The organism is Mesorhizobium sp. M0894, assembly GCF_040319725.1.
Taxonomy (GTDB): Bacteria; Pseudomonadota; Alphaproteobacteria; order Rhizobiales; family Rhizobiaceae; genus Mesorhizobium.
Genome location: NZ_JAMYOG010000009.1, coordinates 1 through 55,425, shown reverse-complemented (window position 1 = coordinate 55,425; position 55,425 = coordinate 1). Strand labels below are relative to the sequence as shown.

The window sequence follows — 55,425 nt, the reverse complement described above, 5'->3', positions numbered from 1 at the left end:
TAGAAATCGCTGGTGTCGATGTGATTGACGCCCTGCGCAACGGCTTCGCGCAGCACGGCCAATGCCGCATCGTGGTCCTTTGGTGGGCCGAAGACGCCGGACCCTGTGAGTTGCATGGCGCCGTAGCCGAGCCGTCTGACTTTGCGGTCGCCGAGGATGAATGTGCCGGACTGGTCGACGCTGGACATGGTCTTTCTCCTTCAGGGAATGGTGCACAGATAGACGGTGTCCGATCTCGTGATAATTGGGTACAATTCGCACGGGCTGTGCGGAATGACGAACAATGCAGATTGATCTCGGGGATCTGAACGCCTTCGTGGCCGTGGCGCGCGCCAAAGGTTTTCGGGATGCGGCACGCGCCAGCGGCGGCAGTGCGTCCGGCTTGAGCGAGGCGGTGCGCCGCCTGGAGACGCAGCTCGGTGTCAGGCTGCTCAACCGGACGACGCGCAGCGTCGTCCTGACGGAGGCCGGCCAAGGCTTGCTGGCGCGGCTCGGTCCAGCCTTGACCGAGGTGGAGTCGGCGCTGGACGTGGTGAACGGCTTTCGCGACAGGCCGGCCGGCTCGCTGCGCCTCAATGTGCCGGTCAGCGCGGCGCGACTGGTCCTGCCCAGCATCGTGCCGCGGTTCCTTGCCGCCTATCCCGGTATCCGGCTGGAGGTGATCGCCGAGGAGAGCTTTGTCGACGTGCTGGCGGCCGGCTGCGATGCCGGCATCCGTTACGACGAGCGGCTGGAACAGGACATGATCGCCGTGCCGATCGGGCCGCGCGTGCAGCGCTTCGCCACCGCCGCCAGCCCGGCCTACCTGGATCGTCATGGCCGGCCGCAACACCCGCGCGACCTGCTCGGCCACGCCTGCCTGCGCGGCCGCTTTCCCAGCGGTGCGATAACGCCATGGGAGTTCGAGCGCGACGACGAGGTGGTGCGGGTCGACCCAAGTGGGCCGCTTCTCGTGACACTGGGCGGGGCGACCGACCTCAAGGTCGATGCAGCCATCGCCGGCACAGGCATCGTCAGCCTGTTCGAGGATTGGCTGCGCCCTCACTTCGAGAGCGGGGCGCTCGAACCGGTGCTTGAACCGTGGTGGCAGAGCTTCTCCGGGCCGTTCCTTTATTATCCCGGCCGGCGCCTCGTGCCGGCGCCGCTACGGGCGTTCATTGACTTTATCAGGGACAGCCGGACCTGATGTCTGCGCCAGGCATGAACCCCGCCGCAGGCGCTGGTGGGAGAAGGCTCTGCACGAACAGAAAAGGCCGCCCGGAGGCGGCCTTTCGATAGCGTGCAATTGCGCAGCGCTTAGCGCTTGGAGAACTGGAAGCTCCGGCGAGCCTTCGCCTTGCCGTACTTCTTGCGCTCGACGACGCGGCTGTCACGGGTCAGGAAGCCACCCTTCTTGAGCACGGCGCGCAGCGCCGGCTCGTAGTAGGTCAGCGCCTTGGAGATGCCGTGGCGCACGGCACCGGCCTGGCCGGAGAGGCCGCCGCCGATGACGGTGGCAACGATGTCGTACTGGCCGGCGCGATTGGCGGCGATGATCGGCTGGTTGAGGATCATCTGCAGGACCGGACGCGCGAAATATTCGGCGAACACCTTGTCGTTGACGACGATCTTGCCGGAGCCGGGCTTCACCCAGACGCGCGCGATGGCGTTCTTGCGCTTGCCGGTGGCATAGGCGCGGCCCGATTTGTCGAGCTTCTGGACATGGACGGGTGCTGCCGGCTGGGTGTTGGTGTTGCCGGTGGCAGTTCCGAGTTCTGCGAGCGAGGAAAGCTCAGCCATCTTACGAAACCTTCTTGTTCTTGGCGTTCAGCTTGGCCACGTCGAGGACGACGGGCTGCTGGGCGACATGCGGATGTTCCGTGCCTGCATAGACGCGGAGATTCTTCATCTGGCGACGGCCGAGCGGGCCGCGCGGGATCATGCGTTCGACGGCCTTCTCAACGACACGCTCGGGAAAGCGGCCCTCGAGCAGCTGCCGCGCGGTGCGTTCCTTGACGCCGCCGGGGTGACCGGTGTGCCAGTAATAGACCTTGTCGGTGAACTTCTTGCCGGTGAACACCACCTTGTCGGCATTGATGACGATGACATTGTCGCCGTCGTCAACATGCGGGGTGAAAGTGGGCTTGTGCTTGCCGCGAAGATGATTGGCGATGACAGTGGCGAGACGGCCGACGACGAGACCCTCGGCGTCGATCAGCACCCACTTCTTCACCACATCCGCAGGCTTCTGCGAAAAGGTTGCCATGGATTGTTGCTTTCGGTTCGGACCTTCAAAAGAAGGCGTTTCTTGTTGCTTGGATTGGCGAAAGGCACTTGCCCCCCGCCAATAACAAAACGGCGGCCTTTGCGGGCCGCTGTTCCGTGAGGGCTTATAGGAGAGAGCGGCGACTACGTCAAGGCGCGTGAAAAGCCATCTCTGGGGTAAAATCAAGCAAAAACAATGATTTGAGCACAAGGTATTATTTTACCACATCTCCAATCCGCTTTGGCGGGATCGAATAGGTGCCCGTTGCGTGCGCTACCGTGTGTCCCTCCGGGCCGGCGACGATGTCGATATCGAACACCATCAGGCTCTTGCCGAGCTTGAGGATGCGGCAATGGCCGTCGATCGGCCCGGCCTCGGCCTTGCGGACAAAATTGATGTTGAGACTGGTGGTGACCGAAAGTGCATCCGGTCCGGCATGCGAGAGCACGCAGACATAACCGCCTATGTCGGCCAGCGTGAACAGCGCCGAACCCGACACGGTGCCGCCGGGACGCAAATGGCGCTCGTCGGCATTGAGCCGCACGACACAGCCGCCTGGAAACACCTCCAACGCCTCGTAGAAGGTGAACTGGTCGTTGAGCTGCGGGAAAACAGTCGCCACAAGCGCGTTGACGTCAGCAGCCGTCAGCACCGGCTTGAGATTGCTTTGAGCAGGCATGTCGGTCTCTCGTTTGCGCCTGCCTGTATGAGCGTAGCGTGCCGTTTCTGGCAACAGCCATTCATTATGGCAGAAGCGGGTGTTGGACGAAGCGAGACCCGCATACTAGATTAGACCATCACCGATCCGGAATCGCGGAGGAATGACCCATGGCCGAAATCGTCGCCATCAAGCCTGCCGTTGCCGAAGGGCCGGTCGCCGCCCGGCTGGATAAGGGCGTGCTGCGCCTGACGCTCGCCAATCCGCCGGCCAATGCTCTTTCGCTTTCAGTGATGGCGGCGCTGATGGCGGAACTCGACCGCGCCAAGGCCGACAAGTCCGTCCGCGTCATCGTCCTTGGGGCGGCCGGCAAAGTGTTCTGCGCCGGGCACGACCTCAAGGAGTTAAGCACGCACCGCGCCGATGCCGATCACGGCAGGGCCTTCTTCGAAAAGACGTTTTCCGCCTGCGCTTCACTGATGCAGGCGATCGTTCGCCATCCCAAGCCGGTGATCGCCGAAGTCGACGGCCTGGCGACGGCGGCCGGATTGCAGCTGGTCGCCAGCTGCGACCTCGCCATCGCTTCGCACGAGGCGACCTTCTGCACGCCTGGCGTCAATATCGGACTGTTCTGCTCGACGCCGATGGTGGCGCTGTCGCGCAATGTCTCGCGCAAGCACGCCATGGAGATGCTTTTGACCGGCGAAACGATCGAAGCGGCAACCGCCAAGGAATTCGGCTTGGTCAACCGCGTCGTGCCGCGCGAATATCTGAATCAGATTGTTACCAAATACGCGCAAACCATTGCTGCCAAATCCTCCCTGGTCGTCAAGATCGGCAAGGAAGCCTTTTATGAGCAGGCGGAAATGGGGCTGGCCGAGGCCTATGATTACACCGGGCGCGTCATGGTCGAGAACATGCTGGCGCGCGATGCGGAAGAGGGCATTGGCGCCTTCATCGGCAAGCGCAAGCCGGAATGGCCGGAGGAATAGGAGGCGGATATGGAACCGCGCATCTCCATCATCACCATCGCCACCGACGATCTCGAGCGCGCCACGCGCTTTTATGAGGCGATGGGCCTGACCCGCCATGCCGGGATAACCGAGGGCGTTGCTTTCTTCCAGATGGGCGGCGCCATTCTTGGCTTGTTTCCGCGCCCAAGCGCCGAGGAGGATTCGGGCGTCACCTTCTCCAACGCGCCGTCGGCCGTCTACCTCGCCTACAACACCCGCTCCGACGCCGAGGTCGATGCAGTGTTGGCGCTGGCCAAGAAGGCCGGCGGCCGTATCGTCAAGCCGGCGCAACGGGCCTTCTGGGGTGGCTGGTACGGCTATTTCGCCGATGCGGACGGGCATGTCTGGGAAGTGGCGCACAATCCGGCTTTTCCGATCGCGGAAGACGGATCGATTTCGCTGCCGGCCTGACGAGGTTCCCCTCTGGCTCATCGCAAGCAACTGACGCGGCTGAAGGCGCCCTATCTGAAGCGTATCCTGATCGAGCCCAGCCGGGTCGTCGATTGGGAAAAATATCCCTGGAACCTGCCGATCTTTCACCGCCATAAATTCGAGCTCGAATTCACCACGCCGATCACCATCATCGTCGGCGAGAACGGCACCGGTAAATCGACGCTGCTCGAAGCGATCGGCGCGCTGGCAGGCTACGATGAAGCCGGCGGCGGCAAGGGCTACATGCCGGTCGATCACTCCCGCGCCGTCGACAAGAGCGGCGCAGCGCTGGCGGCGACGTTGCGCGGCCACTGGCTGCCGAAGGTCACCGCCGGCTGGTTCTTTCGCGCCGAATCCTTCTATTCGGTTGCCCGCTATCTAGATCAGGCTGCCATCGACGCACATGAGGCGCCGCCCGACTTCCTGTCCTGGTCGCATGGCGAGGGTTTCATCAGATTCTTCGAGGAGCGCTGCCGCCGGCAAGGCATTTACATCCTCGACGAGCCCGAAAGCGCCTTGTCGCCGACGCGCCAGATCGAACTTCTCAAGATGCTGCGGCGGATGGACCAGTCCGGCACGGCGCAAGTGATCATGGCGACACATTCGCCGCTGCTGATGGCCTGTCCCGGCGCGGGGCTGTTCCGCATTAGCCGGTCCGGGCTCGACCCGACCGATTTTCACGACACCGATCATTTCCGCATGATGCGCAATTTTTGCAACGATCCAGATGGTTTTCTCGCCGAAGCGCTGTATGAGGACGAGGCATGAACCACGACGCTTACGACAACGCCTATATCGCCGGCATCCTCAATTCGGTGAAGACCATCGCCATGGTCGGCGCGTCGGCTAATGACGTGCGGCCGAGCTATTTCGTGCTGAAATATCTGCTCGGCAAGGGCTTTTCGGTGTTCCCGATCAATCCCGGCCAGGCCGGCAAGGAGATCCTAGGCCAGATGACCTTTGCCAGGCTCGCCGACGTTCCGGGACCTGTCGACATGGTCGACGTGTTTCGCGCGTCCGCTGCCGTGCCGGGCATTGTCGACGAGGTGCTGCGGCTCGATCCGCTGCCGAAGGTCATCTGGATGCAGCTTGGCGTACGCCATGACGAGGCGGCCACACGCGCCGAAGCCGCCGGCATCAAGGTGGTGATGAACCGTTGCCCCAAGATCGAATATGGCAAGCTGTCGGGCGAGATCGGCTGGACCGGCGTCAATTCCGGCGTGCTGTCGTCGAAGAAGCCGCTTATGCGGCCGGGATTCCAGAGTTTCGGCGTTCGCCAGAAGTAGGTCGTGAATAGTGAATGGTGAATAGAAGGATTTTTCTGGAAGGCGGCAAGGCGGCATATGAGCCGCTTGCAATCAGGGCGGCGCTGGCCGACTTTGCCATTCACCATTCACCATTCACCATTCACCATTGAGGGAGGTTTTCGATGGCCCGCACGCCCGGTTTCAACACGCTCGCCGTCCATGCCGGCGCCAAGCCGGATCCGGCGACTGGGGCGCGAGCGACGCCGATCTACCAGACGACCTCCTTCGTCTTCGACGATGCCGACCATGCCGCCTCGCTGTTCGGGCTGAAGGCGTTCGGCAACATCTACACCCGCATCATGAACCCGACCCAGGCGGTGCTGGAAGAGCGCATCGCGGCACTCGAAGGCGGCACGGCAGGCCTTGCGGTCGCCTCCGGCCATGCCGCGCAGGTGCTGGTCTTCCACAATCTGATGCAGCCCGGCGACAATTTCGTTTCGGCGACAAAGCTTTACGGCGGCTCGATCAACCAGTTCGGCCATGCCTTCAAGAATTTCGGTTGGCAGGTGCGCTGGGCCGACACCAACGACATCTCGACCTTCGAGAGCCAGATCGACGACAGGACCAAGGCGATCTTCATCGAAAGCCTGGCCAATCCGGGCGGCGTCTTCGTCGACATCGAGAAGATCGGCGACATTGCCCGCAAGCACGGCCTGCCGTTGATCGTCGACAACACACTGGCCTCGCCCTATCTGCTGCGGCCGATCGAACATGGCGCCGACATCGTCGTGCATTCGCTGACCAAGTTCATCGGCGGTCACGGCAATTCCATCGGCGGCGCCATCGTCGACGGCGGCACCTTCGATTGGTCGAAGTCGGGCAAGTATCCGATGCTGTCGGAGCCGCGCCCCGAATATGGCGGCCTCGTCCTGCATGAGACCTTCGGCAATTTCGCCTTCGCCATCGCCGCGCGCGTGCTCGGCCTGCGCGACATCGGCGCGGCGATTTCGCCGTTCAACGCTTTCCTGATCCTGACCGGCCTGGAAACCTTGCCGCTCAGGATGCAGCGCCACTGCGACAATGCGGTGGCGGTCGCCGGGTGGCTCTCCAACCACCCCAAGGTTGCCTGGGTGTCCTATCCCGGCCTGCCCGACGACAAGAACAATGCGTTGCAGAAGAAGTACTCGCCGCTGGGCGCCGGCGCGGTGTTCACCTTCGGGTTGAAGGGCGGCTACGCGGCGGGCATCAAATTCGTCGAAGCGCTCGAACTGTTCTCGCACCTGGCCAATGTCGGCGACACCAAGTCGCTGGTCATCCACCCGGCATCGACCACGCATCGCCAGCTTTCCGACGAGCAGAAGATCAACGCGGGAGCAGGGCCGGACACGGTCAGGCTTTCGGTCGGCATCGAGGACGTCAACGACATCGTCGCCGATCTGGAACAGGCTCTCGCCAAGGTCTGATCGCCATGACCACGCCGAGATTTCTTTCCGTCGGCGTCGAAACCGTCGCACCGGAACTTGGCGCACCGGCGCCGGATCGCCTGATTTCGGGCGATCCGAAATTCCGCACCTGGAATGTCGAGGAACAGGACAGCGGCCTCTATGCCGGCATCTGGGAAGCAACGCCCGGCAAATGGCGCATCGAGTATGACGAGTGGGAGTTCTGCCACATCCTGTCAGGGGTTTCGGTGATCGCCGAAGACGGCGGCAAGGCGCGCACCGTCAAAGCCGGCGATAGTTTCGTGCTGAGGCCGGGCTTCAAGGGGAGCTGGGAAGTGCTTGAAACGACTCGCAAGGAGTATGTGATCAAGCTTTGATCGCCTGTCGGCTGAGCCTATCGGATCGAATCCTCAAAAGCCCACGGCGAGCGTTTCCAGCCCATGGAAATGATAGCTGTCGCGAAAGCGTGGTTGTTCGGCAAGATGCAGCTGCGGCAGGCGTTCGAACAAGGTTTTCAGCGACACCTGCAATTCGAGCCGGGCGAGCGGCGCGCCGATGCAGAAATGGATGCCGGCGCCGAACGACTGGTTTTTCTGGTCGGCGCGGTCCGGCCTGAAGGCGAGGGGCTCGGTAAAGGCGACGGGATCGCGATTGGCCATGCCGAGCAGCAGACCGATCGTCTCGCCAGGGCCTACGATGATCCCGGGCCCAGCCTCGACCTCCTGATAGGCATAACGCGTGAACATGTGCAGCGGCGCGTCGAAGCGCAGGCACTCTTCGACCGTCGCGGCTGTTGCTTCCGGTGAGGCGAAGAAGCGGCGCGGGTCGCCGCCTTGCGCAAGGATCGAGCGCACCGCATTGCCGGTCTGGTGGACGGTTGCTTCATGGCCGGCATTGAGCAACAGGATCGCCGACGATACCAGCTCGTCCTCCGACAGTTTCTGGCCATCCTCCTGTGCCGCAATCAGCAGCGACAGAAGATCCTCGCCCGGCCTCTTTCGCCGCTCGGCGACGTAGCCGCGCAAAAAATTCGAAAAGTCGCGCGCGGCGCGATTGGCCGTGTCCTCCGTCTCGCGGGTGCGGCCATGCATGTACATGGCGACCATCCGATGCGACCAGTCGAGCAGCTGCGGACCCATGTCGACCCGTACGCCGAGCATCTCGGCAATGATGGTGATCGGCAAGGGAGCGGCGAACGCCGGCAGCAAGTCGACCCGGTCCGGCTCGAAACGGTCGATCAGGTCGTTTGCCAGCGCCTCGACACGTGGCCTGAGCCGCTCGACCTGGCGCGAGACGAAGGCGCGGTTGACCAGCGTTCTGAGCCGTGTGTGGACGGGCGGTTCCAGCTCCAGCATCGAATTGGCCTCGATGCCGTCGAAGGCGCTGAGATGCGTGCGATCCTGGCCGATGCCCCGGCTGTCTGGAATGCCGGCCGGGTTCTGCCGGCCGAAGCGGCGATCGCGCAGCAGACGGTTGACGTCGTCGAAGCCGCCAAAGCACCAGAAACCAAATTCTTCCCAGAAGATGGCGTTCGATGCACCGTGCAGGAAGGCGTAGGCTTCGTAAGGGTCCTGGAAAAAAGCCGGCTCGTGCGGATCGAGCCGCAGTCGGCGGGTGGCTGGATCAAAGGCAAGGTAGGGCGGCTTCAATTCGGTCATGCCAGACCATTAGCGCATGACCCCGAAAACCGGAATCGGTTTTCGGAAAGGATCATGCGCAGATTCAAAGTGTTGGAGCGTCCTTTGCGCGTCGAAGGACGCGCGGCGCTCCAAGGCTTGCCAGTCTGGTGCCAGACCGTATGTTGGCCCTCCCGTGAGGTGAGCCACCAAAGCGGTTGTGGAAGGACGGTTTTCATGAATGTGATCGTGGTCGGTGCAGGCATTGCCGGGCTTTCCACGGCGTGGTCGCTGGTCAAGGCCGGTCACCTCGTCTCGATCGTCGAGCAGGGACCGATCCCCAATCCGCTCGCCGCCTCCGGCGACCACCATCGCATCATTCGCCGCGCCTATCGGGCCAGGACGGGCTACGGCCGGCTGATCACCAAGGCTTATGAAGCCTGGGACGAAATGTGGGCCGATCTCGGCGAAAGCCATCTCGATCCGCGCGGCTTCATCTGTATTTCGCGCGAGCCGGGAGATGAGGCCGAGGAATACCGCGAAGGCATGGAAGCCGGGAACTACCCGTTCGAATTGTTCGAACCGGACGCCGCGGTCGAACGCTGGCCGTTCCTAGAACCAGGTTCATTCCGCTATGCATATTTTTCACCAGACGGTGGCGCCTTGCACTGCCGCAAGATCGCCTCGGGCCTCACCAGATGGCTGCGCGCGAACGGCGCCAATGTCTACGAAAACAGCAAGGTGGTCGAGATCGACGCCGACGCCGGACATGTCGTGCTTGCGAGGGGCGAAACGATGCAGGCCGACCGGATCGTCGTCGCTGCCGGCGCCTGGGTGCTAAAACTGTTCCCGGAGCTGGATGGCGAGCTGAAAACCTGGCGCACCGCGCTCGCCTATGTCGAACCGCCAGTGGACCTGAAGGCAGCCTGGCAGGCAGCACCGGTTGTGCTCGACGTCGGTGGCTCCGTCGACGGCTACGTGATCCCGCCCTCCGGCGGCGCCGGCATGAAGTTCGGCTCAGGCCTGCACCGAGTACCGACCAGCGATGCCGACTGGAACCGTCAACCGGTACCGGGCGAGGGTGAGGCGATCCGCAATCTGTTTTCGCCGCCGATTGCCCGTATCGAGGAGTACAAGGTCACCGAAGTGGTCACCTGCGCCTACACCTTCACCGCCGACGAGAAATTTCTGGCCCACCAAAAGGGCAGATGCCTGGTCGTCTCGGCCTGCTCCGGCCACGGCTACAAGTTCGGCGCGGCAGTTGGCAGAAGGGTTGCGGCCTGCGTCGGCAATGGCGATGTCGACGGCCTGAAGAAATGGCTCAGGGCCGAGGCGGCCTGAGCGCCTAGTATCGGCAATGCCTCGGAATATGCACGCGCCGCCAGCTGGATGAGCCCTCCCTGACCACCACGCGGCGCGCCACTGTCTGATAAGACGCTGGAATGTCGATGATGCGCCGTTGCTCCGGCCGCACGAGCACCTCTTCGGCGACGCTCTCGTATTCGGCGGGGAGGACAACGCGCCGCCGGCGTTCCGGCTCAACCACGACGATCTCGGCCACGCGTTCATAGCGCGCTTTGTGCCTGACCTTGCACAGCACCTTGCGGCCATTGATGATGCGCCATTCCCAGGAATAGCCGCCGTCATCGACCCTCACGGTGCGATAGATGGTTCGGGTAATGGCGGGCGCGATCTCGTAGCTGACGCGCGCCGGCGCGATCTGCACTACGCGCTCGCGCGTCCCGTAGATTGGCGCCTCGTATTCCACCTGCTGGCCGGCCGGACTGACGAGCACGTCCTCATAGACCGTGTCGTAGACGGCCGGCCGGTTGACCTGCTCGTAGCATTCAACCGCGCGTCCGCCGGCAGCCGTTTCGGATGCCATGCCGAGTACGGCGATGCCGGTAAGAGCCAAGGAAGCAGTTTTCCTGGTCATCGCACTCCCCCTGTTTGAACTGCGTGAAGCGGGTTCAACGTTGGATTGTAGGGCAAGCCGTGGCCGGAAAAAGCGGTTTCAGCACTTTTCGTTAAGCGATGCGGTTAAGAAACCGCTAAACAACAGCCAGGCAATGAGCGCCTTCCGGCGGCAGGAGAGGGCTGCCGGCACGGCGACGGGCGAAACTTGGTTTGGAAACCTTGATTCGACTTAACCGGATGGCTAGGAGAGGCGGCCTTGCGCTAGGGTGAGCCGGCATCCTATTTACACAATAACGATCCAGAACCGATTCTGCCCGATTGCAAATCTCCGGCGCCGGAATCCCATCCTCAAAAAGGGATAGTCCATGAAGAACCCCGTCGAAACCTACATGAACCTCGTCCCGATGGTGGTCGAACAGACCAATCGCGGCGAGCGGGCCTACGACATTTTCTCGCGGCTCCTCAAGGAGCGCATCATTTTCATCACCGGCCCGGTCGAGGACGGCATGGCGACGCTGGTCTGCGCGCAGCTGCTGTTCCTCGAGGCGGAGAATCCGAAGAAGGAAATCAACCTTTATATCAACTCGCCCGGCGGCGTCGTGACCTCCGGCATGGCGATCTACGACACCATGCAGTTCATCAAGCCTGCCGTGTCGACGCTGTGCATCGGCCAGGCCGCATCGATGGGATCGCTGCTCTTGACGGCGGGCCACAAGGACATGCGCTTTGCCACCCCGAACGCCCGCATCATGGTCCACCAGCCGTCCGGCGGCTTCCAGGGCCAGGCCTCCGACATCGAGCGCCATGCCCAGGACATCATCAAGCTGAAGCGCCGCCTCAACGAGGTTTACGTCAAGCACACCGGCAAGAGCTACGATGAGATTGAAAAAACGCTCGACCGTGACCATTTCATGACTGCCGACGAGGCCAGGGATTTCGGCCTCATCGACAAGGTCATTTCGTCACGTGAGCCGGTCGAAGGTATTGCCTTATAGGCACGCGGTGGCCCTGCGGTGGCAGTGAGTGGCGGGGATCACACGCTTTTGGCGCAGCTTGCGGCATTTCGGCCACAATTGGCTGTTCCCTCGACGGGTGCAATTGCCTACGTTAAGGCTATGTTGATTTTCGACGGCTTAGCTTTGCGTGGGGTTGTTCGAATCATTGCCCCGTTTTCCGATTTGTGTTTCGTACGGAATGCGTTGCGGGAGCCGGGGCACTGGCGGCGGCGGATTCCCGCGATAGATTGAATATGCGCCCTTTCAACCAGACCATCGGCGGGCGGCCATGAAAGGACATGAAAATGAGCAAGGTCGGCAACAACAGCGGTGATTCCAAGAACACGCTTTATTGCTCGTTTTGCGGCAAAAGCCAGCACGAAGTGCGCAAGCTGATCGCCGGGCCGACGGTGTTCATCTGCGACGAATGCGTCGAGCTGTGCATGGACATCATCCGCGAGGAGAACAAGACCTCGATGGTGAAGTCGCGCGAGGGCGTGCCGACCCCGCAGGAAATCCTCAAGGTTCTCGACGACTACGTCATCGGTCAGCCCTACGCCAAGCGCGTGCTGTCGGTGGCCGTCCACAACCACTACAAGCGCCTCGCCCATGCCGGCAAGAACAACGACGTCGAGCTGGCGAAGTCGAACATCCTGCTGATCGGCCCGACCGGTTGCGGCAAGACGTTGCTGGCGCAGACGCTGGCCCGCATCATCGACGTTCCCTTCACCATGGCCGACGCGACGACGCTGACCGAGGCCGGCTATGTCGGCGAGGACGTCGAGAACATCATCCTGAAGCTGTTGCAGTCGGCCGACTACAATGTCGAGCGCGCCCAGCGCGGCATTGTCTATATCGACGAGATCGACAAGATCTCGCGCAAGTCGGACAACCCCTCGATCACCCGCGACGTCTCGGGCGAGGGCGTGCAGCAGGCACTTTTGAAGATCATGGAAGGCACCGTTGCCTCCGTGCCGCCGCAGGGCGGCAGGAAGCATCCGCAGCAGGAATTCCTGCAGGTCGACACCGCCAACATCCTGTTCATCTGCGGCGGCGCTTTTGCCGGCCTGGACAAGATCATCTCGGATCGCGGCAGGAAGACCTCGATCGGTTTCGGCGCCATCGTCGCTTCGCCCGAGGATCGCCGCACCGGCGATGTTTTCCGCCTGGTCGAGCCTGAGGATCTGTTGAAGTTCGGCCTCATTCCCGAGTTCGTAGGCCGTCTGCCTGTCTTGGCGACGCTGGAGGATCTCGACGAGCCGGCACTGATCCAGATCCTGACCGAACCGAAGAACGCGCTGGTCAAGCAGTATCAGCGGCTGTTCGAGATGGAGAATGTTGACCTGACCTTCCACGAGAACGCGCTGTCGGCGATCGCCAAGCGCGCCATCGAGCGCAAGACCGGCGCGCGCGGCCTGCGTTCGATCATGGAAGCGATTCTGCTCGACACCATGTTCGAGCTGCCGGCGCTCGAAGGCGTGCGCGAAGTGGTTATTTCGGAAGAGGTGGTGTCAGGCAACGCCAGGCCGCTCTACATCTATTCCGAGCAGAAGGAAAAGAAGGGCAACGTCAGCGCCTGACGTGAGCCGGCAATGGATTTTTCTGAAACGGCGCCGCGGGGCGCCGTTTTGCTGTCGCACACCGCGTACGGCGCCGCGTAATGGCTGCGGATTGGAGGGACGGACCGTGTTGACCCTTGATCTTTACCCGCCGTGCCTCCAACTAAAGGCAGAAGGCCGTGGTGCCGAATTCTGTGCTGTAAAACTCCCGTCACAAACGGTGGTAGGCGGAACGATCCCCGGTCGTTAATATGAGATTCGCGGTTGGCCGATTGGCGGCCGCGACATGAAAGGTTGGACAATGGCCAAATTATCCAAGGCTCCCAGCGACGGCGTCTTCGCAGTCCTCCCACTGCGCGACATCGTGGTGTTCCCGCACATGATCGTTCCGCTCTTCGTCGGGCGTGAAAAGTCGATCAAGGCGCTGGAAGAAGTGATGGGTCAGGAAAAGCAGATCCTGCTTGCGACCCAGATGAATGCCGCCGACGACGATCCGGAGCCCGATGCCATCTTTGACATCGGCACGCTCGCCAATGTGCTGCAATTGCTGAAACTGCCGGACGGCACCGTGAAGGTGCTGGTCGAAGGCGCCTCGCGCGCGAAAATCGTTGCGTTCACCGACCGTCCCGACTTCCATGAAGCCCGTGCTGCGGCGCTGGTCGAACCGGAGGAGGAAGAGGTCGAGGTCGAGGCGCTGGCCCGTTCCGTCGTCACCGACTTCGAGAACTACGTCAAGCTGAACAAGAAGATCTCGCCCGAAGTGGTGGGTGCCGCCAGCCAGATCGACGACTATTCCAAGCTCGCCGACACGGTCGCTTCGCATCTTGCCATCAAGATCCCCGAGAAGCAGGAGATGCTCGCCACGCTTTCCGTCAAGGAACGGCTGGAGAAGGCGATGGGCTTCATGGAAGCCGAAATCTCGGTGCTCCAGGTCGAGAAGCGCATCCGCTCGCGCGTCAAGCGCCAGATGGAGAAGACGCAGCGCGAATACTACCTCAACGAGCAGATGAAGGCGATCCAGAAGGAGCTCGGCGAAGGCGAGGACGGCCGCGACGAGGCCGCCGAGATCGAGGCGCGCATCAAGAAGACCAAGCTCTCCAAGGAGGCCCGCGAAAAGGCGGAAGCCGAACTGAAGAAGCTGCGGACGATGTCGCCGATGTCGGCTGAATCGACCGTCGTGCGCAACTATCTCGACTGGCTGCTGTCGATCCCGTGGGGCAGGAACTCCAAGGTCAAGCAGGATCTGGCCTTTGCCCAGAACGTGCTCGATACGGATCATTTCGGCCTCGACAAGGTCAAGGACCGCATCGTCGAATACCTCGCCGTGCAGAGCCGCCAGAAGAAGCTGAAGGGGCCGATCCTGTGCCTCGTCGGACCTCCCGGCGTCGGCAAGACCTCGCTCGGCAAGTCGATCGCCAAGGCGACCGGTCGTGAGTTCATCCGCATGGCGCTGGGCGGCGTGCGCGACGAGGCCGAGATCCGTGGTCACCGCCGCACCTATATCGGCTCGATGCCCGGCAAGGTCATCCAGTCGATGAAGAAGGCGAAGAAATCCAACCCGCTCTTCCTGCTCGACGAGATCGACAAGATGGGCCAGGATTTCCGCGGCGATCCGTCATCGGCTTTGCTCGAGGTGCTCGATCCCGAGCAGAACTCGACGTTCATGGACCATTACCTCGAGGTCGAATACGACCTGTCGAGCGTGATGTTCGTGACGACGGCGAACACGCTGAACATCCCTGCGCCCCTGATGGACCGCATGGAGATCATCCGTATCGCCGGTTACACCGAGGACGAGAAGATCGAAATCGCCAAGCGTCACCTGATGCCCAAGGTGATCCGCGACCACGCGTTGCAGCCGAAGGAGTTCTCCGTCGGCGAGGACGCGATCCGCGGCATCATCCAGACCTACACCCGTGAAGCGGGCGTCAGGAGCCTGGAGCGCGAGCTGATGAAGCTCGGGCGCAAGGCGGTGACCGAGATCCTGAAGACGAAGAAGAAGACGATCAACATCACGGCGGACAATCTTGCCGATTACCTTGGTGTTCCGCGCTTCCGCTTCGGCCAGGTCGAGAGCGACGATCAGGTCGGCGTGGTCACCGGGCTCGCCTGGACGGAAGTCGGCGGCGAGCTGTTGACGGTGGAAGGCGTCATGATGCCCGGCAAGGGCCGCATGACGGTGACCGGCAATCTGCGCGACGTGATGAAGGAATCGATCTCGGCGGCGGCCTCTTACGTCCGCTCGCGGGCCATCGATTTCGGCGTCGAGCCGCCGCTGTTCGACAAGCGCGATATCCACGTGCACGTGCCAGAAGGCGCAACGCCTAAGGACGGACCGTCGGCTGGCGTGGCGATGGCGACGGCGATCGTCTCGGTGTTGACCGGTATCCCGGTCAAGGCCGATGTGGCGATGACCGGCGAGATCACGCTGCGCGGCAGGGTGCTGCCGATCGGCGGCCTTAAGGAAAAGCTGCTTGCCGCACTGCGCGGCGGCATCAAGAAGGTGCTGATCCCGGAAGAGAACGCCAAGGATCTGGCGGAGATTCCGGAGAACGTGAAGAGCGGCATGGAGATCATTCCGGTCTCACGCGTTGGCGAAGTGTTGCGCCATGCGCTGGTGCGCATGCCGGAACCGATCCAGTGGGTCGAACCCGTCAATGCGCCGGCCGTGGTCGATGTCGGAGACGAGGCTGGTAAATCGCTGGCGCATTAGTTCTTGCTAAAGTTGCAATGCACAAAGAGAGAGCCGGGCCTTGAGCCCGGCTTTTTCATGTGAAGAACCCCGGATTTCCGGGCTTTTTTCGACTTTCTTGGCGCTTTTCGACTTGGTTGGCGGAGCGCTTCTTTCTAAAGTCCGTTTCCTGCCGGATGAGTCGAGTGTTCCGGTTTTCTCATGGAAGGGAATTTTTATGAACAAGAACGAACTGGTGTCCGCTGTCGCCGATGCCGCGAGTATTTCGAAGGGTGACGCGCAGTCGGCGGTTGATGCGGTGTTTTCCGTCATCACCGGCGAACTGAAAAAGGGCGGCGATGTCCGGCTTGTCGGCTTCGGAAATTTCACCGTGTCAAAACGCGCCGCGTCGACCGGCCGCAATCCGCAGACCGGTGCGGAAGTGAAGATCCCGGCGCGCACCGTGCCGAAGTTCTCGGCCGGCAAGGGCCTCAAGGACGCGGTCAACTAAGCGCCTCCTTAAGTCTTTCAGAGAAAAGAAGAGCCGGCATATCCGGTTTTTCTTTTCTGTGCCCGCGGTGCCGTTGGAAAAGGCGGCGCTATGCCGTCGGCGCATCCGTGCGCATCAAGCCTTCTGTCTTGAGATCGGCCCACAGCGCTGATGGCAGCTTCGCGTCGAGCAGCGAGCGATTGCTTTCGACTTCGCCCGGCCGCTGGCCACCCGGGATTACCGACACGACCGAAGGATGCAACAGCGGGAACTGCAGCGCCGCCTCGATCAGGCGCACGCCGTGGCGCTTGCAGACGGCCTCGATGCGGGTGACGCGGTCCATGATATCCTGCGGCGCTTCCGAATAATTGTAGTAGGCGCCGGGCTTCGGCCCGGTTGCCAGAATGCCGGAATTGTACGGCCCGCCGAGAACGATGCCGATGCCGCGTTGCTGGCATAGAGGCAGGAAAGACTGCAGCGCCTCCTGCTCCAGCAGCGTATAGCGCCCGGCAAGCAGAAACAGGTCGAAATCGCCGCGCTCGGCCAGCGTCTGGGCAACCGGCCACTCATTGATGCCGCCGCCGAACGCCTTGATTACGCCCTGGTCGCGCAGTGCCAGCAATCCATAGTAGCCGGAGCTCATGAATTCCTGGATGCGCTGGTCCGAGGCTTCCTTGCTGCCATGGGTGAAGATGTCGACATCGTGCACGAAGAGGATGTCGATGCGGTCGACGCCGAGCCGTTCCAGCGAGGCTTCGAAGGAGCGCATGACGCCGTCATAGCTGTAATCGTAGACCTCGCGGCGCGATGGGGTGTCGAAGAATTTGCCGATGCCGGTGCGCTGTTCCGGCGGGCAGGCGCGCATGATGCGCCCGACTTTGCTGGACAGCACGTAGTCGTCGCGCTTCTTCGAACGCAGGAACAGATTGAGCCGCGTTTCGGCAAGGCCCAGCCCATAAAGCGGCGCGGTGTCGAAGTAGCGGCAGCCGACCCGCCATGCCGTCTCCAGAGTGGCATTGGCATCCTCGTCGGAGACGGCGCGGTAGAGATTGCCGAGCGGCGCGGTGCCGAAGCCGAGCTCGGTGAAGTTGATGCCGCCATTGCCGATGCGGTCGAAATGCCGTGTCTTCATATGCTGTCGTTTCCTCATTTACGATTTGCCGTGACACTATCACGGCTGTAGCGCATCAAAAGCACTGCGTGTCGTTGGACACCAATTTTCGCGGTGATAGCATGAATGAAAACAAGCTGTTCGGGGCAAATGTGACTGAGATGTTCATGTGGTTCTCCGGTACCTGCAAGCTGGTGCAAATTTCATGACGGACGACGGCGAAAACCTGTTTGGGATTGCGCTGAGCGAGCTTGGCACCGTGCTGGAGCGTATCAACGAAAGCCGCATTGACGCGGCTTGCGCCATCTTGGCCGGCGCGAAAAAGATCGTCACCTATGGCTGCGGCCGCGAGGCGCTGCAGGTCCAGGGTTTTGCCATGCGGCTCTACCATCTCGGTCTGCCGGTGTCGGTCGTCGGCGACATGACCACGCCGCCGCTGGGCGCGGGCGATGTCTTCCTCGCCAGCTCCGGCCCAGGCGAGACATCGACGGTGCTGATCTTGATGCGGGTCGCGCGCGAGGCCGGTGCCGCCGTCCTGCTGCTCACCGCGCAAGCCGACAGCACTGCCGCGAAGCTAGCCGACTTCACATTGCTTATCCCGGCTCAGACCATGGCCGACGACCAGGGTCCGGAAAAGACATCCGTCCTGCCGATGGGCTCGGTGTTCGAAGGCGCGCTGTTCGTCCTCTTCGAAGTGATGGTGCTGAAGCTCGGGGATCTGACCGGCGTCTCGCCGGAAGCGATGCGCGCCCGCCACACCAATATGGAGTAGGTGTCATGCGCTACGAACTGATGCTGCCGCACCAGATCCGCAAGGCGATCGCCGAGAACCGGCCGGTCGTGTTGCCGCTCGGTGTGCTCGAATATCACGGCGAGCACATGGCCGTCGGCATGGACACGCTGGCCGTGGTCAAGAGCCTGGAACTGTTCGAAACGGAGGCCGAAATCGTCATTCTGCCGCCCTTCTATTACGGCGCGGCAAGCTATGCCGTTGCGGCGCCGGAAGGCAGCGGCTCGGTGCAGGTCGGCGGCAATGTGCTGGCGCCATTTGCGGAAGAATTGTTCTACAGCTTGCTGCGCATTGGCTTCCGCAACATCCACGCCATCATTCACCACCAAACCGAGAATTTTGCTGCCGGCATGCCAACCGATCTCGCCTTCAAGGCCGCCGGCCGACAAGCGATCTTCCGCTTCCTGGAGAAAGAACGCGGCGAAGGCTGGTGGGGCTCTGCGGCGATGGCTGACTATTATGCCGAGCACGCCGAGGGCAGCAATTTCTTCAACTGGGTACAGGTGCATCCGCTGATGCCGGCTTCAATGCACAGCCAGTACCCGTTCGACCATGCCGGCACCGGCGAGACGTCACTGATGCTGGCGCTGTGCCCGGAAGCGGTGGATGCGGGCCGCTTCGCCGACAACACCTGCTGGTACACGGCAAGTGCGCCCGAAGCCTCGGCGGAACTGGGGCAAAAAGGGGTTGCCATGATCCTCGATCATTTGCGGGCAACACTTTTGGTTAGCGCGGTTTTCCCTTCTCCCCTTGTGGGAGAAGGTGGATCGGCGCGTAGCGCCGATGCCGGATGAGGGGTGTTGGAAGAAATGAGACGCTGGCGATCCGTCCAGCACCCCTCATCCGACCGAGCTTCGCTCGGCCACCTTCTCCCGGCGCAGTTATTTCACCGCGCCCGCCGTCATGCCCATGATCAGGTAACGCTCGAGCGCAATGCCGATGACGGCGAGCGGTGTGATGGCCGCGGTGGCAAGCGCTGCCATCGACCACCAGTTGATGCCTTGCGAGCCGGTCTGGCTCGCCACCATGACAGGAATGGTCTTGGCATCCGTCGAGGTCAGAAGCGCGGCGAAGAAATACTCGTTCCAGCACAGCACCATCGCCAGGATGAAGGCGGCGACCATGCCCGGCAGCGCGATCGGCATGACGATGCGCAAGAAGGCGCCCCAGATCGACAGGCCGTCGACGAGTGCTGCTTCCTCCAGCTCCACCGGAATGGAATTGAACTGGTCGCGCATGATCCAGATGACGATCGGCAGCACCATCAGCGTGTAGAGCAGGATCAGCCCGACGCGCGTGTCGAGCAGGCCGACTTCCCGGTAGAGCACGAGGAAGGGCAGGGCCAATACCACCGGCGGCAGGATCAGCTGCGACAGGAAGAAGAAGGAAATGTCCTCGTTCCTGAACCAGGCGAACTTGTAACGATAGCGGGTGAGCCCGTAGGCGGCGAGGCTGCCGATGACGATGGCGAGGGTCGACGCGCCGACCGAAGTGATGACCGAATTCATGAAGCGCTTGATGAATTCGTCGCGCACCGTCGACGTCCGAAAGATCGAGTCCGGCGACAAGCCAAGCGAACGCCAGCCCTTCGAGTCGGGTTTGAAATCGACGAACGGGATCAGATGGCCCTGGGTGACGTCGACCGCGGTCTTGAACGAGGTGGTTATCGTCCAATAAATCGGGAACAGGCAGATGAAAGCCCAGAAGATGAGGGCGCCGTAGATGAAGACGCGGTTGGCGACGAAGCTCGCCGGCGAGCGGATTTCTGAGGCGGCATAGTCGGTGGTTTGAACGCTCATCTTGCCGGCCCGATCAGTTGACGTTGCGCACGAAGCGGCTGGCGAATTTCAGCAGCCAGGTCACGAAGACAATGATGATGACCAAATAGGCCATCGCCAGCATCGTGCCGTAGCCGACATTCGAGCGGTCGCGATATTCGCGGTAGATGAAGCTCGACACCGAATCAGTCGCGCCGCCCGGGCCGCCGGAGGTGACAGTGATGATGATATCGGCGAGCTTCAGCTTGAAGATGATGCGCAGGATGACCGCCGTCACCGACACCGGCAGCATCAGCGGGAAGGTGACTTGCCAGAAAGTCTGCCAGGCGGTGGCGCCATCGACACGCGCCGCCTCGAGCACCTCGCGCGACATCGCCTGCAGGCCGGCGAGCAGCATGATCATCATGAACGGGATGAAGGTCCACGCGTCGAGCACCATGATCGAGATGCGGGCGGTGATCGGGTTGGAGAAGAAGGCCGGGTTTTCCCAGCCGAGTTGCCGCGCCAGCGTTGCGGCAGGCCCGAAGCGGTATTCCATCAACGACTTGCCGATCATCCACGACACCGCGACTGGCGACAGCATCAACGGCAGCAGGAAGACGACGCGGAAGAATTTTCGCGCCCGGATCTGCGCGTTGAGCAGCAGCGCCAGGCCGAAGGCGATGACATATTCGACCAACACCGCCAGCACGTAGAGCACCATGTTGAACAGCGCGTTGCGATAATAGGCGTCGTTCAGCATCTGCCAGAAATTGTCGAGCCCGTTGAACGTCCGGCCGCTGAAAGAACTGAGGTTCCAATCGGTCAGCGCGATGTAGAAGCCGAACAGCGTCGGGAAGATCACCATGGCAATGGTAAACAGCAGCGCCGGCAGCAGGAACAGCGAGCGCTGGCCGTCCTCGCCGCGCGTCAGCACCTGGCCGATGCCAAGCGCGACACCCCACAGCACATAGGCGTAAACGACAGGCCGCCAGGTCTCGAAGCCGATAGCGTCGACATCGCTCTTGTAAAGGATCTGCAGCGCAATCACCGCCAGAAGGCCTAGCGTTGCAGCAGCCATCAGCGCCCAGCCAAGCCGTTTGCGGCTCCGCGGTATCAGGTCGGATGGCACGGCGCCTGCCGGCCATTCACTTGTCGACAAAGTCTGGTCAGCCAGGGTCCGGTCAGCCACGCGTCTTGCCCGTTCACAGGAGGCTCGATGACCGGCCGAGCCGGTCGAGGCCAAGTCGGTCAAGGGGAGGTCCGGCGGCTATGCGCTGCCGGACCAAGTTTCACTATCAGCCTACATACCAAGCGAGGCCTTGTAGAGCTTGATCTGGTTGTCGCGGCCGATCTGGTCGGTCAGCTTCTCCCAGGCGGCTGCGATGGCGTCGGCACCTTCCTGCGCCTTCATCTTGCCGGCAAATGTGTTGGCCAGAATGTCCTCGGCGGCGCTGTAATACTGGAAGATGCCGGGGATACGTGGCTCGATCGCCGCATTCGGATGGTTGTAGCTGTCGGCTTCCGACTTCAGATACGAGGTGGTGAACGCCTCGTCGTAACCCGCCGCCACCCATTCCGGAATGTTGAAATGGGAGTTGCGATAGGGCTGGAAGCCGGACGGATACGCCGCGCACCAGAGCGACAGGTCCTTGCCGCCGAGATGAGCCGCGGCAGACCAGGCCGCCTTCTTCTTCTTCTCATCCGTATCGACGCGGGCCATGACGTAGACACCCCAGCCGAGATAGGCGCAGTTCGGCGCATAATTCGGGCCGCTGGCGAGCTTCTCCCACTGTCCGGTCTTGGAATTGTAGACGTCGTCCGAGCCTGGCAGGATCGAGAATCCGGTGACGTCCCCGACGACCGAGGAGTCGTTGGTCTTCGCATTCGAGCCAGCGTCTCCCCACCAAGCCAGCATCGAACCAGTGCCACCCAGGAATTGTGAGAAACAGGTCTGGTTCGGGTCGGCGTTGATTTGATCTTGCGGTTCGAAAGGCAGCGCGTCGATCACGTCCTGGATCGCCCGCACCCAGGCCGGGTTGTTGACGCGCGGTTTCATCGTATCCGGATCGAACAGCCACGCCTTGTCGTCGGGATGCTTGGCATAGGCGGAGGCGCGGCTGCCGAGGAAGTAGAAGCCGAAACCGCCCCAGGGCTTGGGCGCGTCGAGATAACCAAAGACGTCCTGGCCGTTCACCTGCTTGCCCTTGAGGAACTTGGTCACCACCTGCACCTGCTGCCAGGTCTTCGGCACGCCCCATTCCGTCAAGCCCGCCTTGTCGCCGCTGTCGGCTTTCCAGGCCTCTGCCAGTCCAGCATCGGAGAATACGTCGGTGCGGTAGTTGAAGTTGTGCGTATCACCGTCGACGGTGACGCGGTACTGCTTGCCGTTCCAGGTGCCGACCGGAGGCTTCAGATAGGCCACCAGGTCGTCCATGTCGATCTGCTTCTTGACCCAATCCGGCATTTCCGAAGTGAGGCCCTTGCCGCAGACGTCACCTTCGAATGGCGCGCCCATCTCGACGATATCAAAGTCAATTGTGTTCGTGGCGATCGCCTGCTGCAGGCGCGGATTGTAGTCGGCCTGCGCCAGATCGATCCAGTTGATCTTGGCGCCGGTATAGGTCTCCCACGGCTTCAGGAAGCCGCGAAACAGCACATTGTGCAGGTTCTGATTGTTGAGGCCCATGAAGGTGAGTTCGACACCGGCGAATTCGCCTTCCTTGACATTGGCCTTGGTGGCGCCCAGGCAAAGCTCGCCGACCTGCTGGAAATCGGCATCGGTCGGCTGACCCTTGCCGACGCCCGGGATCTGCAGGATCTGCGCGCGCAGGTCATCGGCGGCCGCAGCCGGGCGCGTCAGGGCACCAAGTCCGGCGCTTGAGGCCGCGGCGAGGGCGGCCATGCTGGCCGCTCCCTTCAGCACGTCGCGGCGGGTGGCCCCGGCGCGGACAAGTTGGTTATAAAGGCTGACTTTCATCTCGTTCCTCCCAGAAGATCAATCGTGAATTGGTTCAGATGGTGGAGCGCCGATTATGTTCCCCAACGACAGCGACTCCCGTAAATAGCGGCCCGAATTCTCCCTCCCGCGACGCTTGGCATTCAGTGCCGGACAAGCGTACCGGTGCGCCCGGAACAGGGTCATAAGCCGGGCGCTGTCACTATTCGCACAACGAAGTGCGGTGTCAACGTGAATGGGTTTTTTATCTATAAGAGACCGACTTGCCCTCGCCGTTTGCGTTGTTTAGCTTCACGGCAACTGAAGGGGGAATGATGGCTCAAGTCGCGATCCGCAATGTGGCCAAGGCGTTCGGAACCGTCAAGGTTCTGCACGATGTCAGCGTCGACATCGCCGACGGACAGTTCGTGGTGCTGGTCGGGCCTTCCGGCTGCGGCAAGTCCACGCTGCTGAGGATGGTGGCCGGGCTGGAAACGGTTTCCGGCGGCACCATCGCCATCGGCGAGCGCGTCGTCAACCATTTGCCGCCGGCCAAGCGCGACATCGCCATGGTGTTCCAGAACTACGCGCTCTATCCGCACAAGACGGTCGAGCAGAACATGGCCTTTGCTCTCAAGCTGCGCAAAACTGATCCGGCGGTGGTCACTGAGCGGGTCAAGCGCGCCGCCGACATCCTCGACCTCAACCCCTACCTCAAGCGCTATCCGCGCCAGCTCTCGGGCGGCCAGCGCCAGCGCGTCGCCATGGGTCGCGCCATCGTGCGCAACCCGCAGGTGTTCCTGTTCGACGAGCCGCTCTCCAATCTCGATGCCAAGCTGCGTGTCCAGATGCGCACCGAGATCAAGGAACTGCACCAACGACTGAAGACCACCACCATCTACGTCACCCACGACCAGATCGAGGCCATGACCATGGCCGACAAGATCGTGGTGATGCGCGACGGTCGCATCGAACAGGTCGGCGCGCCGCTGGAATTGTTCGACCGGCCGGCCAATCTGTTTGTCGCCGGCTTCATCGGCTCGCCCTCGATGAACCTGCTCAAGGGCGTCGTGCGCAAGGGCGACAAGCCCGTCGTCGAGATCGCCGGGACGCCGTTCCCGATCGCATCGAGCAATACCGTGGAAGATGGCCGCAATGTCGTCTACGGCGTGCGGCCCGAGCATCTCGAAATCCATCCAGATGGTGTCCCAGCTAAGATTTCGGTGGTCGAGCCGACCGGTTCCGAGACTCTCGTGTTCCTGCGCTTCGGCGAGGGCGAGATGGTGGCGCTGTTCCGTGAACGCCACGAGTTCAAGCCGGGCGACACACTGCACCTGAAACCGCGGCTCGACCAGGTGCATCTCTTCGACGCAGAGACCGGCAAGCGGCTCTGATTTCGCCCCAGCAAACCTCGCGAGGAATACCATGCTCAAAGGAATCAATCCGCTGCTCAATGCCGATGTGCTGCAGGCGCTGCGGGCGATGGGTCACGGTGACGATCTGATCATCGCCGACACCAATTTCCCGTCCGATTCGGTGGCGCGGCAGACTGTGCTTGGCAAGCTGCTGCGCATCGACGCATCGGCAGCGGAGGTCGTCAAGGCGGTGCTGTCGCTTTATCCGCTGGACACCTTCGTCGACGATGCCGCCGCGCGCATGGAGATCGTCGGCAAGCCGGACGAGATTCCCGCCGTGCAGCAGGAAGTGCAACAAGAGATCGATGCCGCCGAGGGCAAGGCCTGGCCGATGATCTCGGTCGAGCGCTATGCCTTCTACGAACGCGCCAAGAAGGCCTATTGCGTCATCCAGACCGGCGAGCGCCGCTTCTATGGCTGCTTCGCATTCCGCAAGGGCGTCGTGCCGCCGGATGCGGAGTAGCGACATGCCGGGCAGACCGATCGTTATGAAGCCTGTTGTCATATTGGGCGTCTTCGTCGCCGACACGGCCTACCGCGCCGCCCGCCAGCCGCGCATCGGCGAGACGATCCTGGGCACGTCCTTCACGCTCGGCCCCGGCGGCAAGGGCTCGAACCAGGCGGTGGCGGCCGGCCGGCTCGGCGCCGACGTCACCTTTCTGACCCGCCTCGGCGTCGATCCCTTTGCCGAGATGGCGAGACAGACCTGGAACGCGGCCGGCGTGAAGAGCGCTGTCATCGACACACCGGAAAGCTACACCGGTGCCGCCTATATCTTCATCGAGGAGACGAGCGGCAACAACGCCATTATCGTCAGTCCCGGCGCGGCCATGCTGATTTCGCCCGCCGATATCGAGGCAAATGCCGAACTGATCCGCGCGGCCGGGGTCTTCGTCACCCAGCTCGAACAGCCGATCGAGGCGGCGATGCGGGCGCTGGAGATCGCGCGTGGGGCAGGGGTGACCACCATCCTCAACCCGGCGCCGGCGGCAAAGCTTCCAGACCGCATCTATACGCTTTGCGACTATGTCACGCCGAACGAAACCGAGGCCGAGGAACTGACCGGCATCAAGGTGTCCTCGATCGACGATGCCCGCCGTGCCGCCGACAGCCTGCTCGAGAAGGGCGTTGGCACGGTCATCGTGACGCTCGGCGAAAAGGGTGCGCTGCTGCACACGGCCGATCGATCCGAACATGTCGCAGCGGCCGCTGCCGGCCCGGTCATCGAGACCACCGGCGCGGGCGACGCCTTCAATGGCGGCTTGGCGGCGGCGCTGTCGAGGGGGATCGAACCCCTGCAGGCGGTGCGCTTCGCCTGCGCCGTCGCCGGCATCTCGGTGACGCGTCCAGGCACCGCGCCGTCCATGCCCGCGTTGCAGGAGGTCGAGGCGCTGCTCGCCAAGGGGTGAGTCCGTAGCTGAGGGACCAGACTGTGGGCAGGAAGCTCTTGTCTTGTGGCTCGGCGCGCTAGCAAGCAGGGCTGGTGGGTCGATGTAGAGATCGATCTCAGATTCAAAACCAATGAATCGGGATTACCTGACGAAGAAGACGGTTTTTGACAAATCAACGTCGACATTTCTCCGACACCAAGGGCCGTGGCCCGAAGGAGAAATGGCGCGAGTGACGGGGCTCGAACCCGCGACCTCCGGCGTGACAGGCCGGCACTCTAACCAACTGAGCTACACCCGCGCATGGACGAGCACGTGTCAGCCGTGTTCGTCGTTGGGGCGGTGGATAAGGGGTAAGCCACCGGGTGTCAAGCGGACCCGGACAGCATAACAGCAAACAGCAGAAGGTTTTTTGACACGCAGAACCTTGTCGCCGAAAGCTGCTCTCGGCCAAGCCGCTGGCCGCTCATTTGGCCTTGCGAAGCCGGTCCTAACTGCTTAAAGGTCCGGCCCGGAGCGGGCGATTAGCTCAGTTGGTAGAGCGCTTCGTTTACACCGAAGATGTCGGCGGTTCGAGCCCGTCATCGCCCACCATTTTCCTCAATGTGCTCAATCAGGGGCTACACCGCCCAAGCTGACCCGCCCGGCGCAACCTCTGATCGCAACCAATGGCTTCGCTGTTGTGCCGTATTTTCCGCCTGCAAATGCTCCGCGGCCCAGGCGAGACACATGTGACCACTACGCCACTAGGACTTTGGTCCGATCAAAGCGCCTTTCCGTAGGGACTTAAGTCTGATCTGGCGCTTCCCCATAAGGCAAACGATTGCCGAAAGATAAAACATGCAGTAATTTAGGGAGAACAGAAGAAAGCTGAATCATACTTGCACATGAGCATGGGCGGGAGCGAAAATATTCCTGGATGGCTTACGAGTCATCTTCCGGATGATGCCGTGATCGCAGGAGATCTCGCGGATAAGATATCGAAGGAGGCTGAAAAAAACCGGCTTCCAGGCGAACAGGTTGTGAAGACAACCCGCAGCGAAGAAGATATCCTTAAGAAGGCAACAGTTGAACCTTATCGCAGCACCACGGTTGCAGGAATTTTCGCCAATGGCTCATTCCTCGCGCTATTGGTATTAGCTATCTATCTGCTCTATGTGTTCTCGATTGTGGCGGGAGAAACGGTTGCGCATGTTCCTCTGCCGCCCACACCGAACTAGTAGGCACTCCGCCAAGACTGGAACTAGCCCGCACTGTGTTGAAACCTCCCGGTTCGATGCAACTTGAGCGATTGCTTGCCGCAGCTCAGCCTGCAATCGCCGGAGCCCGAGCAAGCCGTTTCGCCACATAAACACAACGCTTCGGCACCTGCACCACCTCAAACCCGATCGCCTTGTAGAACCTTAGCGCATCATCATTCTGCGGCATGACCTCGAGGTGAATGCCGGTTGAGCCGCTCGCGGCAAGGAACTGCTCGAGGAAAGCCATGGCGCGCCTGCCGATGCCTCTTCCGCGCGCCTGCGGCAAAAGGTCGATGTGGCCGTGCGACGGATAGGCCGCCAGTGCAGGCAGAACAGCGAAATCGGGGTGGTGGATCCGGTGCCGCGCCCAGTCGCTGCCGCGCCAGCGTGAGCTGTCGGGTTCGGGGTCGGTCACACGCCGCTGAATCTCCGGGTACCATTTTGATGCCAGGCTGGCGTTGAAAGCAACGGTGTCGGCTGCGCCAAGCAGATAGCCGGCGGCACCTGAGGGGCCGTCGACTATGAAGGCCAGTTCGGGTTCGAGCACTTGGTAGGGAATGGTGAAGAGCAGGCCGAGCAGGTCCGGGTCGTCCTCGCGGCCGCTGGCGTCCTTGCCGGCGTCGCCGGTCTTGAGACAGATTGCGGCAAGCGCTGCACGATCGGCGGCGGTCGCCCGGCGCAGGAAGAAACCGCCGCCGAAATCGACGATCATGGCGGCAGCAGCCGGAAATCCTTGCCCTCGGGCAAAAGCTGCCCGCCGTCGACGATAATGGTCGTGCCGGTGATGTAGCTGGCGTCGTCGGAGGCCAGGAACAGGAAGGCATTGGCCACGTCGCGCGGGCTGCCGAGGCGGCCGAGCGGGATGGCGTCTTCCATGTTCTTGATGAAGGCCGCACCGCGATGCCGCTCTATGCCTTCGGTGAGGATGTTGCCGGGCTCGACGCCGTTGACGGTGATGCCGTAGCCGGAGAATTCGAGCGCAGCCGAACGGATCAGCCCGTTGATGCCGGCCTTGGTCGCCGAATAATGGCCGTGGCCGGGACTGGTGACATGCGGGCCGGTGATCGAGGAGGTGAACAGCATGCGGCCAAAACGCTGTGCCTTCATCGGCACCAGCGCCGCGCGTGCGGCGACAAAGCTGCCGCGCAAATTCACCGCCATGACCCGGTCCCAATCGTCGGGACTGGTGTTTTCCAGCAATTGCCAGGGATAGATGCCGGCATTCTGGACCATGATGTCGAGCCGGCCGTGATGCGCTAGCGCCAGCGCCACGGCGGCTTGCGCATCGGCCATCTGTGAAATGTCGGTGTGTATGAAGGCGGCGCCGAGCTCGTCCGCAGTCGCTTGCCCGGCCTCAACCTCGGTATCGGCCAGGACAAGCGTCGCGCCCTCTTCGGCAAAGCGTTGTGCGATGCCCTTGCCGATGCCGCGCGCACTTCCGACGATCAGCGCGACCTTACCTTCCAGACGGCCGGTCATGCGAGCCTCTGGCGGATGGTTTGCTTGAAGGCGTCGAGCAGCACGGCGGCGAGGACGAGCAGGCCGTGGATCACCTGGGTGAAGTTGGCCGGCAGGCCCATCAAATTAATCGCCGTATTGATGGCCGAGAGCAGCAGCACGCCGGCATAGACGCCGGGCAAGGTGCCGACGCCGCCTTTCAGGCTGACGCCGCCGATGACGACCGCGGCGAAGGCGTTGAACAACAGGCCGACGCCGAGATTGGCGGTGGCGCCGGAGGTGCGGATTGCCAGCAGCCAGCCGGCAAGGCCGGCGATGGCGCCGGCCAGAACGAAGGCTATGACCAGGTTGCGGTTGACGCGGATGCCGGCGCGGAACGTCGCCGTCTCGTTGCCGCCGATCATGACCAGGTGCCTGCCGAAGGGCGTCTTGGCCATGATCAGCGAGAACACCACGAAGCACGCAATGGCGATCCAGGCAGTCAGCGGCAGGCCGCCCAGGCGCTGGATGCCGAACCAGCGGATTGCCGGCGCAAGGTCTTGTGCCGAGCGGCCACCGGAGACGACCAGCACCAGGCCGCGAACCCAGATGTAGGAGGCCAGCGTGATGATGAAGGCGCTCATCTTCACCCTGACCACCAGATAGCCGTTGAAGGCGCCGATGAGGCCGCCGACGGCAAGCGCGATGAGCAGCGAAACCGGAACCATCAGCCATTGCGGCTGCAACTGGATGCCAAGGCCGATGCCCGACGAGCAGAACAGGATGCCGACCGCCATGGCGCTGAGCGCCGCCACCGATTCGACCGACAGGTCCATATGGCCGGCGATGATGACCAGCGCCAGGCCGATCGACATGACGCCGAGCACGCTCGACGCCTCGATGATGTTGGCGAAGATGCCGAGCTGAAAATAGTTCGGGATAAGGATGGAAAAGACCACCAGCACGAAGACCAGCATGAACCAGACGAGATTGTCGAGGATGAACTCGAGGGTTTGGCGCGTGCGGGGGTTCATCTGCGGATCCGGTTGGCGCCGACCCCGAAAAACCACTCGGTTTTCGGAAAGATCAGGCGCGGTTGAAAATTGCTGCAACGTTCCCGTGCGCGTCCGTTCGAACGCACCAGGGCTGCAGGGTTGGCCCCGGGCCCTGTGTGGCCCGGAGCTTCTGGCGAGTTCGCTATTCGACCGGCTTTATGGTTTCGGTCGGCGGCTTCATGTTGCCCCAGAAGGCCGGGTTATCGACATTTTCCTTGGTGATCGCAGCTCCGGGGATCTTGATGTTCGGCCCCCACGCTTCCTTGGTCAGGGTCGATTTCAGGCCAAGCACATCATATTCGCCGGGCTTGATCTCCTGCTTGTTGACCACCTTGTCCATGAACATGGCGACCGCCGCGGCCTGGGCGTAGAGCGGCTGCTCGACTTCGACATTGAGCCAGCCCTTACGGATCAGGTCGAGGCCGACCGGAGCACCGTTCGAACTCATCAGCATGACGTCACCCGGCTTCTTGCCGGCGGCCTCGAGCGAGGCGACGGCAGCGACCGAAAGATGCGCGGCATGGCTGAAGATCAGGTCGATGTCGGGGTTGGCGAGCAGCTGGTCGTTGACGATGGTCCCGGCTGCATCCGCCGCCCATTGCATGGCCGGCAGCGAGATGATCTTGACGTCCGGGAACGCCTTCATCTTCTCCTCGAAACCCTTCTGGATATCGAGCGTATAGGGGTCGCCCGGATCGCCGAGCACCTGCAGGATCTTGCCTTTCACCGAGCCGTTTTTCGCGGTCAGGAGTTTTTGCGCCTGATCGGCGGCGACGTAGCCGATTTCGACGGTTCCGGCCACCGAGGTGAAGTCGGAAGGCGTCGAGGTGATCTGGCGGTCGAACTCGACGACCGGGATGCCGGCGGCACGGGCGGCCTCGATCGACGGTTTCAGCGCATTGAAATCGACGGCGGCAAGGATGATCGCCGACGGCTTGAGCGCGATGACGTCGTTCATCTGCGATTGCTGAGCGTCGGTCTTGTTGTCGGCGTTCAGCGTCTTCATCTCGTAGCCGACCTGCTTCAGGAACAATTCCAGCGCGCTCACCGAGCCGGTCTGGAACTCATCGAGCAGTGTCGGCACCATGTAGTAGACGGTGCCCTTGGACTGAGCGAATGCCGGCGTGAGCGTGGCAAAGGCCAGTGCCAGGATACCGAAGACGGAAAGAAGTATTTTCTTCATGTCGTTCGCTCCTCTTGCGCCGGACCCCTCATTTTGTCCCTCAGCTCGCCGGTCCGGCACCGGCAAGCGTCTCTCCGGTGATCATGTTGATCACCGCGTCGGGACTTGTTTTGTTGCGTGCGACATCGCCAGCCACGACGCCTTGCCGGATCACCACGATCCGGTCGGCGACCTGGAAGGCCTGTTGCATGATATGGGTGATGATGACGACGCCGATACCCTGGCTCGCCACCTGGCGGATCATGTCGAGGCCGCGCCGCGTCTGCTCGACACCGAGCGCTGCGAACGGCTCGTCGAGAAGCACCAGCTTGCCGCCAAAATGCACGAATCGGTTGAGCTCGATGGCCTGCCGCTGACCGCCGGAGAGGTGCTCGACATTGGTGCGAAGCGAGGGAATGCGGGTGCCGGCGCTGGCCAACGCCTTTTGCACCACCTGCTCCATGGCGCGCTCGTCGAGCACCGGAATGCCGAGAACCTTCCTGGTGATCTCGCGGCCCATGAAGAAATTGGCGACCACGTCGACATTGGTGCAAAGCGACAGGTCCTGGTAGACGGTCTCGATCCCCGCGGCCTTGGCCTCGGCAGGAGATTTGGCGAGGAATTCCTTGCCTTCGAACAGCATGCGGCCGGAGGTCGGCTCGAGCCCGCCGGCAATGATCTTGACCAGCGTCGATTTGCCGGCGCCGTTGTCGCCGAGCAGCGCCACCACTTCGCCCTTGCCGATCGAAAAGCTGATGCCTTTCAGTGCTTCGATGGCACCGTAATTCTTGGCAACGTTATCGAGCACCAGCAGCGGTTCGCTCATGCCGCGATCCCCTTGTTATGCAAGAGATCCCGCCCGCGTTCGCGTTCGGCGGTGAAGATCTGGCCGAAGCGTGGCGAAAGCACCCCTGAGACGGCAAGCGCTGCGGCGCCGCGCAACACCGCATGCTGGCCGCCGCGCGCGACGCTGACGCGGGGCGTCGTGCGGTCGCTTCGCGCCGAGACCGAGTTGGGCAGGTGCGCAGCTGCGCCGGCCAGTCTTTCGAGCAGGTCGGTGGACGCCAGCCCGCCAAGGATGATGGTTTCGGGGTCGAACAGGTTTTCGATGATGGTGATGGCGTTGCCGAAGATCGGCGCGATCTCGCTCACCCAGTCGGCGTCGGCGACGTTGCGGCGCCGCAGCGCCTCGAGCGAAAGATACCGTTCGAGGCAGCCGCGATTGCCACACGGGCAGGGCTCGCCGCCCGGCACCACGGGAATGTGGCCGATTTCGCCGGCATTGCCCCAGGCGCCGCGCAATGCGGCTCCGTCATGCACCATGACGCCGCCGAGGCCGACACCGAAATAGAGATAGTAATATTCGGAATAGGCCGTGCCGAGGCCATAGAGGCGCTCGCCGATGGCAGCCGCCGCCATGTCGGTTTCGAAAAAGGCCGGCAGCCCGGTCGAGGCGGCCAGCCGCTCGCGCAGCGCCACATCCTTCCAGCCGGTCATGGTGGTCGGACCGACAAAGCTCATGGACTCCACGCCAAACGGCCCGGGCAACGCCATGCCGATGCCGAGGACGCGGCCACCGGGCCGCAGTGCTGTCAATTCGAGTACCATGGCGCCGATCAGCTCGAAGGCGTGGTCGGGCGTTGCATTTGGGGCCTCGCGGTAGCTGCTCTCGATGACATCGCCGCTGAGGTTGATCAGCGCGGCATTGATGCCCAGCGGGGTGACGTGAATGCCGACGGCATAGCCGCCTTCCGGATTGATCCGCAGCGTTGCCGGGGGCAGGCCGCGCCCCTTGGGCTCTTCGCGCAGCGACAGCACGTAACCGTGCTCTTCCAGCTCGCGAACGATGGTCGACACCGTCTGCACGGTGAGCCCGACCCGCCTGGCAATGTCGCCGCGGGCGATCGGCCCGTGAAGGCGGATGGATTCGAGCACGATGCGCCGATTATACGGCCGCCCGAACTCCTGATTGGTTCCCCGCAGTGCCATGCCTTGCGCCCTCGAGAGAGGTCAGACTGGCACTGAAGATTTATTCAGTCAAATGGAATTCAAAAATAAATTTACAGCCCGCGCCTGGCGGATGGCCGCTCGACGGAATGGTCAATAGCGGATGGCACGGCGCTCCAGCAGAACCACGATTGCGAACATCGCGATCGACAAGGACGACGACAGCACGATCGCCGCATAGAGCCGGTCCGACTGATAGTTGAAGGTCGCCTGGATGATGAGCGCGCCGAGGCCCTTATCCGACCCGATCCACTCGCCGACAATGGCGCCGATCACGGCCGTGGCCGAAGCGATTCTCAGCGAGGAGAACAGCATCGGCAATGCTCTTGGCAGGCGCAGGCTCCAGAAGATCTCCCAGCGCGTAGCCGATAGCACCCGGAACAGTTCGTGCTCGTTGTCGCTGGCCGAGTCCAGCCCGCGAATCATGTTGACCAGCGTCGGGAAGAAGCAGATCACCGCCGCGATCACGATCTTCGGCGTCATGCCGAGCCCGAAGATCAGGATGATGATCGGCGACAGCGCCAGGATGGGGATGGTGTTGAAGAACAGCACGATCGGAAAATAGGCGGCCTGCAGGATGCGGCTGTGCACGAACAGCACCGCCAGCAGCACACCGGCAAAATTGCCGATGACAAATCCCGCCAGCGCCTCGATCAGCGTCGGCCAGAGATTGCTGAGTAGCAAAGCAAGACTCTTCCGGAACACGCCTGATATGGCCGTCGGCGTCGGTACGATATAGGCCGGCACGCCGAGCCATGGCAGCAGGAACTGCCAGGCGAGCAGGATCGAGGCCGCGCCAAAAACGGGCAGGGCGACGGCCAGCGCCGATGGCAAGGGCGCCTGCCTCATGAGGCCTGTTCCAGCGCGCCGCGCAGTTCGGCCATCGCGGCAACGATCGCCGGATCCTCGCGCGAACAGCGGTTGCCTGCCTGCTTGAACGGCCGCATGTCGAGGTCTCTGGCCAGGCGGCCCGGATTGGCGGCGAGAACGATGACCCGTTCTCCGAGATAGGCGGCTTCGGCGATCGAATGAGTAACGAAAAGGATGGTCGCGCCGGTGCGCCGCCACAACGACAAAAGCTCGTCGTTGAGGCGGTCGCGGGTGATCTCGTCCAGCGCACCGAAGGGCTCGTCCATCAAAAGCAGCCTGGGTTGCCCGAGCAGTGACCGGGCGATCGCCACGCGCTGGCGCTGGCCGCCGGACAATTGGTGCGGCAGACGCTCACCGAACCCGGCAAGCCCCATCAGATCAAGCAGCTCGTCGGTTCGATCGTCTATTGTCCGGGTAAGCCGGCCTTGTCCGACATCGAGCGGCAGGCGGACGTTGTCGCGCACGGTGCGCCAGGGCAGCAGGGTCGAGTCCTGGAAGACGAAACCGACATCGCGCCGCGAACGGACAGCATGCGGTGTGTCGCCAAGCACGATGATCGAGCCGCCGAGCGGATCGAGCAAGTCGGCCACCACCCTGAGGAACGTCGACTTGCCGCATCCCGAAGGTCCAAGGATCGACAGGAAGGAGCCGGCCTCGACCGACAGGTCGAGACCGGAGAGCACTTTCACCACCGGCTGCCGGCCGCTATAGCCGACATCCAGCCTGCGGGCCTCGATCGCGTTCGCCATCAAGCCGCGGGCGCGTCGAGCTTGGGTCGGTCGGCGGCCGACAATTCGAGTATCTTGGTGGTGTAGACATCGGCTGCCGCGGGCCGGCCGTTCGGGTATTGGCCGACCTTGTCCAGCAGCGCCAGCTGCTCCTCGATCGAGGCGGGATCGAAGGTTCCCCATCCGTCCTTGGCGGTTGCACCGTCAAAGGAGAGTTTCAGCACCAGATTGATCGTCTTCTGCTCCCAGCCAAGGTCCATTTCCGGATAGGCTTCGACCATCTTCTTGACTGCTTCCTGCGGATTGGCGTGCACCCAGCCCCAGCCCTTGGCGACGGCGCCGATGAATTTCGCCAGCATTTCCGCATCCTGTTCGATCGCTGTGTCGGTAGCGAAATACACGTCGGCATAGGAGTTCAGCCCGAGATCGCGCACCAGAAGATCGATCCGGTCGTCGCCGACGACGCTCAGCGCCTGGGTGTTGGTGATCCATCCGCCAATCGCGTCGACGTCGCCGCGCACCAGCGGCGCCTTGTCGAAGCCGACATTGACGACGGTGACCTCGGACGGATCAATACCGTTCTTGGCCAGGATCTCATCGATGACGAAGCGCGCCGTCGGCTGGATGCCGATCTTCTTTCCCTTGAGATCGGCCACGCCGCGGATCGGCTTGGCAGGCTTCGAAGTGAAGGCATAGGGACCGGTGCGGAAGCCGCAGGCGATGATCTTCACCGGCACGCCGCTGGCACGCGCCGCGTAGAGCTGCGGCGTTTCGGAAAACTGGCCGAGTTGTGCGGCGCCCGAAATCACCGGCGGCACCGTCGCCGCATTGGGACCGCCCGGGCTGAATTCCACCTCGAGGCCCACCTCCTTGAAATAGCCGTTGGCGACGGCTGCGATGTCGCCAATCTGTCCGTTGGACATCAGCCAATCATACTGGATGACGACCTTTCCGGCAGCCTTGGCGCCCGGCGTCAGCACGAGCTGCATTCCGGCCGAAGCTGCCGCGACGGCGGCGAAGCCGGCTTTCACGAAGCTGCGGCGGTTCATGTCGTAGTCTCTGTTCCCACTCATTTTTCGCTCCTGTTGCAAGACGTTCTCGTCTCTTCATTTTTCCGTGGCGCGGCGTCGTCTACGGCTGTTCGTCGTGATAGTCGCCGGGGCCGCCGTCGAGCCAGGCGTATAGTTCCCAAAGCGTGTCGTCGGGATCGGTGAAATATGCGCAGCGCGCGTTCCAGACATAATCCTCCGGCGGGCCGGAGAAGGGCACGCCCTTGGCTGCCAGTTCGCCATGGAGCCGGTCGATCTCGCCGGGCGCGTCTAGCCTGACCGCCACGCAGACCTTGTGCGCCTGGCGCGGCGACCTCAATTTCGAGACGCCGGTGTGCCGGTTGATGTGGTCGATCTCCCACGCCGCCAGCGTGACGCCCTCGCCATGAAAGTCGGCAAAGCCCTCGGCGCGGCGCCGCAGGCGAAAGCCGAGTTTCTCGACGTAGAATTCAACCGTCCGCTCGATATTTTCGACGAGCAGGCAGACGTCCGAAATCGCATATGCGCCTCCGACCGGCATGGCTACCTCCCTGTGCTGTGCGCGGCGCGCGATGCTGGCAGCTTGACGCCGACGCGGTCGGCGGCGCCGACGATGTGGGCGCGCATCGCCGCCTCGGCGGCCGTGGGATCGCCCGCGACCAGCGCTTCGTAGATGCGCACATGCTCCCCGACATTGACTTCGACCAGGTCGTGCAGCGGATTGGTGAGGCGTGCGTAGTGGATCGAGCGGCGGATCTGCTCGCAAACGAAGGAGATAAAGGTGTGGATGTAATTGTTGCCGGTCGCCCGCGCGATCTCGCGATGGAACAAAAGGTCGGCGTCGATGCTGCCTTCTTCCCAGCGCTCCTCGCCGCTCATCCGGTCTAGCGCCGCCTTGATTGCGTCGAGGTGCTCCTGTCCGCGCCGTTCGGCGGCGAGCGCAGCTGACTCGGCTTCCAGTATGCAACGCAGCTCGAACAGCCGTTCCATATTCCCGGTCGCTTTCAGCGCCTCGCCATCGATGCGGATCGAGGCGCGCTGCTCCGGCGCCAGCACGAAGGCGCCGACGCCTTGCCGGGCTTCGATCATGCCATCAGCCCTGAGTTGAGCGATCGCCTCGCGCACCACATTGCGACTGACGCCGAATTTTTCCGAGAGCTGCTGCTCGGTCGGCAGCCGCGTGCCCGGATTGAGCTCGCCGGATTCGATCTCGCGGCTGAGGAACGCGGCGACGCGATGCGGCAGCGCCTCGACCCTGCCGATAGCGGCCAGTCTTTGCTTCATGGAAAGGTCTCCGTCGATGGCAGAAGGCAGCCGGGATTCATCAATCCCTGAGGGTCGATCGTTGTTTTGAGCGCCGTGACGAGCCGGCGATGGGCAGGCGCCAGGCCGGCCCAGAAAGTGCGATGACGGGTGCGGCCGATGCCGTGCTCGGCGCTGATCGACCCGCCAAGCGCGCCGACAATCTGGTAGAGCCCGGCGGTGATCTCCGCGCCCTGGGCACGAGCTTCCCCCTCGGCGAGCCCAAGCGGTGGCAGGACGTTGAAATGGATATTGCCGTCGCCGGCATGGCCATAGGCCTGCGGCAGCCAGCCTGGATGTTCCAGCGCCACGAATTGGCGGGCCTGATCGATGAGGGCAGGGATGTCCGATATCCTGACCGCAAGGTCGGTGCGCACATGGTAGCCGCGTCTTACCTGGCCCTCGACCAGCCCTTCGCGGATGGCCCAGAAGGCCCTGGCCTGTGCGACGCTTTCAGCAAGGACGGCCTCGGCAACCAGACCGCTCTCAATGGCTCCGGCCAGGAAATCGACCAGCATGGAGCGCAGATCGACCGTAGCACTTGCGGAGAGTTCGATCAGCACGTGGACGGGAGCTTCGACCGGCGAAACGATGTTGGCATCGATCAAGCGCGCGAGGTCGATGCACTCCGATCCAATGATCTCGAAGGCCGAAATCAGATCGGATGAGGCCCGGCGAGCCTGCCGGAACAGGGTGATGGCCGCTTCGAACGAAACGAGACCGAGATAAGCGGTCTCGACCCGGGCCGGTTTCGGAAACAGCTTGAGCTCGACGCCGGTGATGATGCCGAGCGTTCCTTCGCTGCCGATGAAGAGCTGCTTCAGGTCGTAGCCGCGATTGTCCTTGCGCAGGCCGGAAAAGCCGCTCCACAACTCGCCGTCGGGCAGGACGACTTCGAGGCCGAGGATGATATCGCGCGCCATGCCATAGCGCAGCACGTTGGTGCCGCCGGCATTGCTGGCCGCATTGCCGCCGATCTGGCAGCTTCCCTGCGCGCCGAGCGCCAGCGGAAACAGGCAATCCTCTGCTTCTGCCGCATCCTTGATGTGCTGCAGGATGCAGCCGGCATCGGCCTGCAGGACGAAATTGTCGGCGTCGACGAGACGGATGCCGTTCAACCGCTCCAGACTGACGATTACCGCGCCACGGGTGTCAATGTCGATTGCACCCGCCACCAGCCCGGTGTTCCCGCCCTGTGGGATGATTCCGAGCCCGAGCGTGCCGCAGAGCCGCGCCACAGCCTGGACTTCGCTGACGGAAGCAGGCTTCAGCACCGCAAGGGCTCCGCCGCGATGATCCCCGGACCAGTCCAAAAGGTATTTCGCCATGCCGGCAGCGTCGGCGGTCACGCCGCTTTGTCCGACAGCGCCCTCCAGAGCATTCAGAATTTCAGGCGGGATACCATGAACGGTCATTACAAGCCTGCTGGACTAAGGCATAGGCTTATACATATCATCCTACAACTGCGTCGGAGTCAACGCTGTGGGGCAGAGGCCCTCAAGGGCTGGAGCCGAATGTTTGCTGGGGAGAATAGAGCGAAGGGCGATCGCCCGAGGATACTTAGGTGAGGCCGCCTTGGCCTGGCTGCGCCGGCCCGATGCCGCTCAATTGCTGGGTCGTCTGAGGAGCAGCCCGGCTCCTAGAGATACCGCTCGACCTTCTTGCCGACGGTCAAAAACCGCAGCGGGTCGATCGCCTCGCCATTGTGGCGAACCTCGTAGTGCAGATGCGGGCCGGTCGAGCGGCCGCTGTTGCCGGTCTTGCCGATGATGTCCCCGGCATCGAGCTTCTGGCCGACGGCGACGTCGATTTTGCTGAGATGTCCGTAACGCGTCACAAAACCGTTGCCGTGGTCGACCTCGACCATGCGGCCGTAGCCGCCGTTCCAGCCGGCCTTGACGACGACGCCGGCTGCCGTGACCTTGGCCGGCATGCCGACCGGCGCCCTGAAATCCATGCCGGAATGCAAGGCGGCCGTGCCGAGGATGGGGTCGGTGCGCACGCCGAACGGGCTGGTGACGCTATGGCCGGGGGCGGGGTTGGCGAGCGGCAGCCGGCGCGCCTCCTTTTTCAGATGATCCAGCGCGTCAAGCGCCTCGTCCAACTCTTTGACCTTGCTGTCAAAGACCAACGAACTGTCGAGCGGTATCAGCGGGCCGCCGACGTCGCTCTTTTCGAATTCGCTGTCGACCGGCAGGCCGGCGGCCTCGAGCGCCTGCGAGATCGCGTCGGCGCTCTTGTAGGCACTGTCGGCAAGCGTCGCGATGCGGGTGAGTTGCTGGCTCTCGATGGTCTTCAGCGAGTTGTTGATCGAAACGAAGAGCTTGTCTGCCCGGTCGGCCGCGCTTTCGCTCGGCAGCGGATTGGCGCGGGTCGACCACAGCGAGAACGGCCTCGTGTCGTCGCTGGCAAGGGGGGCAGCAATGCTGGCGACGGAGTAGGCCATCGGCTGGGCGATGCTGCCGGTCGCGTCGGCGTGTTCGTCCGGCTTTGCCGTCGGCACGGGCGGCGTTCCGACCTCATTTTCGGCTCGTTCGAGGATCGGGCCGAGGCGGCCGTGACGCAGGCTGAGCTGGCTCTGCCGTTCCAGCAACTCGCTGACCTTGGTTTCCATCAACTGCTGATCGAGAAGCTGGCGGCTGGTGATGCGGTCGACCTGGCCGCGCAATGCCGAGATGCGGTCTTCATAGGCCTGCTGCATGCGCGCCTGCCGCGCCGTCGTGGCGCCGATCAGGTCGTCGCGCAGCACCAGATAAGAGGTCGCCAGCAGGTAGCCAATGACGATCGCCGCCAGCGCCGAGCCGCAAAATGCGGCCAGCCACGGACGTATGGTGAAATGCCTTATCTGGTCGCCCCGGGCGATGATGACGGTGTGGGGCTCTCTGCGTCTGCCGAAGACCGCTGACTGACTGGCTACGTTCACGGGACCAAGCTTTCGTTACGACACCAACGACGAGCCTGATTACACATTATTAGGGTTAACAAAGTTTTGCCGGACCGAACGACGGGCAAAGGTATTCGCGCAAAACGGGCATCGAATTGCAGCGGCGTGCCGCAGCTCTCAAAGGGCGCGAACGGCCTCCAGCACCGCTTCGGCGTGGCCTTTGACGCGGACGTTACGCCAGATCCTGGCGATGCGTCCGTCCCGGCCGACCAGGAACGTCGCCCGCTCGACGCCCATATAAATGCGGCCGTAGAGCTTCTTTTCGACCCACAAATGGTAGGCCTCGATCACCTTGCGCTCTTCGTCGGCGACCAGGTCGATGCTCAGATCGTATTTCGCCTTGAACTTGTCGTGCTTCTTGACGCTGTCCGGCGACAGCCCGATGACGACAGCGCCGGCCTTTTCGAATTCCGGCTTCAACTGCGAAAAGCCGATCGCCTCGCTGGTGCAGCTTGTGGTGTCGTCCTGTGGGTAGAAATAGAGTACGATGGGTTTTCCCAGCAATGTGGCGAGGCTGAGTGAACCGCCGCCGTCGCGCGGAAGATCGAATTGCGGCGCAACATCGCCCACGTCGAGGTCAGCCATACCGATGCCCTTGTTTGAGGTTACGCGCCAGGCTGCATCGATATAATGTCGAGCGGGGATTCGTCCACGATCGAATTCGTTTCAACGGAAGATTGCGTGGATCAGGAGCTACCGCAGCACGAGAAGATCAGGTTCAGGCGTGACGAGATCACCGACCTGGGGACCTTTCCGTCCGCGTGCCGCGTCCCGCCGCTCGGCCAAGCGTCGATCGGTCGCGGCGTTCGTTTGATGGCGCGGCTGTTTGCCGGCCTCGTCGCCCTTGTGCTGCTGGCTGCGGCCGGTGTCTATGCGATCGGCGTGTCCGGTTTCGGCTCGGAGCGGCTTCGCGCGGAAGCCGAGACGGCAATCGAGAAATTGGCCGGCTTCGATGTCGACGTTGCCGTCGGGCCGGCCCGGCTGACGCTTGACGGGTCGAGCTTCATTGCGCTGCAGGTCAGCGACGTCAGCCTCAAGACCGCCGACGGCAAACCGATGGCCGATGCCGGCCGGGTCCGCTTCGGCATCCGGCTGATCCCGCTGCTTTCGGGCGAGGTGCGGCTGACCAGCGCCCGGATTTCCGACGCGCACATCGTCATGGCGGCGATGCCGTCCGGCGGCGACTGGACGGCCGGGCTGCGCAACCAGGATGGCCTCATCGATCCGGAAAAACTTTCCGCCGCCGTCTTCGCCAACGTCAACCGCGCGCTCGATGCGGTGCGCGAGGATTCGGTGCGCCAGATCGATCTGCGCAATGTCGAGCTGGCACTGCCCGAGACCGGATCGGTCAAGTCGGTCACCATCGCCGACGCCTCCGTGTCGCAGTCGGGACCGGGAAGCATGGAGTTTTCATCCGACGCGGATGTCGACGGCAGGGCGCTCACCATCGCCGCTTCCGCCACCCGCGATCCGGCGACGCGACGCATCGCCACGCTGGACGCCAGCATCCAGGCGGCGGACGCCGACACTGCGGCGGCAGGTGGCAAATTGGGCGCAATCGCCTTGAAGCTGGCGGGGTCGGAAGCGGCCGGCGACAACGGCTCGCGGCTGACCGCTGCCCTGTCGCTGACCGGATCGGTGCTCGATCTCGGTTCGCGCGGCCTGCTTCCGGCCGACGTCGATCTCGATGCAACGCTCGTCGCCGGTTCGAACAAGATCCAGGTCGACGGATTGCTGGTGAAGACCGGCCGCTCGACCTTCGATTTTGCCGGTTCGATCGGGCCGAAGCCGGCGACCGGCACAGCGGGCGAGGAGCCATCCTATCGCTACGACCTGACCAGCGACGGTTCGACCTTGGCGCCGTCGGATTCGCCGGAACCGGCGCTCAGCTTCATTGCCCGTATTGCCGGCATCTACCAGCCGACGAGCCAAAAGCTGGTCGCCGAGCAGATCGGCGTCCGGTCCGGACCGGGCAGCGAAGTGCTGGGCACGGCTTCGGTTTCATTCGTCGCCAACCAGGCGCCGGGCATTTCGGTGGCGCTCAATGTCCACGACATGCCGGTCTCGCACGTCAAGCAATTATGGCCGTGGTTTTCGGCGCGCAATGCCAGGCTGTGGGTGCTTAAGAACCTGTTCGGCGGCCGCGTCGTCGATGGCAGCCTGCAATTCCAGGTCGTACCCGGACGGCTCGGCAACGGCGTGCCGCTTTCCGCCGATGAAGTCTTCGGCCGATTCCAGGTTGAAGGATCGCGCTTCGACACGGCCGGCCGTATTCCGCCGATCCGCGATGCCGTCGGCGTCGTCGGCTTCCACGGCAACGACGTCGACGTCGCGCTGTCCTCGGGCAGCGTCTATATGCCGAGCGGCCGTACCGTGGCGGCAAGCAACGGCACGCTCACCGTCAAGGCGGCGAACCATCCGCCGGTGATCGGCGCGCTCGACATCGATGTCGCCGGCGAGGCGCCGGCGATCGCCGAACTGGCATCTTATGACCCGATCAACGCCATGCGCCATGTCGGCCTGCTGCCGGACGACCTGTCCGGCACGGTGACCGGCCACGTCAAGGCCGATATTCCGCTGCAGTCCGGCGTCGACTCCTCCAAACTCGATTGGCTGGTGGCGCTCGACTACAAGGACCTGTCGCTGGCCAAGCCGTTCGAGGGCCAGACGGTCAGCCATGCCGACGGCTCGATCACCGTCGCACCCGACCGGGCGGTGATCTCGGCCAAGGCGCTGCTCAACGGCATTCCGGCCGAGCTCGACCTGATCGAGCCGCTCAGGGATGGCGGCCCGCCGCGCAGTCGTAAAGTAGCGCTGGTGCTCGACGACAAGACCCGCGCCACCGCCATGCCTGGCCTGTCGACGCTGCTTTCCGGAACCATCAAGGTGGCGATCGACAAGAGCGGCACCGGCAACCAGAACGTGTCGGCCGACCTGACCAATGCCAGGCTGGACATTCCCTGGGCCGGCTGGAGCAAGGGCCCCGGCATCCCCGCCAAGGTCACCTTCGCCATGGCGAAGACCGGCGACACCACGACGCTGTCCAATTTCGAACTCGACGGCAAGACCTTCTCCATCGACGGCAGCGCGGTGCTGGTCAACGGCGCCTTGTCCTCGGCCCGGTTCAGCAAGGTCACGTTGAACAGGGGCGACGACGTCGCCGTCTCGGTGAAGCGGTCGGGCAAGGCCTATGCGGTCGAGGTTAGCGGCAGCGCGCTGGACGCACGCTCGCTGATCAAGCAATTCACGTCCGACGTCGACACCGCCACCAAGACCACCGGCGTCGATACGATCTCGGTCAGCGCCGACGTCAGTTCCCTGACCGGCTTCCATGACGAGGTGCTATCGAATCTGAAGCTCGACTACAGCGCCGCCGGCTCCAGGGTGAACGGGCTCAAGGTGAGCGCCACGGCAGATTCGGGAGCCGCGATCACCATCAGCAATACGACCGGCGGCGGCCTGCGCGCGCTCAACATGAAGTCGGCCGATGCCGGTGCCATACTGCGCTTCCTTAACATCTACGAGCACATGGAAGGCGGCTCGATCACGCTGGCACTCACCGGGGCCGGCGACGGGCCGATGAAAGGCCAGGTCGACGCCAAGAACTTCTTTATCGTCAACGAGCCGAAGCTCGCCTCGATCGTGTCGACGACGCCGGCTGGCGACAGCCGTAGCCTCAACGAGGCGGTCAAAGGCAATCTCGACACGTCGAGGGTGAAGTTCGAGCGCGGTTTCAGCGAAATCGAGAAGGGCAGCGGCTATCTGAAGCTGCGCAACGGCGTGCTGCGCGGCTCGCGCATCGGCACCACCTTCCAGGGCACGCTCTACGACCAGAACAACAATATGGACATCACCGGCACGTTCATGCCGGCCTACGGCGTAAACCGCATCTTCGGCGAACTGCCGCTGATCGGCGCGCTGCTCGGCAACGGCCGCGACCGCGGCCTGATCGGCGTCACCTACAGGCTCAAGGGCAACGCCAACAAGCCCAACCTGGAGGTCAATCCGCTATCGGTGATCGCGCCCGGGATATTCCGGTCGATCTTCGAGTATCGTTGAGGCGGCCAGGGTAGGCGGGTGAACAACGACGCTCTGTAGCGATCCTTCGTGCCCCCCTCTGTCCTGCCGGCGTGAACGGCAGCGTAGCGTCAGACCGGCCGCACCAGAACGTGTTTCTTCTTGCCGAGGGACAGCTTTGCCACGTTTTCCGGGCCAAGATCCTGCAGCGTCACCATCCTGCGATCGTCGGCTACGAGCTGGTCGTTGAGGCGCACGGCGCCGCCCTGGATATGCCGCCTTGCCTCGCCGTTGGACGCAGCCAGCCCGGCGGTCACGAACAGCGACAATATGCCGACGCCGACTTCAAGATCCGCCCTGCTCACCTCGACAGTCGGCAGTGTTTCGGCGAACGCGCCTTCTTCGAACGTCTTACGCGCCGTTTCGCTGGCCTCCTCCGCCGCCTCGCGGCCATGCAGCATGGCGGTGATTTCGGTGGCGAGGATCTTCTTGGCCTCGTTGATCTCCGAGCCGCCGAGCCGTTCGAGGCGCGCGACCTCGGCGAGCGGCAGGGTCGTGTAGAGCTTCAGGAAACGGCCGACATCGGCATCCTCGGTATTGCGCCAATATTGCCAGAACTCGTACGGGCTCAACATCTCCGCATCGAGCCAGACCGCGCCCGAGGCCGACTTGCCCATCTTGGCGCCGGACGAAGTGGTGAGCAGCGGCGTCGTCAGCGCATAAAGCTGCGCGCCTTCCATGCGGTGGCCGAGATCGATGCCGTTGACGATGTTGCCCCACTGGTCGGAGCCGCCCATCTGCAGCCGGCAGCCGAGGCGCTTGTAGAGCTCGACGAAGTCGTAGGCCTGCAGGATCATGTAGTTGAATTCGAGGAACGACAGCGACTGCTCGCGATCCAGCCGGAGCTTGACCGAATCGAAGGCCAGCATGCGGTTGACCGAAAAATGCCTGCCGACATCGCGCAGGAAATTGACGTAGTTGATATCCATCAGCCAGTCGGCATTGTTGATCATGACGGCGTCGTTGGGGCCGCTGCCGAATTTGAGGTAGGGCATGAAGTTGCGGCGGATGCCGGCCAGATTGTTCTCGATGTCCTGCGGCGTCAAAAGCTTGCGCGCCTCGTCCTTGAACGACGGATCGCCGATCATCGAGGTGCCGCCGCCCATCAGCGCGATCGGCCGGTGACCGGTCTGCTGCAGCCAGTAAAGCATCATGATCTGGATCAGCGACCCGGCATGCAGGCTCCTCGCGGTGGCGTCGAAGCCGATATAGGCGCTCACCGTCTCCGTGGCGAAAAGCTGGTCGAGGGCTGCATCATCCGAGGTCTGGTGGATGAAGCCGCGCTCGCTCATCGTGCGCAGGAAATCGGATTTGAAGGCGGACATTTTTCTTCCCAGAGGCTTGCGGCCGAACGCGGCACGGTATGCGTGAAGGCCGGCGTTTAGCACTCAAGCGCGATCAGCAAAAGTGGAATCCGGTTTTAGCGCGCCCTCTTCCCTTCTCCCCGGTGGGAGAAGGTGGATTGGCGCGCAGCGCCAAGACGGTTGAGGGGTGCTGGACAGAGCGCGGTTGGTGCCAAGCTGGAGCACCCCTCACACCTTCTCCCACAAGGGAGAAGGGAGAGCCGCGCGTCGCGAGACAAGCGGCTCTCCCCGGAACGGGTAACGTGGGGGGCCATCAAACCTGAAGCGATCATCCTTCACTTCCGGCGCGCCTGCTTGCGTCCTCGTTTCGGCTGGCGTAATGAGGCGCCGCACCAGCGGGCCTCATCCGCTGGACCGCGCGGCATCGATCGAATGCCATATCCTGTGACAGAGTCGAGATGCCGGAGATATCCATCGTCATTCCTTGCCGGAACGAGGCGGCGAACCTGCCGCTTCTGCTCGACGAGATCGGCGCTGCCATGGCCGGGCGCGACTTCGAGGTCATCGTCGTCGACGATGGCTCGACCGACGACACGCCTTCGGTCCTTGCCGCTCAGGCAGCGCTTCGCGCGTTTCCGCTGCGCCACCTCAGGCATGCGAAATCCGCCGGCCAGTCGCTCTCGGTACGCTCGGGCGCCTGGGCAGCGCGCGGCGATATCGTCGCCACCATCGACGGCGACGGCCAGAACGACCCCGGCTATATCCCAGTGTTGATCGACGCGCTCCGGCAGGCTGGTCCCGACGTCGGGGCTGCGCAGGGACAGCGTCTGAAGCGCCGCGACAGCAAGATCAAGCAGCTGGCGTCGCGTTTCGCCAACGGGCTGAGAAAGGCCATCCTGCACGACGAGACGCGGGATACCGGCTGCGGCCTCAAGGCGATCCATACCGATATTTTGAGGAAATTGCCGTTCTTCGACGGCACCCACCGCTTTGTTCCGGCGCTGGTCATCCAGGAGGGCTACCGCGTCGTCCATTGCGACGTCGTCGACCGCTCCCGCCGCCACGGCAAATCGAATTACGGCATCTTCGATCGCGGCCTGCAGGGCGTGCTCGATCTTGCCGGCGTCTGGTGGCTGCGCCGCAGGCGCCGCAGAATGCCCAAAGTAGAGGAAATCAGGCATGGGTAACGTGCTTCAGGAATTGGCGACCTGGCTTCACGATGTTTTCGTCAAGCAATTCGATGCCTGGGTTCTGCTCGGCTTCGTCGCCCAGTTCTTCTTCACCATGCGCTTTCTGGTGCAGTGGGTGGCGTCGGAAAAGGCCAAGCGCAGTGTCGTGCCGATCGCCTTCTGGTTTTTTTCGCTGTTCGGCGGCGGCCTGCTGCTGATCTACGCCATCCAGCGTCAGGATCCGGTGTTCATCGCCGGCCAGGCCATGGGCCTGTTGATCTATATCCGCAATCTCTGGCTGATCGCCAACGAGCGCAAGGCGGCGATGACCAAGGTCGATTGAGCCCGCGACCGGCCTGAGACCGGTCGAGATTACTTGCCGTCCAGCCCGCCATAGGATCGTACCAGCCGGACCATGTCGGCCGAACTGGCAGCTTCGCTCTCGAGCCCCTCGGCGACACCGATGCGGTCGGCGGCCGGCCGGTTCTGGCTGACTTTCCATTTGCCGTTGATTTCGGTGATCGCGATTTCCAGGCCGACAATGCCCTTGATCTGCGACTGGATGAAGGGTGCTGGCGCGTCGGTCACCGCCCACGGCGTCGCGCGATTGCCCTCCTGCGACATTGTCAGATCGGAAATCTGCTCAGCCAGCCAATCCTGGTCCTCGACCACCGTAACGATGCCGCGCACCTGGACGATGGCGTAGTTCCAGGTCGGTACCACCTTGCCGGTTTCGCGCTTGGTCTCGTACCAGGACGGCGTCACATAGGCGTCCGCGCCCTGGAAGACGACCAGCACGGGCGACAGGGGATTGTCGGCCAAAAGCCGCCATTGCGGATTGGCCCTGGCTAGATGGGCGCGTAGCCTGCCGTTCGGCGGCACTTCCTCGTTGAGCAGGGAGGGGGCGTCGAGCAGGAAGGGAATCGCGTTGGCGACCGGCCCCTCGGCGCCATTCGAGACCAGCAGGCCAAGCGGATGCGCCCGGATCAGCCCGTGCAGGACGTCCTGCCGGGTTTCCTGGAAGTGAGGCGGCTGGTACATTTTCGTTCCCCGACTATCTCAGCCGCTTCGGCCGTGGGTCGGACAGCTCCCCGGCCAGCCGGCGATCGAGATAGTCCGCGCATTCCTCGATCAAAAGCTCCGCATGGTTGGCAAAGAAATGGTTGGCGCCGGGCAAGGTCTTCTGGGTGATGGTAATGCCCTTTTGCGTGTGCAGCTTGTCGACCAGGCCCTGCACGTCCTTTGGCGGCGCGACCTTGTCGGCGTCGCCATGGATGATCAGGCCGGACGACGGGCAGGGTGCCAGGAACGAGAAATCATAGGTATTGGGCTGCGGCGCGATCGAGATGAAGCCTTCGATCTCGGGCCGGCGCATCAGAAGCTGCATGCCGATCCACGAGCCGAACGAATAGCCCGCAACCCAGCAGCTCTTGGAATCCGGATGAAGCGACTGCACCCAGTCGAGCGCCGCGGCAGCGTCGGACAACTCGCCGGTGCCGTGGTCGAATTCGCCCTGGCTGCGGCCGATGCCGCGGAAATTGAAGCGCAGCGTGGTGAAATTGCGCTTCTGGAACATGTAGAAGAGGTCGTAGACGATCTTGTTGTTCATCGTACCGCCGAACTGGGGGTGCGGGTGCAGGACGATGGCAATCGGCGCGCTCTTTTCCTTCGAGGGCTGATAGCGACCCTCCAGGCGGCCGGCCGGACCGGTAAAAATGACCTCAGGCATGAAATACTCCACTTGGCATAAACTGCGCGGCGCCCGGAACAACTCTTCCTCTGGCCCCAGTCTTCCCTAGGCCCCAGTCTTCCCTAGGCCCCAGTCTTCCCTAGGCCTTGACGCAGGGCGGGCGTCTTTCTAGAAGCTAGTTTAGAATTGTTCAAAACTGGGCGGCCAAAAAATTGTGGCTCGGCCACCCGCGCCGCAAGCCGCGTAAATAGGACGTCTTGCCTTGCAATTTCAAGGAAATAACGCGCTATCTTCGCGGAACGGCTTTTGAAGGGACCAGTTGGACGGAAATGGCCGGAGCTCGCGCCTATCTCGACTACAACGCCAGCGCGCCGCTGCTTGCCTCGGCGCGCGCGGCCGTGGTCACTGCGCTCGACGTCGCCGCCAACCCGTCCTCGGTCCATGCCGAGGGCCGCGCTGCACGGCGGCTGATCGAGGATGCTAGGCGCGACCTGGCACGACTGGTCAGCGCCAAAACAGAGCATGTCGTGTTCACCTCCGGCGCTACGGAAGCGGCCTCGACGCTGCTGACGCCGGACTGGCAGATGGGGCGCGGCGCCATCCGCATGAGCCGGCTTTACGTGTCCGAGGCCGATCATCCTTGCCTGCTGAATGGCGGGCGCTTCCCGGCCGCGCAGCTGACGCGGATCGGCGTCGACGCCGATGGCATCGTCAGGTTCGACGCCTTGGCGGCAGCGCTCGGTGCGCATGACAAGGCCGACGGCTTGCCGCTGGTAGCCATCCACGCCGCCAACAACGAGACCGGCGTGATCCAGCCGGTTGGCCGCATTGCTGAAATCGTCAAGGCGGCGGGTGGCATCCTGGTGGTCGATGCCGTGCAGGCGGCCGGCCGCATTCCGCTCGATATGTCAACGGGTTACGCCGATTATCTGATTCTCTCCTCGCACAAGATCGGCGGCCCCAAGGGCGTCGGCGCCATTGTCGCGGCGTCGGACTTGATGATGCCGAAGCCGCTGGTCAGCGGCGGCGGCCAGGAAAAGGGCCATCGCGGCGGCACCGAAAACCTGGCGGCGATTGCCGGGTTTGGCGCGGCGGCGCGTGAGGCGCTTGCCGGCTTGCAAACGATCGATGCGGTGCGGCAACGTCGCGACGAAATCGAGGCGATCGTGAAAACGCTGGTTCCGGATGCCGAATTCTTCGGGACCGGCGCGCCAAGGCTTGCCAACACCACATTCTTCGCTATTGCCGGCATCAAGGCCGAGACGGCGCAGATCGCCTTCGACCTGGCCGGTGTGGCGCTGTCGGCCGGATCGGCCTGTTCATCGGGCAAGGTCGGGCCTAGTCACGTGCTGAAGGCCATGGGTTATGGCGACAGCCTTGGCGCGTTGCGTGTGTCGATCGGTCACGCGACCGGCGCTGAAGACATCGAGCTGTTCCGTTCGGCGCTGGCGACGATCGTCGCGCGGCGGGCAAACAGGGAAAAGGCCGCCTGAGCGCGGCAACGTGACATTTGGGCCTTACGGCCTGGTAGAGCCGTGCGTTTGCATTTGGCCGGGTGAATTTCCGGCATGAACGCACTATATGAAACTTACGCCGCTTCGGGTGCCCAAAGGGTGCTGGTTGGCGGTGCCATAGTTTGAAAACTGCCGGGCCTTGACCCCGGCGTGGATGGAGAACGCTGATGCCTGCTGTGCAGGAGACGATCGATCGAGTTCGAAAGATCGATGTCGACCAGTATAAATACGGATTCCAGACCGAAATCGCGATGGACAAGGCCCCCAAGGGCCTGAGCGAAGACATTATCCGCTTCATTTCGGCGAAGAAGGACGAGCCGTCCTGGATGCTGGAATGGCGCCTGGAAGCCTATCGCCGCTGGCTGACGCTGGACGAGCCGAAATGGGCGCGCGTCCACTATCCCAAGATCGATTTTCAGGACCTCTACTATTACGCGGCGCCCAAGAGCACGCCCGGACCGACCTCGCTCAGCGACGTCGATCCCGAACTGCTGAAGGTCTACGAGAAGCTCGGCATTCCGCTCAGGGAACAGGAGATCCTCGCCGGCGTGCAGAAGACCGATGCCTCGGAGCTCGAGGAAGCCAGCGACAATGTCTACAAGTCGGGCCGTGTCGCTGTCGACGCGGTGTTCGATTCGGTCTCCGTCGTCACCACCTTCAAGAAGGAGCTGGCGCAGGCCGGCGTCATCTTCTGCTCGATCTCGGAAGCGATCCGCGAGCATCCGGAGCTGGTGAAGAAATATCTCGGCTCGGTCGTGCCGACCTCCGACAATTTCTACGCAACGTTGAATTCGGCGGTGTTCACCGACGGCTCCTTCGTCTTCGTCCCCAAGGGCGTGCGCTGCCCGATGGAATTGTCGACCTATTTCCGCATGAACGAGAAGAACACCGGCCAGTTCGAGCGCACGCTGATCATCGCCGAGGAGGGTGCTTACGTCTCCTATCTCGAAGGCTGCACGGCACCGCAGCGCGACGAGAACCAGCTTCATGCCGCGGTGGTCGAACTGATCGCGCTCGACGATGCCGAGATCAAATATTCGACGGTGCAGAACTGGTATCCTGGCGACGCCGAGGGCAAGGGCGGCATCTATAATTTCGTCACCAAGCGCGGCGACTGCCGCGGCCATCGCTCGAAGATTTCGTGGACGCAAGTCGAGACCGGCTCGGCCATCACCTGGAAATATCCGAGTTGCATCCTGCGCGGCGACGATTCCAGCGGCGAGTTCTATTCGATCGCCGTGTCGAACGGCTACCAGCAGGTCGACAGCGGCACCAAGATGATCCATCTCGGCAAGAACACGTCGAGCCGCATTATCTCCAAGGGCATTGCCGCCGGTTTTTCGCAGAACACCTATCGCGGCCAGGTCTCGGCGCACCGCAAGGCGACCAACGCCCGCAACTTCACCAACTGCGATTCACTGCTGATCGGCGACCAGTGCGGCGCGCACACCGTGCCCTACATGGAAGCCAAGAATTCGACGGCGCAGTTCGAGCATGAGGCGACCACCTCGAAGATTTCCGACGACCAGAAGTTCTACGTCATGCAGCGCGGCATCCCGGAAGAAGAGGCGATCGCGCTGATCGTCAACGGCTTCGTCAAGGACGTCATCCAGCAGCTGCCGATGGAATTCGCGGTCGAGGCGCAGAAGCTGATCGGCATCAGCCTCGAGGGCTCGGTCGGCTGACCGGATAAGAATTTTCAGGAAAAAGAAAAAATGCTTGAGATAAAAAACCTGCACGCCCGCATCGTCGATGACGGCACCGAGATCATCCGCGGCCTGAACCTGACGGTCAGGGCCGGCGAGGTTGCCGCTATCATGGGTCCCAACGGCTCGGGAAAGTCAACGCTGTCCTATATCCTCGCCGGCCGCGAGGACTATGAGGTCACCGAGGGCGATATCCTCTATGACGGCCAGTCGATCCTCGAAATGGATCCGGCCGAGCGCGCAACCGCCGGCATATTCCTCGCCTTCCAGTATCCGATGGAGATACCGGGCGTGGCGACGATGGAATTTTTGAAAGTGGCGATGAACGAGCAGCGCAAGGCGCGCGGCGAGGAACCGCTGAAGATCCCGGAATTCCTCAAGCGCGTGAAGGAAGCAGCGGCCTCGCTCAACATGGATATGGCGATGCTGAAGCGGCCGCTCAATGTCGGCTTTTCCGGCGGCGAGAAGAAGCGCGCCGAGATCCTGCAGATGAAGCTGCTCGAGCCGAAACTGTGCGTCCTCGACGAGACCGATTCCGGCCTCGATATCGACGCGCTGAAGATCGTCGCGGACGGCGTCAACACGCTGCGCTCGCCGGACCGGGCCATCGTCGTCATCACCCACTACCAGCGCCTGCTCCAATACATCGTGCCGGATACGGTGCACGTGCTCTACAGGGGGCAGGTCATCAAGTCGGGCGACAAGTCGCTGGCGCTCGATCTCGAGGCCAATGGCTATGCCGGCGTGATCGGGCAAGCCGCGTGAGATGCCAGCAGGCCCGGAAGGCAAGCCAAACAAGGCGATACTGATGAACATGCACACGACACCCCAGCGAACATTGGCCGAAACGGCGCTGATCGACGCCTTTGGCGAGCGGCTGTCGCTGCTGCCCGGCGACGGCGCGGTGATGCTGAAGCGCGACGACGCCATCGAGGCGATCAAGGGCGGCCTGCCGACGCGGCGCATCGAATCCTGGCATTATACGGACCTGCGCCGGCTGCTGACCTCGGTGCCGGACTTCGATCCGGCAGCGGTCGCGAAAGCCATTGCGCCGATCGTCGAAGACTCCTCGGTTTTGCCGGTCCTGAACGGGGTTTCGAGCGCGAAACTGCCCGATATCGAAGGCGTCGCCGTACAGCGCCTGTCGGAGAAGCTGACCGACGGCAGCATCGCGCCGGGGTTGGATCCCTATGGCACCGATGACGCGATCGGCGCGCTGAACACCGCCTTTGTCGCCGACGGCTATTTCGTCGACATCGCCGACGGTGCCGAACTGGAAAAGCCGCTTGAGCTGCAGAATTTGCAGGCCGGTGGACAGACGCATGTACGCCTGGCCGTCCGCGTCGGTGCCGGCGCCAAGGCTGTCATCGTCGAGCGCCAGGCGGGCGAGGGGGCGGCGCTGGTCAGCTCGGTCAGCCAGCTTGTGCTTGGCGAGGGCGCCGAAATGACATGGCTCATCGTGCAGGAGCAGCCGGATACGGCAACACATCTCGCCCAGTTCAAGGCGCATCTCGGCAAGAATTCGAAACTGACGCTGTTCGTCATGAATGCCGGCGGCAAGCTGGTGCGCCAGGAGGTCGTCGTGAGGACGACCGGCGAGGGCGCCGACTTCACGCTGCGCGGCATCAATCTTTTGGCCGGCGACACCCATACCGACGTCACCATGGTGCTCGACCATGCCGTGCCGCACACCGCCTCGACCGAAGTCATCCGCAACGTGGTGACCGGCAAGGCGCGCGGCGTCTTCCAGGGTCGTATCAACGTCCACCAATATGCGCAGAAGACCAACGCCAAGATGGCCTGCAACACGCTGCTGTTGTCGGACGACGGTGAGTTTTCGACCAAGCCGGAGCTTGAAATCTTCGCCGACGACGTCGTTTGCGGCCATGGCGCGACCGTCACCGAGATCGACCACAGCCATCTGTTCTACCTGATGGCGCGCGGCATCGACGAGAAGACCGCGCGCGGCCTGCTGGTCAAGGCCTTCGTCGCCGAAGTGATCGAGGAACTGGACGACGAGGCCATCGTCGAGGCGCTGGAACGACGGCTCGACGATTGGTTTTTGACGCACGGGTAGAGCGCTTCTTCCTTCTCCCCTTGTGGGAGAAGGTGGCCGAGCGAAGCTCGGTCGGATGAGGGGTGCTGGACGGAATGAGGCGATGCCTCAAGAGAGCTTGTGATGGACCAGAAAGTCGAAAACATTCCCTACGACGTCGAGGCGATCCGCCGCGACTTCCCGATCCTGTCGCGGCAAGTCTACGGCAAACCGCTGGTCTATCTCGACAATGGCGCCTCGGCGCAGAAGCCGCAGGCCGTGCTTGACGCCATCCAGCACGCCTATTCCCAGGAATACGCCAACGTCCATCGCGGCCTGCATTTCCTGTCGAACGCCGCGACCGACGCCTATGAGAACGCGCGTAAGATAGTGCAGAGATTTCTCAACGCGCCGAGCACCGACAACATCGTCTTCACCTCGAACACCACGGCGGCGATCAACACCGTCGCTTATGGCTTCGGCATGCCCAATATCGGCGAAGGCGACGAGATCGTGCTGTCGATCATGGAGCACCACTCCAACATCGTGCCGTGGCATTTCATCCGCGAGCGGCAGTGCGCAAAACTGGTTTGGGTGCCGGTCGACGATCTCGGCGTCTTCCACATCGAGGAATTCGAAAAACGGCTGACCGACCGCACCAAGCTGGTTGCCATTACCCATATGTCAAATGCGCTGGGCACGGTCACGCCGATCACGGAGATCGTGCGCATTGCGCACGCCCGCGGCATTCCGGTGCTGGTCGACGGCAGCCAGAGCGCCGTGCATATGCCGATCGACGTGCAGGATCTCGACTGCGATTTCTTCGTCTTCACCGGCCACAAGGTCTATGGCCCGTCGGGCATCGGCGTGCTCTACGGCAAGAAGGATATTCTGGAGCGGATGCGCCCGTTCATGGGCGGCGGCGAAATGATCGAGGAGGTGACGCAAGACATCGTCACCTACAACGACCCGCCGCACCGTTTCGAGGCCGGCACGCCGCCGATCGTCCAGGCGATCGGGCTGGGTGCGGCGCTGGAATACATGGAAAAGATCGGACGCGAGCGCATCGCCGCCCATGAGGCCGATCTGAAGGACTATGCGCATGAAAAACTGCGCGCCATCAACTCGCTGCGCATCTTCGGCGATGCGCCTGGCAAGGGCGCCATCATCTCGTTCGAGCTGCAGGGCATCCACGCGCATGATGTGTCGATGGTCATCGACCGGCAAGGCGTGGCCGTCCGCGCCGGCACGCATTGCGCCCAGCCGCTGTTGAAACGCTTCGGCGTAACATCCACATGCAGGGCATCGTTCGGCATGTACAATACCAGGGCCGAAGTCGATGCTTTGGCCGATGCGCTGGAAAAGGCGCGAAAGTTCTTCGGGTGACGACCATGGATGATGCCAGCCACACCGCCGAGACCAATTCGGAAACGACTACCAATGCGGCGGTTTCCGGATCGACAATCCCCGCCGACGAATTGGCGCGGCTGACAGACGACATCGTCTCAGCGCTGAAGACGGTCTATGACCCCGAAATCCCGGCCGACATCTACGAGCTCGGCCTCGTCTACAAGATCGACGTCGAGGACGACCGCTCGGTCAAGATCGACATGACGCTGACCGCGCCGGGCTGCCCGGTGGCCGGTGAAATGCCGGGCTGGGTCGAAAACGCCGTCGGCGCCGTCGAAGGCGTTTCCGGCGTCGAGGTCAACATGACCTTCGACCCGCCTTGGTCGCCCGACCGCATGTCGGAAGAGGCACAGGTCGCGGTGGGGTGGTACTAGCATCCGACGAGACAGAGGCTGGCGCACTTGCGCCGGGTACAAAACTTCACCATTTTAGGTGAGGAATCATTCGGCAGGCCTTGAACCTGCAAGGAATGGAGAAGGAAAGAATGGGACGCTTTGCCGTCATCACGATGACCGAAAAGGCTGCCGACCGGGTGCGCGAGATCGTCGCGACCCGTGAGAATGCGCATGGCATTCGCCTCGGCATCAAGAAGGGCGGCTGCGCCGGCATGGAATATACGGTCGACCTGGTGACCGAGCCCAACACTAAGGACGATCATATCGAGCGCGACGGCGCCCACGTCTATGTCGCGCCTGAGGCAGCGCTTTTCCTGTTCGGCACCGAGATGGATTTCGAGCAGACGACGCTGCGCACCGGCTTCACCTTCCGCAACCCGAACCAGAGCTCGGCCTGCGGCTGCGGCGAATCGGTCGAATTGAAGCCTGCCGATCTGAAGGCACTGGCCGAGGCGCGCGCTTCGGCCTAAGGCTTTTCCTTCGCCGTTCCCGGCGGCAATCGCATACGGGGAGGCCCCCTCATCCGGCCCTTCGGGCCACCTTCTCCCCGATGGGGAGAAGAGGCTGGCGCCAGCGCTGGCGACTTCCTCTCCCCTCGGGGAGAGGTCGGGTTTCCCCCAATTTGCGCAGGCAATTAGGGTGTGAAAACGGGGGGGGGGGGGCGTGG

The 55,425-nt window shown here is 62.8% G+C and carries 55 protein-coding genes and 2 tRNA genes (1 of these 57 only partly in view); 29 read left to right on the top strand and 28 right to left on the bottom strand.

From position 1 onward, the window contains the following. Window positions 1-188: the start of an aldo/keto reductase family oxidoreductase gene (locus NKH91_RS18655; protein ID WP_352845098.1), read on the bottom strand. The gene continues 685 nt to the left of window position 1, outside the view; only the first 188 of its 873 coding nucleotides appear in the window; the start codon lies at window positions 186-188; its stop codon lies off the left edge, out of view. Between the two features lie 95 nt (window positions 189-283). Here NKH91_RS18655 and NKH91_RS18650 point away from each other — a divergent pair, with 95 nt between their 5' ends. Continuing rightward, window positions 284-1,186, top strand: a complete 903-nt coding sequence (locus NKH91_RS18650) for a LysR family transcriptional regulator (RefSeq protein ID WP_352845096.1) — start codon at window positions 284-286, stop codon at window positions 1,184-1,186. Window positions 1,187-1,296: 110 nt separating this feature from the next. Here NKH91_RS18650 and rpsI read toward each other — a convergent pair whose 3' ends face one another. The 3 genes from rpsI to NKH91_RS18635 form a co-directional block, all read right to left on the bottom strand. Then, window positions 1,297-1,779, bottom strand: coding sequence for a 30S ribosomal protein S9 (gene rpsI, locus NKH91_RS18645; protein WP_023717316.1), 483 nt, complete (start codon window positions 1,777-1,779; stop codon window positions 1,297-1,299). Between the two features lies 1 nt (window position 1,780). Further along, entirely contained in the window at window positions 1,781-2,245 is a 465-nt protein-coding gene (gene rplM / locus NKH91_RS18640) for a 50S ribosomal protein L13 (protein ID WP_023674645.1), read from the bottom strand. Between the two features lie 214 nt (window positions 2,246-2,459). Continuing rightward, window positions 2,460-2,924: a PaaI family thioesterase gene (locus NKH91_RS18635; RefSeq protein WP_023717318.1), complete on the bottom strand. Its 465-nt coding sequence runs from the start codon at window positions 2,922-2,924 to the stop codon at window positions 2,460-2,462. Between the two features lie 149 nt (window positions 2,925-3,073). On the opposite strand from NKH91_RS18635, the gene NKH91_RS18630 reads away from it, so the two are divergent. The 6 genes from NKH91_RS18630 (at window position 3,074) to NKH91_RS18605 (ending at window position 7,414) form a co-directional block, all read left to right on the top strand. Next, window positions 3,074-3,895 carry an enoyl-CoA hydratase gene (locus NKH91_RS18630; protein ID WP_352587766.1) on the top strand — a complete coding sequence of 274 codons (822 nt, stop codon included), beginning with the start codon at window positions 3,074-3,076 and terminating at the stop codon, window positions 3,893-3,895. A gap of 9 nt (window positions 3,896-3,904) precedes the next feature. Continuing rightward, window positions 3,905-4,327: a VOC family protein gene (locus NKH91_RS18625; RefSeq protein WP_352845094.1), complete on the top strand. Its 423-nt coding sequence runs from the start codon at window positions 3,905-3,907 to the stop codon at window positions 4,325-4,327. 12 nt (window positions 4,328-4,339) lie between these two features. Next, window positions 4,340-5,116, top strand: coding sequence for an AAA family ATPase (locus NKH91_RS18620; protein ID WP_352845211.1), 777 nt, complete (start codon window positions 4,340-4,342; stop codon window positions 5,114-5,116). Then, complete coding sequence (locus tag NKH91_RS18615) at window positions 5,113-5,634, top strand: CoA-binding protein (RefSeq protein WP_352845092.1); 522 nt, start codon at window positions 5,113-5,115, stop codon at window positions 5,632-5,634. Before NKH91_RS18620 ends, NKH91_RS18615 begins: the two co-directional genes overlap by 4 nt. A gap of 143 nt (window positions 5,635-5,777) precedes the next feature. Beyond that, on the top strand, window positions 5,778-7,058 hold the full coding sequence (locus NKH91_RS18610; RefSeq protein ID WP_352845090.1) for an O-acetylhomoserine aminocarboxypropyltransferase: 1,281 nt from the start codon (window positions 5,778-5,780) through the stop codon (window positions 7,056-7,058). 5 nt (window positions 7,059-7,063) lie between these two features. Next, entirely contained in the window at window positions 7,064-7,414 is a 351-nt protein-coding gene (locus NKH91_RS18605) for a cupin domain-containing protein (protein ID WP_352845088.1), read from the top strand. 33 nt (window positions 7,415-7,447) lie between these two features. Here the strand turns inward: NKH91_RS18605 and NKH91_RS18600 are convergent, their stop codons facing one another. Beyond that, complete coding sequence (locus NKH91_RS18600; protein WP_352845087.1) at window positions 7,448-8,695, bottom strand: cytochrome P450; 1,248 nt, start codon at window positions 8,693-8,695, stop codon at window positions 7,448-7,450. A 195-nt stretch (window positions 8,696-8,890) separates the two neighbouring features. Between NKH91_RS18600 and NKH91_RS18595 the strand changes: the two genes are divergently transcribed. Further along, complete coding sequence (locus NKH91_RS18595; protein WP_352845086.1) at window positions 8,891-9,994, top strand: NAD(P)/FAD-dependent oxidoreductase; 1,104 nt, start codon at window positions 8,891-8,893, stop codon at window positions 9,992-9,994. 4 nt (window positions 9,995-9,998) lie between these two features. Here NKH91_RS18595 and NKH91_RS18590 read toward each other — a convergent pair whose 3' ends face one another. Then, window positions 9,999-10,589, bottom strand: coding sequence for a hypothetical protein (locus NKH91_RS18590; protein ID WP_352845085.1), 591 nt, complete (start codon window positions 10,587-10,589; stop codon window positions 9,999-10,001). Window positions 10,590-10,935: 346 nt separating this feature from the next. Here NKH91_RS18590 and NKH91_RS18585 point away from each other — a divergent pair, with 346 nt between their 5' ends. From NKH91_RS18585 to NKH91_RS18570, 4 genes are all read left to right on the top strand, one after another. Then, window positions 10,936-11,565: an ATP-dependent Clp protease proteolytic subunit gene (locus NKH91_RS18585; RefSeq protein ID WP_023674655.1), complete on the top strand. Its 630-nt coding sequence runs from the start codon at window positions 10,936-10,938 to the stop codon at window positions 11,563-11,565. A gap of 305 nt (window positions 11,566-11,870) precedes the next feature. Next, entirely contained in the window at window positions 11,871-13,145 is a 1,275-nt protein-coding gene (clpX, locus tag NKH91_RS18580; RefSeq protein ID WP_006332719.1) for an ATP-dependent Clp protease ATP-binding subunit ClpX, read from the top strand. A 280-nt stretch (window positions 13,146-13,425) separates the two neighbouring features. Then, window positions 13,426-15,837 carry an endopeptidase La gene (gene lon / locus NKH91_RS18575; RefSeq protein ID WP_023674656.1) on the top strand — a complete coding sequence of 804 codons (2,412 nt, stop codon included), beginning with the start codon at window positions 13,426-13,428 and terminating at the stop codon, window positions 15,835-15,837. A gap of 196 nt (window positions 15,838-16,033) precedes the next feature. Continuing rightward, on the top strand, window positions 16,034-16,306 hold the full coding sequence (locus tag NKH91_RS18570) for an HU family DNA-binding protein (protein WP_006201846.1): 273 nt from the start codon (window positions 16,034-16,036) through the stop codon (window positions 16,304-16,306). Window positions 16,307-16,394: 88 nt separating this feature from the next. Here NKH91_RS18570 and NKH91_RS18565 read toward each other — a convergent pair whose 3' ends face one another. Further along, on the bottom strand, window positions 16,395-17,417 hold the full coding sequence (locus NKH91_RS18565; protein WP_352845083.1) for an aldo/keto reductase: 1,023 nt from the start codon (window positions 17,415-17,417) through the stop codon (window positions 16,395-16,397). Between the two features lie 184 nt (window positions 17,418-17,601). Here NKH91_RS18565 and NKH91_RS18560 point away from each other — a divergent pair, with 184 nt between their 5' ends. Together NKH91_RS18560 and NKH91_RS18555 are read left to right on the top strand one after the other, a co-directional pair. Then, on the top strand, window positions 17,602-18,168 hold the full coding sequence (locus NKH91_RS18560) for an SIS domain-containing protein (protein ID WP_352845081.1): 567 nt from the start codon (window positions 17,602-17,604) through the stop codon (window positions 18,166-18,168). Between the two features lie 5 nt (window positions 18,169-18,173). After that, window positions 18,174-18,980: a creatininase family protein gene (locus NKH91_RS18555; RefSeq protein ID WP_352845080.1), complete on the top strand. Its 807-nt coding sequence runs from the start codon at window positions 18,174-18,176 to the stop codon at window positions 18,978-18,980. Window positions 18,981-19,067: 87 nt separating this feature from the next. On the opposite strand, the gene NKH91_RS18550 is transcribed toward NKH91_RS18555, so the two are convergent. The 3 genes from NKH91_RS18550 to NKH91_RS18540 form a co-directional block, all read right to left on the bottom strand. Next, window positions 19,068-19,985: a carbohydrate ABC transporter permease gene (locus NKH91_RS18550; RefSeq protein WP_352845079.1), complete on the bottom strand. Its 918-nt coding sequence runs from the start codon at window positions 19,983-19,985 to the stop codon at window positions 19,068-19,070. A gap of 13 nt (window positions 19,986-19,998) precedes the next feature. Further along, window positions 19,999-21,120, bottom strand: a complete 1,122-nt coding sequence (locus NKH91_RS18545; protein WP_352845209.1) for a carbohydrate ABC transporter permease — start codon at window positions 21,118-21,120, stop codon at window positions 19,999-20,001. 126 nt (window positions 21,121-21,246) lie between these two features. Beyond that, window positions 21,247-22,923, bottom strand: a complete 1,677-nt coding sequence (locus NKH91_RS18540) for an ABC transporter substrate-binding protein (RefSeq protein ID WP_352845077.1) — start codon at window positions 22,921-22,923, stop codon at window positions 21,247-21,249. Between the two features lie 293 nt (window positions 22,924-23,216). Between NKH91_RS18540 and NKH91_RS18535 the strand changes: the two genes are divergently transcribed. From NKH91_RS18535 to rbsK, 3 genes are read left to right on the top strand one after another with little or no spacing between them, the layout of a single operon-like run. Next, the gene (locus NKH91_RS18535) at window positions 23,217-24,275 is read left to right on the top strand and encodes an ABC transporter ATP-binding protein (RefSeq protein WP_352640079.1); all 1,059 of its coding nucleotides are present in this window, start codon (window positions 23,217-23,219) and stop codon (window positions 24,273-24,275) included. A 31-nt stretch (window positions 24,276-24,306) separates the two neighbouring features. After that, a complete protein-coding gene (locus NKH91_RS18530; protein ID WP_352845076.1) occupies window positions 24,307-24,759 on the top strand; it encodes an RbsD/FucU family protein in 453 nt (150 codons plus the stop codon). Window positions 24,760-24,763: 4 nt separating this feature from the next. Next, entirely contained in the window at window positions 24,764-25,705 is a 942-nt protein-coding gene (rbsK, locus tag NKH91_RS18525) for a ribokinase (protein ID WP_352845075.1), read from the top strand. Window positions 25,706-25,908: 203 nt separating this feature from the next. Here rbsK and NKH91_RS18520 read toward each other — a convergent pair. Beyond that, window positions 25,909-25,985, bottom strand: a tRNA-Asp gene (locus NKH91_RS18520). Between the two features lie 217 nt (window positions 25,986-26,202). Between NKH91_RS18520 and NKH91_RS18515 the strand changes: the two genes are divergently transcribed. Next, window positions 26,203-26,278: transfer RNA gene (locus tag NKH91_RS18515), tRNA-Val, on the top strand. A 299-nt stretch (window positions 26,279-26,577) separates the two neighbouring features. Continuing rightward, the gene (locus tag NKH91_RS18510) at window positions 26,578-26,904 is read left to right on the top strand and encodes a hypothetical protein (protein ID WP_352481194.1); all 327 of its coding nucleotides are present in this window, start codon (window positions 26,578-26,580) and stop codon (window positions 26,902-26,904) included. A gap of 85 nt (window positions 26,905-26,989) precedes the next feature. Here NKH91_RS18510 and NKH91_RS18505 read toward each other — a convergent pair whose 3' ends face one another. From NKH91_RS18505 to NKH91_RS18440, 14 genes are all read right to left on the bottom strand, one after another. Further along, on the bottom strand, window positions 26,990-27,637 hold the full coding sequence (locus NKH91_RS18505) for a GNAT family N-acetyltransferase (RefSeq protein ID WP_352845074.1): 648 nt from the start codon (window positions 27,635-27,637) through the stop codon (window positions 26,990-26,992). Further along, entirely contained in the window at window positions 27,634-28,404 is a 771-nt protein-coding gene (locus NKH91_RS18500; protein ID WP_352481192.1) for an SDR family oxidoreductase, read from the bottom strand. The genes NKH91_RS18505 and NKH91_RS18500 overlap by 4 nt, the downstream gene beginning before the upstream one ends. Then, window positions 28,401-29,396, bottom strand: a complete 996-nt coding sequence (locus NKH91_RS18495) for an ABC transporter permease (RefSeq protein ID WP_352845072.1) — start codon at window positions 29,394-29,396, stop codon at window positions 28,401-28,403. The genes NKH91_RS18500 and NKH91_RS18495 overlap by 4 nt, the downstream gene beginning before the upstream one ends. A gap of 163 nt (window positions 29,397-29,559) precedes the next feature. Then, complete coding sequence (locus NKH91_RS18490) at window positions 29,560-30,600, bottom strand: sugar ABC transporter substrate-binding protein (protein ID WP_352571438.1); 1,041 nt, start codon at window positions 30,598-30,600, stop codon at window positions 29,560-29,562. Between the two features lie 40 nt (window positions 30,601-30,640). Beyond that, entirely contained in the window at window positions 30,641-31,405 is a 765-nt protein-coding gene (locus tag NKH91_RS18485) for an ATP-binding cassette domain-containing protein (RefSeq protein WP_023717343.1), read from the bottom strand. Continuing rightward, window positions 31,402-32,568 carry an ROK family transcriptional regulator gene (locus NKH91_RS18480; RefSeq protein WP_352884168.1) on the bottom strand — a complete coding sequence of 389 codons (1,167 nt, stop codon included), beginning with the start codon at window positions 32,566-32,568 and terminating at the stop codon, window positions 31,402-31,404. The genes NKH91_RS18485 and NKH91_RS18480 overlap by 4 nt, the downstream gene beginning before the upstream one ends. 111 nt (window positions 32,569-32,679) lie before the next feature. Further along, window positions 32,680-33,435 (bottom strand): ABC transporter permease, encoded by a 756-nt coding sequence (locus NKH91_RS18475; RefSeq protein WP_023717344.1) that lies wholly within the window; start codon window positions 33,433-33,435, stop codon window positions 32,680-32,682. Beyond that, entirely contained in the window at window positions 33,432-34,205 is a 774-nt protein-coding gene (locus NKH91_RS18470; protein WP_352845071.1) for an ABC transporter ATP-binding protein, read from the bottom strand. Before NKH91_RS18470 ends, NKH91_RS18475 begins: the two co-directional genes overlap by 4 nt. Further along, window positions 34,205-35,233, bottom strand: coding sequence for an ABC transporter substrate-binding protein (locus tag NKH91_RS18465; RefSeq protein ID WP_352481311.1), 1,029 nt, complete (start codon window positions 35,231-35,233; stop codon window positions 34,205-34,207). Before NKH91_RS18465 ends, NKH91_RS18470 begins: the two co-directional genes overlap by 1 nt. Window positions 35,234-35,315: 82 nt before the next feature. Continuing rightward, on the bottom strand, window positions 35,316-35,753 hold the full coding sequence (locus NKH91_RS18460; protein ID WP_352845069.1) for a VOC family protein: 438 nt from the start codon (window positions 35,751-35,753) through the stop codon (window positions 35,316-35,318). Between the two features lie 2 nt (window positions 35,754-35,755). Continuing rightward, window positions 35,756-36,496, bottom strand: coding sequence for a FadR/GntR family transcriptional regulator (locus NKH91_RS18455; protein ID WP_352845067.1), 741 nt, complete (start codon window positions 36,494-36,496; stop codon window positions 35,756-35,758). Then, on the bottom strand, window positions 36,493-37,929 hold the full coding sequence (locus tag NKH91_RS18450; RefSeq protein ID WP_352845065.1) for an FAD-binding oxidoreductase: 1,437 nt from the start codon (window positions 37,927-37,929) through the stop codon (window positions 36,493-36,495). Before NKH91_RS18450 ends, NKH91_RS18455 begins: the two co-directional genes overlap by 4 nt. Before the next feature lie 224 nt (window positions 37,930-38,153). Continuing rightward, the gene (locus NKH91_RS18445) at window positions 38,154-39,437 is read right to left on the bottom strand and encodes a M23 family metallopeptidase (RefSeq protein ID WP_352845063.1); all 1,284 of its coding nucleotides are present in this window, start codon (window positions 39,435-39,437) and stop codon (window positions 38,154-38,156) included. Between the two features lie 138 nt (window positions 39,438-39,575). Beyond that, window positions 39,576-40,043: a peroxiredoxin gene (locus NKH91_RS18440; RefSeq protein ID WP_352845061.1), complete on the bottom strand. Its 468-nt coding sequence runs from the start codon at window positions 40,041-40,043 to the stop codon at window positions 39,576-39,578. 96 nt (window positions 40,044-40,139) lie between these two features. On the opposite strand from NKH91_RS18440, the gene NKH91_RS18435 reads away from it, so the two are divergent. Continuing rightward, window positions 40,140-43,517 (top strand): hypothetical protein, encoded by a 3,378-nt coding sequence (locus tag NKH91_RS18435; protein WP_352845059.1) that lies wholly within the window; start codon window positions 40,140-40,142, stop codon window positions 43,515-43,517. 89 nt (window positions 43,518-43,606) lie between these two features. Here NKH91_RS18435 and tyrS read toward each other — a convergent pair whose 3' ends face one another. Next, on the bottom strand, window positions 43,607-44,860 hold the full coding sequence (gene tyrS / locus NKH91_RS18430) for a tyrosine--tRNA ligase (protein WP_352845057.1): 1,254 nt from the start codon (window positions 44,858-44,860) through the stop codon (window positions 43,607-43,609). A gap of 437 nt (window positions 44,861-45,297) precedes the next feature. On the opposite strand from tyrS, the gene NKH91_RS18425 reads away from it, so the two are divergent. Next, window positions 45,298-46,026 (top strand): glycosyltransferase family 2 protein, encoded by a 729-nt coding sequence (locus tag NKH91_RS18425; RefSeq protein WP_352717322.1) that lies wholly within the window; start codon window positions 45,298-45,300, stop codon window positions 46,024-46,026. Continuing rightward, window positions 46,019-46,351 (top strand): lipid-A-disaccharide synthase N-terminal domain-containing protein, encoded by a 333-nt coding sequence (locus NKH91_RS18420; RefSeq protein WP_023674681.1) that lies wholly within the window; start codon window positions 46,019-46,021, stop codon window positions 46,349-46,351. Before NKH91_RS18425 ends, NKH91_RS18420 begins: the two co-directional genes overlap by 8 nt. Window positions 46,352-46,380: 29 nt before the next feature. On the opposite strand, the gene NKH91_RS18415 is transcribed toward NKH91_RS18420, so the two are convergent. After that, window positions 46,381-47,049: an FMN-binding negative transcriptional regulator gene (locus tag NKH91_RS18415; RefSeq protein WP_352845055.1), complete on the bottom strand. Its 669-nt coding sequence runs from the start codon at window positions 47,047-47,049 to the stop codon at window positions 46,381-46,383. A 13-nt stretch (window positions 47,050-47,062) separates the two neighbouring features. Then, the gene (locus NKH91_RS18410; RefSeq protein WP_023717356.1) at window positions 47,063-47,737 is read right to left on the bottom strand and encodes an alpha/beta hydrolase; all 675 of its coding nucleotides are present in this window, start codon (window positions 47,735-47,737) and stop codon (window positions 47,063-47,065) included. Between the two features lie 290 nt (window positions 47,738-48,027). Between NKH91_RS18410 and NKH91_RS18405 the strand changes: the two genes are divergently transcribed. The 7 genes from NKH91_RS18405 to sufA all read left to right on the top strand — a co-directional run bounded on the left by NKH91_RS18405 (window position 48,028) and on the right by sufA (window position 55,228). Then, the gene (locus NKH91_RS18405) at window positions 48,028-49,191 is read left to right on the top strand and encodes a cysteine desulfurase family protein (RefSeq protein WP_352845053.1); all 1,164 of its coding nucleotides are present in this window, start codon (window positions 48,028-48,030) and stop codon (window positions 49,189-49,191) included. Window positions 49,192-49,379: 188 nt separating this feature from the next. After that, window positions 49,380-50,897: a Fe-S cluster assembly protein SufB gene (gene sufB, locus NKH91_RS18400; RefSeq protein WP_023717358.1), complete on the top strand. Its 1,518-nt coding sequence runs from the start codon at window positions 49,380-49,382 to the stop codon at window positions 50,895-50,897. Between the two features lie 30 nt (window positions 50,898-50,927). Next, window positions 50,928-51,683, top strand: coding sequence for a Fe-S cluster assembly ATPase SufC (sufC, locus tag NKH91_RS18395; RefSeq protein ID WP_023717359.1), 756 nt, complete (start codon window positions 50,928-50,930; stop codon window positions 51,681-51,683). A 43-nt stretch (window positions 51,684-51,726) separates the two neighbouring features. Then, entirely contained in the window at window positions 51,727-52,995 is a 1,269-nt protein-coding gene (gene sufD / locus NKH91_RS18390) for a Fe-S cluster assembly protein SufD (RefSeq protein ID WP_352884177.1), read from the top strand. A 102-nt stretch (window positions 52,996-53,097) separates the two neighbouring features. Continuing rightward, on the top strand, window positions 53,098-54,339 hold the full coding sequence (locus NKH91_RS18385) for a cysteine desulfurase (RefSeq protein WP_352884180.1): 1,242 nt from the start codon (window positions 53,098-53,100) through the stop codon (window positions 54,337-54,339). 5 nt (window positions 54,340-54,344) lie between these two features. Beyond that, complete coding sequence (locus NKH91_RS18380; RefSeq protein ID WP_352845048.1) at window positions 54,345-54,737, top strand: SUF system Fe-S cluster assembly protein; 393 nt, start codon at window positions 54,345-54,347, stop codon at window positions 54,735-54,737. A 110-nt stretch (window positions 54,738-54,847) separates the two neighbouring features. Beyond that, window positions 54,848-55,228, top strand: coding sequence for a Fe-S cluster assembly scaffold SufA (gene sufA / locus NKH91_RS18375; RefSeq protein ID WP_006206001.1), 381 nt, complete (start codon window positions 54,848-54,850; stop codon window positions 55,226-55,228). Window positions 55,229-55,425: the final 197 nt, after the last annotated feature.

Coding starts and splice junctions, on each gene's coding strand:
- NKH91_RS18650 (WP_352845096.1), top strand. CDS start 284: ATGCAGATTGATCTCGGGGATCTGAACGCCTTCGTGGCCGTGGCGCGC.
- rpsI (WP_023717316.1), bottom strand. CDS start 1,779: ATGGCTGAGCTTTCCTCGCTCGCAGAACTCGGAACTGCCACCGGCAAC.
- rplM (WP_023674645.1), bottom strand. CDS start 2,245: ATGGCAACCTTTTCGCAGAAGCCTGCGGATGTGGTGAAGAAGTGGGTG.
- NKH91_RS18635 (WP_023717318.1), bottom strand. CDS start 2,924: ATGCCTGCTCAAAGCAATCTCAAGCCGGTGCTGACGGCTGCTGACGTC.
- NKH91_RS18630 (WP_352587766.1), top strand. CDS start 3,074: ATGGCCGAAATCGTCGCCATCAAGCCTGCCGTTGCCGAAGGGCCGGTC.
- NKH91_RS18625 (WP_352845094.1), top strand. CDS start 3,905: ATGGAACCGCGCATCTCCATCATCACCATCGCCACCGACGATCTCGAG.
- NKH91_RS18615 (WP_352845092.1), top strand. CDS start 5,113: ATGAACCACGACGCTTACGACAACGCCTATATCGCCGGCATCCTCAAT.
- NKH91_RS18610 (WP_352845090.1), top strand. CDS start 5,778: ATGGCCCGCACGCCCGGTTTCAACACGCTCGCCGTCCATGCCGGCGCC.
- NKH91_RS18605 (WP_352845088.1), top strand. CDS start 7,064: ATGACCACGCCGAGATTTCTTTCCGTCGGCGTCGAAACCGTCGCACCG.
- NKH91_RS18600 (WP_352845087.1), bottom strand. CDS start 8,695: ATGACCGAATTGAAGCCGCCCTACCTTGCCTTTGATCCAGCCACCCGC.
- NKH91_RS18595 (WP_352845086.1), top strand. CDS start 8,891: ATGAATGTGATCGTGGTCGGTGCAGGCATTGCCGGGCTTTCCACGGCG.
- NKH91_RS18590 (WP_352845085.1), bottom strand. CDS start 10,589: ATGACCAGGAAAACTGCTTCCTTGGCTCTTACCGGCATCGCCGTACTC.
- NKH91_RS18585 (WP_023674655.1), top strand. CDS start 10,936: ATGAAGAACCCCGTCGAAACCTACATGAACCTCGTCCCGATGGTGGTC.
- clpX (WP_006332719.1), top strand. CDS start 11,871: ATGAGCAAGGTCGGCAACAACAGCGGTGATTCCAAGAACACGCTTTAT.
- lon (WP_023674656.1), top strand. CDS start 13,426: ATGGCCAAATTATCCAAGGCTCCCAGCGACGGCGTCTTCGCAGTCCTC.
- NKH91_RS18570 (WP_006201846.1), top strand. CDS start 16,034: ATGAACAAGAACGAACTGGTGTCCGCTGTCGCCGATGCCGCGAGTATT.
- NKH91_RS18565 (WP_352845083.1), bottom strand. CDS start 17,417: ATGAAGACACGGCATTTCGACCGCATCGGCAATGGCGGCATCAACTTC.
- NKH91_RS18560 (WP_352845081.1), top strand. CDS start 17,602: ATGACGGACGACGGCGAAAACCTGTTTGGGATTGCGCTGAGCGAGCTT.
- NKH91_RS18555 (WP_352845080.1), top strand. CDS start 18,174: ATGCGCTACGAACTGATGCTGCCGCACCAGATCCGCAAGGCGATCGCC.
- NKH91_RS18550 (WP_352845079.1), bottom strand. CDS start 19,985: ATGAGCGTTCAAACCACCGACTATGCCGCCTCAGAAATCCGCTCGCCG.
- NKH91_RS18540 (WP_352845077.1), bottom strand. CDS start 22,923: ATGAAAGTCAGCCTTTATAACCAACTTGTCCGCGCCGGGGCCACCCGC.
- NKH91_RS18535 (WP_352640079.1), top strand. CDS start 23,217: ATGGCTCAAGTCGCGATCCGCAATGTGGCCAAGGCGTTCGGAACCGTC.
- NKH91_RS18530 (WP_352845076.1), top strand. CDS start 24,307: ATGCTCAAAGGAATCAATCCGCTGCTCAATGCCGATGTGCTGCAGGCG.
- rbsK (WP_352845075.1), top strand. CDS start 24,764: ATGCCGGGCAGACCGATCGTTATGAAGCCTGTTGTCATATTGGGCGTC.
- NKH91_RS18510 (WP_352481194.1), top strand. CDS start 26,578: ATGGGCGGGAGCGAAAATATTCCTGGATGGCTTACGAGTCATCTTCCG.
- NKH91_RS18505 (WP_352845074.1), bottom strand. CDS start 27,637: ATGATCGTCGATTTCGGCGGCGGTTTCTTCCTGCGCCGGGCGACCGCC.
- NKH91_RS18500 (WP_352481192.1), bottom strand. CDS start 28,404: ATGACCGGCCGTCTGGAAGGTAAGGTCGCGCTGATCGTCGGAAGTGCG.
- NKH91_RS18495 (WP_352845072.1), bottom strand. CDS start 29,396: ATGAACCCCCGCACGCGCCAAACCCTCGAGTTCATCCTCGACAATCTC.
- NKH91_RS18490 (WP_352571438.1), bottom strand. CDS start 30,600: ATGAAGAAAATACTTCTTTCCGTCTTCGGTATCCTGGCACTGGCCTTT.
- NKH91_RS18485 (WP_023717343.1), bottom strand. CDS start 31,405: ATGAGCGAACCGCTGCTGGTGCTCGATAACGTTGCCAAGAATTACGGT.
- NKH91_RS18480 (WP_352884168.1), bottom strand. CDS start 32,568: ATGGCACTGCGGGGAACCAATCAGGAGTTCGGGCGGCCGTATAATCGG.
- NKH91_RS18475 (WP_023717344.1), bottom strand. CDS start 33,435: ATGAGGCAGGCGCCCTTGCCATCGGCGCTGGCCGTCGCCCTGCCCGTT.
- NKH91_RS18470 (WP_352845071.1), bottom strand. CDS start 34,205: ATGGCGAACGCGATCGAGGCCCGCAGGCTGGATGTCGGCTATAGCGGC.
- NKH91_RS18465 (WP_352481311.1), bottom strand. CDS start 35,233: ATGAACCGCCGCAGCTTCGTGAAAGCCGGCTTCGCCGCCGTCGCGGCA.
- NKH91_RS18460 (WP_352845069.1), bottom strand. CDS start 35,753: ATGCCGGTCGGAGGCGCATATGCGATTTCGGACGTCTGCCTGCTCGTC.
- NKH91_RS18455 (WP_352845067.1), bottom strand. CDS start 36,496: ATGAAGCAAAGACTGGCCGCTATCGGCAGGGTCGAGGCGCTGCCGCAT.
- NKH91_RS18450 (WP_352845065.1), bottom strand. CDS start 37,929: ATGACCGTTCATGGTATCCCGCCTGAAATTCTGAATGCTCTGGAGGGC.
- NKH91_RS18440 (WP_352845061.1), bottom strand. CDS start 40,043: ATGGCTGACCTCGACGTGGGCGATGTTGCGCCGCAATTCGATCTTCCG.
- tyrS (WP_352845057.1), bottom strand. CDS start 44,860: ATGTCCGCCTTCAAATCCGATTTCCTGCGCACGATGAGCGAGCGCGGC.
- NKH91_RS18425 (WP_352717322.1), top strand. CDS start 45,298: ATGCCGGAGATATCCATCGTCATTCCTTGCCGGAACGAGGCGGCGAAC.
- NKH91_RS18420 (WP_023674681.1), top strand. CDS start 46,019: ATGGGTAACGTGCTTCAGGAATTGGCGACCTGGCTTCACGATGTTTTC.
- NKH91_RS18415 (WP_352845055.1), bottom strand. CDS start 47,049: ATGTACCAGCCGCCTCACTTCCAGGAAACCCGGCAGGACGTCCTGCAC.
- NKH91_RS18410 (WP_023717356.1), bottom strand. CDS start 47,737: ATGCCTGAGGTCATTTTTACCGGTCCGGCCGGCCGCCTGGAGGGTCGC.
- NKH91_RS18405 (WP_352845053.1), top strand. CDS start 48,028: ATGGCCGGAGCTCGCGCCTATCTCGACTACAACGCCAGCGCGCCGCTG.
- sufB (WP_023717358.1), top strand. CDS start 49,380: ATGCCTGCTGTGCAGGAGACGATCGATCGAGTTCGAAAGATCGATGTC.
- sufC (WP_023717359.1), top strand. CDS start 50,928: ATGCTTGAGATAAAAAACCTGCACGCCCGCATCGTCGATGACGGCACC.
- sufD (WP_352884177.1), top strand. CDS start 51,727: ATGAACATGCACACGACACCCCAGCGAACATTGGCCGAAACGGCGCTG.
- NKH91_RS18385 (WP_352884180.1), top strand. CDS start 53,098: ATGGACCAGAAAGTCGAAAACATTCCCTACGACGTCGAGGCGATCCGC.
- NKH91_RS18380 (WP_352845048.1), top strand. CDS start 54,345: ATGGATGATGCCAGCCACACCGCCGAGACCAATTCGGAAACGACTACC.
- sufA (WP_006206001.1), top strand. CDS start 54,848: ATGGGACGCTTTGCCGTCATCACGATGACCGAAAAGGCTGCCGACCGG.